Annotated in this window: 43 protein-coding genes, 2 tRNA genes and 1 pseudogene (2 of these 46 cut by a window edge); 15 read left to right on the plus strand and 31 right to left on the minus strand. The window is 61.0% G+C overall.

What is annotated here, in order from left to right:
• A protein-coding gene (gene typA / locus IPJ76_03425) for a translational GTPase TypA (GenBank protein QQR87286.1) crosses the window boundary here: on the minus strand, positions 1–310 show its start. It extends 1,508 nt beyond the left edge of the window; the window shows 310 of its 1,818 coding nt (coding positions 1–310); its start codon is at positions 308–310; its stop codon lies beyond the left edge, outside the window.
• 172 nt (positions 311–482) lie between these two features.
• Between typA and IPJ76_03430 the strand changes: the two genes are divergently transcribed.
• The 5 genes from IPJ76_03430 to IPJ76_03450 all read left to right on the plus strand — a co-directional run bounded on the left by IPJ76_03430 (position 483) and on the right by IPJ76_03450 (position 3,938).
• Entirely contained in the window at positions 483–1,349 is an 867-nt protein-coding gene (locus IPJ76_03430; GenBank protein QQR87287.1) for a hypothetical protein, read from the plus strand.
• 58 nt (positions 1,350–1,407) lie between these two features.
• Positions 1,408–1,481: transfer RNA gene (locus IPJ76_03435), tRNA-Arg, on the plus strand.
• A gap of 42 nt (positions 1,482–1,523) precedes the next feature.
• Positions 1,524–1,883, plus strand: a complete 360-nt coding sequence (locus tag IPJ76_03440; GenBank protein ID QQR87288.1) for an RNA-binding S4 domain-containing protein — start codon at positions 1,524–1,526, stop codon at positions 1,881–1,883.
• A gap of 77 nt (positions 1,884–1,960) precedes the next feature.
• Entirely contained in the window at positions 1,961–3,514 is a 1,554-nt protein-coding gene (locus IPJ76_03445) for a PDZ domain-containing protein (GenBank protein ID QQR87289.1), read from the plus strand.
• Between the two features lie 67 nt (positions 3,515–3,581).
• On the plus strand, positions 3,582–3,938 hold the full coding sequence (locus IPJ76_03450; GenBank protein ID QQR87290.1) for a phage holin family protein: 357 nt from the start codon (positions 3,582–3,584) through the stop codon (positions 3,936–3,938).
• Between the two features lie 98 nt (positions 3,939–4,036).
• Here IPJ76_03450 and IPJ76_03455 read toward each other — a convergent pair whose 3' ends face one another.
• Positions 4,037–4,837, minus strand: coding sequence for a TIGR00266 family protein (locus tag IPJ76_03455; GenBank protein ID QQR87291.1), 801 nt, complete (start codon positions 4,835–4,837; stop codon positions 4,037–4,039).
• A 17-nt stretch (positions 4,838–4,854) separates the two neighbouring features.
• On the opposite strand from IPJ76_03455, the gene IPJ76_03460 reads away from it, so the two are divergent.
• From IPJ76_03460 to IPJ76_03470, 3 genes are all read left to right on the plus strand, one after another.
• Positions 4,855–7,038 carry a tungsten formylmethanofuran dehydrogenase gene (locus IPJ76_03460; protein ID QQR87292.1) on the plus strand — a complete coding sequence of 728 codons (2,184 nt, stop codon included), beginning with the start codon at positions 4,855–4,857 and terminating at the stop codon, positions 7,036–7,038.
• Positions 7,038–7,679, plus strand: a complete 642-nt coding sequence (locus IPJ76_03465; GenBank protein QQR87293.1) for a phospholipase — start codon at positions 7,038–7,040, stop codon at positions 7,677–7,679. The genes IPJ76_03460 and IPJ76_03465 overlap by 1 nt, the downstream gene beginning before the upstream one ends.
• A 91-nt stretch (positions 7,680–7,770) precedes the next feature.
• Positions 7,771–8,592, plus strand: coding sequence for a redoxin domain-containing protein (locus IPJ76_03470; GenBank protein ID QQR87294.1), 822 nt, complete (start codon positions 7,771–7,773; stop codon positions 8,590–8,592).
• Positions 8,593–8,856: 264 nt separating this feature from the next.
• Here IPJ76_03470 and IPJ76_03475 read toward each other — a convergent pair whose 3' ends face one another.
• The 4 genes from IPJ76_03475 to IPJ76_03490 all read right to left on the minus strand — a co-directional run bounded on the left by IPJ76_03475 (position 8,857) and on the right by IPJ76_03490 (position 12,022).
• The gene (locus IPJ76_03475) at positions 8,857–10,770 is read right to left on the minus strand and encodes a M1 family metallopeptidase (GenBank protein QQR87295.1); all 1,914 of its coding nucleotides are present in this window, start codon (positions 10,768–10,770) and stop codon (positions 8,857–8,859) included.
• Between the two features lie 110 nt (positions 10,771–10,880).
• Positions 10,881–11,213, minus strand: a complete 333-nt coding sequence (locus tag IPJ76_03480; GenBank protein ID QQR87296.1) for a type II toxin-antitoxin system PemK/MazF family toxin — start codon at positions 11,211–11,213, stop codon at positions 10,881–10,883.
• On the minus strand, positions 11,210–11,455 hold the full coding sequence (locus tag IPJ76_03485) for a hypothetical protein (protein QQR87297.1): 246 nt from the start codon (positions 11,453–11,455) through the stop codon (positions 11,210–11,212). The genes IPJ76_03480 and IPJ76_03485 overlap by 4 nt, the downstream gene beginning before the upstream one ends.
• A 228-nt stretch (positions 11,456–11,683) precedes the next feature.
• Positions 11,684–12,022 (minus strand): hypothetical protein, encoded by a 339-nt coding sequence (locus IPJ76_03490; protein QQR87298.1) that lies wholly within the window; start codon positions 12,020–12,022, stop codon positions 11,684–11,686.
• A 192-nt stretch (positions 12,023–12,214) separates the two neighbouring features.
• Between IPJ76_03490 and IPJ76_03495 the strand changes: the two genes are divergently transcribed.
• Complete coding sequence (locus tag IPJ76_03495; GenBank protein ID QQR87299.1) at positions 12,215–17,812, plus strand: hypothetical protein; 5,598 nt, start codon at positions 12,215–12,217, stop codon at positions 17,810–17,812.
• Positions 17,813–17,865: 53 nt separating this feature from the next.
• On the opposite strand, the gene IPJ76_03500 is transcribed toward IPJ76_03495, so the two are convergent.
• From IPJ76_03500 to IPJ76_03525, 6 genes are all read right to left on the minus strand, one after another.
• A tRNA-Pro gene (locus IPJ76_03500) sits at positions 17,866–17,939 on the minus strand.
• A gap of 114 nt (positions 17,940–18,053) precedes the next feature.
• Positions 18,054–18,557, minus strand: a complete 504-nt coding sequence (locus IPJ76_03505; GenBank protein QQR87300.1) for a hypothetical protein — start codon at positions 18,555–18,557, stop codon at positions 18,054–18,056.
• 132 nt (positions 18,558–18,689) lie between these two features.
• Positions 18,690–20,651: a sensor histidine kinase gene (locus IPJ76_03510; GenBank protein ID QQR87301.1), complete on the minus strand. Its 1,962-nt coding sequence runs from the start codon at positions 20,649–20,651 to the stop codon at positions 18,690–18,692.
• An 80-nt stretch (positions 20,652–20,731) separates the two neighbouring features.
• Complete coding sequence (locus IPJ76_03515; GenBank protein QQR87302.1) at positions 20,732–21,844, minus strand: hypothetical protein; 1,113 nt, start codon at positions 21,842–21,844, stop codon at positions 20,732–20,734.
• 33 nt (positions 21,845–21,877) lie between these two features.
• Positions 21,878–22,207: a hypothetical protein gene (locus IPJ76_03520; GenBank protein ID QQR87303.1), complete on the minus strand. Its 330-nt coding sequence runs from the start codon at positions 22,205–22,207 to the stop codon at positions 21,878–21,880.
• Positions 22,208–22,250: 43 nt separating this feature from the next.
• Positions 22,251–22,901 (minus strand): response regulator transcription factor, encoded by a 651-nt coding sequence (locus tag IPJ76_03525; protein QQR87304.1) that lies wholly within the window; start codon positions 22,899–22,901, stop codon positions 22,251–22,253.
• Between the two features lie 195 nt (positions 22,902–23,096).
• On the opposite strand from IPJ76_03525, the gene IPJ76_03530 reads away from it, so the two are divergent.
• Positions 23,097–25,502, plus strand: a complete 2,406-nt coding sequence (locus IPJ76_03530; GenBank protein QQR87305.1) for a TonB-dependent receptor — start codon at positions 23,097–23,099, stop codon at positions 25,500–25,502.
• Between the two features lie 114 nt (positions 25,503–25,616).
• The gene (locus IPJ76_03535; GenBank protein QQR87306.1) at positions 25,617–26,594 is read left to right on the plus strand and encodes a DUF4249 domain-containing protein; all 978 of its coding nucleotides are present in this window, start codon (positions 25,617–25,619) and stop codon (positions 26,592–26,594) included.
• A 69-nt stretch (positions 26,595–26,663) separates the two neighbouring features.
• On the opposite strand, the gene IPJ76_03540 is transcribed toward IPJ76_03535, so the two are convergent.
• Positions 26,664–29,033, minus strand: a complete 2,370-nt coding sequence (locus IPJ76_03540) for a S8 family serine peptidase (protein QQR87307.1) — start codon at positions 29,031–29,033, stop codon at positions 26,664–26,666.
• Between the two features lie 364 nt (positions 29,034–29,397).
• On the opposite strand from IPJ76_03540, the gene IPJ76_03545 reads away from it, so the two are divergent.
• Positions 29,398–30,714 (plus strand): hypothetical protein, encoded by a 1,317-nt coding sequence (locus IPJ76_03545; protein ID QQR87308.1) that lies wholly within the window; start codon positions 29,398–29,400, stop codon positions 30,712–30,714.
• A gap of 164 nt (positions 30,715–30,878) precedes the next feature.
• Here IPJ76_03545 and IPJ76_03550 read toward each other — a convergent pair whose 3' ends face one another.
• A complete protein-coding gene (locus IPJ76_03550) occupies positions 30,879–32,351 on the minus strand; it encodes a hypothetical protein (GenBank protein ID QQR87309.1) in 1,473 nt (490 codons plus the stop codon).
• Positions 32,352–32,425: 74 nt separating this feature from the next.
• Here IPJ76_03550 and IPJ76_03555 point away from each other — a divergent pair, with 74 nt between their 5' ends.
• On the plus strand, positions 32,426–33,043 hold the full coding sequence (locus IPJ76_03555; GenBank protein ID QQR87310.1) for a hypothetical protein: 618 nt from the start codon (positions 32,426–32,428) through the stop codon (positions 33,041–33,043).
• Between the two features lie 53 nt (positions 33,044–33,096).
• Here the strand turns inward: IPJ76_03555 and IPJ76_03560 are convergent, their stop codons facing one another.
• The 16 genes and pseudogenes from IPJ76_03560 to IPJ76_03635 all read right to left on the minus strand — a co-directional run bounded on the left by IPJ76_03560 (position 33,097) and on the right by IPJ76_03635 (position 51,641).
• Entirely contained in the window at positions 33,097–34,692 is a 1,596-nt protein-coding gene (locus IPJ76_03560) for a hypothetical protein (protein QQR87311.1), read from the minus strand.
• Positions 34,693–34,911: 219 nt separating this feature from the next.
• Positions 34,912–35,772, minus strand: coding sequence for a hypothetical protein (locus tag IPJ76_03565; protein QQR87312.1), 861 nt, complete (start codon positions 35,770–35,772; stop codon positions 34,912–34,914).
• 92 nt (positions 35,773–35,864) lie between these two features.
• The gene (locus IPJ76_03570) at positions 35,865–36,650 is read right to left on the minus strand and encodes an HNH endonuclease (GenBank protein ID QQR87313.1); all 786 of its coding nucleotides are present in this window, start codon (positions 36,648–36,650) and stop codon (positions 35,865–35,867) included.
• Positions 36,651–36,677: 27 nt separating this feature from the next.
• Positions 36,678–37,184 carry a nucleotide-binding protein gene (locus IPJ76_03575; GenBank protein ID QQR87314.1) on the minus strand — a complete coding sequence of 169 codons (507 nt, stop codon included), beginning with the start codon at positions 37,182–37,184 and terminating at the stop codon, positions 36,678–36,680.
• Positions 37,185–37,188: 4 nt separating this feature from the next.
• A complete protein-coding gene (locus IPJ76_03580) occupies positions 37,189–38,184 on the minus strand; it encodes a restriction endonuclease (protein ID QQR87315.1) in 996 nt (331 codons plus the stop codon).
• On the minus strand, positions 38,184–39,197 hold the full coding sequence (locus IPJ76_03585) for a DNA cytosine methyltransferase (GenBank protein ID QQR87316.1): 1,014 nt from the start codon (positions 39,195–39,197) through the stop codon (positions 38,184–38,186). Before IPJ76_03585 ends, IPJ76_03580 begins: the two co-directional genes overlap by 1 nt.
• 132 nt (positions 39,198–39,329) lie before the next feature.
• Positions 39,330–41,561, minus strand: a complete 2,232-nt coding sequence (locus IPJ76_03590; protein QQR87317.1) for a restriction endonuclease — start codon at positions 41,559–41,561, stop codon at positions 39,330–39,332.
• 186 nt (positions 41,562–41,747) lie between these two features.
• The gene (locus IPJ76_03595) at positions 41,748–43,106 is read right to left on the minus strand and encodes a T9SS type A sorting domain-containing protein (GenBank protein QQR87318.1); all 1,359 of its coding nucleotides are present in this window, start codon (positions 43,104–43,106) and stop codon (positions 41,748–41,750) included.
• Between the two features lie 70 nt (positions 43,107–43,176).
• On the minus strand, positions 43,177–45,228 hold the full coding sequence (locus IPJ76_03600; protein ID QQR87319.1) for a sensor histidine kinase: 2,052 nt from the start codon (positions 45,226–45,228) through the stop codon (positions 43,177–43,179).
• A gap of 10 nt (positions 45,229–45,238) precedes the next feature.
• Positions 45,239–46,537, minus strand: a complete 1,299-nt coding sequence (locus tag IPJ76_03605; GenBank protein ID QQR87320.1) for a hypothetical protein — start codon at positions 46,535–46,537, stop codon at positions 45,239–45,241.
• Positions 46,534–46,950, minus strand: coding sequence for a hypothetical protein (locus tag IPJ76_03610; GenBank protein QQR87321.1), 417 nt, complete (start codon positions 46,948–46,950; stop codon positions 46,534–46,536). Before IPJ76_03610 ends, IPJ76_03605 begins: the two co-directional genes overlap by 4 nt.
• A 26-nt stretch (positions 46,951–46,976) precedes the next feature.
• On the minus strand, positions 46,977–47,642 hold the full coding sequence (locus IPJ76_03615; protein QQR87322.1) for a response regulator transcription factor: 666 nt from the start codon (positions 47,640–47,642) through the stop codon (positions 46,977–46,979).
• Between the two features lie 153 nt (positions 47,643–47,795).
• Positions 47,796–49,367, minus strand: a complete 1,572-nt coding sequence (locus IPJ76_03620; protein ID QQR87323.1) for a T9SS type A sorting domain-containing protein — start codon at positions 49,365–49,367, stop codon at positions 47,796–47,798.
• Positions 49,368–49,599: 232 nt separating this feature from the next.
• Entirely contained in the window at positions 49,600–49,989 is a 390-nt protein-coding gene (locus tag IPJ76_03625; protein QQR87324.1) for a hypothetical protein, read from the minus strand.
• A 190-nt stretch (positions 49,990–50,179) separates the two neighbouring features.
• Positions 50,180–50,587 (minus strand): hypothetical protein, encoded by a 408-nt coding sequence (locus IPJ76_03630; GenBank protein QQR87325.1) that lies wholly within the window; start codon positions 50,585–50,587, stop codon positions 50,180–50,182.
• Positions 50,588–50,594: 7 nt separating this feature from the next.
• Positions 50,595–51,641, minus strand: a pseudogene (locus IPJ76_03635) (methylmalonyl-CoA mutase).
• Between the two features lie 335 nt (positions 51,642–51,976).
• Here IPJ76_03635 and IPJ76_03640 point away from each other — a divergent pair.
• Together IPJ76_03640 and IPJ76_03645 are read left to right on the plus strand one after the other, a co-directional pair.
• The gene (locus IPJ76_03640) at positions 51,977–53,122 is read left to right on the plus strand and encodes a hypothetical protein (GenBank protein QQR87326.1); all 1,146 of its coding nucleotides are present in this window, start codon (positions 51,977–51,979) and stop codon (positions 53,120–53,122) included.
• Positions 53,123–53,131: 9 nt separating this feature from the next.
• Positions 53,132–56,077 (plus strand): T9SS type A sorting domain-containing protein, encoded by a 2,946-nt coding sequence (locus tag IPJ76_03645; protein QQR87327.1) that lies wholly within the window; start codon positions 53,132–53,134, stop codon positions 56,075–56,077.
• 22 nt (positions 56,078–56,099) lie between these two features.
• On the opposite strand, the gene IPJ76_03650 is transcribed toward IPJ76_03645, so the two are convergent.
• A protein-coding gene (locus IPJ76_03650) for a methylmalonyl-CoA mutase family protein (protein ID QQR87328.1) crosses the window boundary here: on the minus strand, positions 56,100–57,671 show its 3' portion. Its footprint extends 1,932 nt past the window's final position; 1,572 of the gene's 3,504 nt are visible here — the last part of the coding sequence; its start codon lies off the right edge, out of view — the gene reads right to left on this strand; the stop codon is at positions 56,100–56,102.

A 57,671-nucleotide genomic window follows, 5' to 3' on the forward strand; every position in this document is an offset into this window, starting at 1 on the left:
CGCCTTCGAAGGCATCCACCAGCAGCAGCACACCATCGGCCATGTTCAGTACGCGTTCCACCTCACCACCGAAGTCGCTGTGGCCTGGGGTGTCGATCACGTTGATCTTCACTCCTTTGTAGCGCACGCTGACGTTCTTGCTCAGGATGGTGATGCCCCGCTCTCGCTCCAGGTCGTTGTTGTCGAGCAGCAAATCGCTGGTCTCCTGGTTCTCACGGAAAAGCTGGCACTGGTGCAGGATGCGGTCCACCAGTGTGGTTTTGCCGTGGTCGACGTGGGCGATGATGGCGATGTTGCGGAGCTCGGTCATGGTCGGATGAGTACAGGGCCGTGAAAAACGGCGCGCGAAAGTAGCCGTATGGCCTATGCCGGAGAACCATCACCTTGCTCCACTTTTGCCGGGCTCCGCGACATCCGGAGGTTGGAACATGGATTTCACACCGTCTACGCGCTCCCTTCGTTCAGCCCTGCCCGTTTTGTTCGTGGCCTCACTGTTCGGATGCCACCGCCCCGACCACCAGGAGTCCTTCCCGTTCGTGGTCGGCAGCGATAGTTTGTCGTTCGAAGGGGAATTCCGCTTGAGGGATGGCGCAGGTGAATGGATGCGGTGCGCCGATGGCAAGCGCTTCAAGACCGTAGGCACCGGAGTGGACAGTCTGATCATGCTCTACACGACCCAAGTAGGCCATATGGGCGATGCGGTGAAGGTCTGGTTGCTGGGCGGTTGGTCGGCGGACAGCACTGTGGTGGCGCACCGGCTGGTGCATCTGGCCCCGGCACTTCGGTGTGCGGCATTGCCCAACTCATCGAACAGCGGCAGCTTCGTGCTCTCGTACGGAACGCCGGGCCGTGACGAGCGGCGCGCCCAACTCGACCTTTTCCCATCAGGTTTGGCCGTGCAGTATTCCACTTTCCGCGAAGCGACCGAGCGCGAGGAATTCGGTTCGTGGGGCATGGACAGCGACGGCCTACTGCAACTCACTTGGCCACAACGGCCATTGGTGCTCTCGTTCCAAGTGCGGGGTGACAGCCTCGTGCAGCATAACGCCCGCAACGTCGATGCCATCGCCACGTTCGTGCGCACCGGGGGCCCGGAGCGTGGGCGCGGCACGCTGGGGATCGTGCTGGCCCTGCTCAGCGAGGTGACCTCCAAGCCCCAACGGACTTTCGATGCCGCCACTCTGGGCACACCATTGGCCGCATTGGAGGTGAACGACACTGCCATGATGCGGTTGGCCGACCTTCTGGTTGAACGCCACGGCATGGGCCCCGAGGTCCGCGAGCGCCGTTGGAGCAGCATTAGCACCCTTCAGGACCTCTTGGAACTCGCACGCACCCTTGAGCGGTGACCTCTGATCCCCACGGCTATCTTCGCCGCCCGCTTGCCCGCCGCAGGCAGGTTCTTCCGGCCCCGTAGTTCAATTGGATAGAATGACAGATTCCGGTTCTGTTGGTTACAGGTTCGAGTCCTGTCGGGGTCACTGAAAATAGGGGCGACGTTGAGGTCGCCCCTCTCCTTTTCCATGCGCATCGACAAGTTCCTCTGGTGCGTGCGCCTCTTCCCCACGCGGAGCGCGGCAACTGAGGCTTGCCGCAGCGGTCGCGTGCAAGTGGCCGATCGCGAGGTGAAGCCCGCCGCGGAAGTCGCCGCCGGAGCGGAAATAGCCGTGCGTGTGCCTCCCATCTGGAAACGCTTCGAGATCCTGGCGCTGCCCACTTCGCGGGTGGGAGCCAAACTGGTGCCCGGCCAGCTGCGTGAAACCACCCCGTTCGCGGACCTGGAGAAGCTGGAACTCGCCCAGCGCACACGAGGGGGCTACCACGGCGAAGGGCGCCCCACCAAGCGCGACCGGCGCGATCTGGAGCGCTTTTCCGGTGAATGAGCACTTAACTCGTTTTGGCGTTCGTTAACAGCGCCTCCCTACGCACCCCGGTAGTTTCGCTCCTGTCAAGAACGAACATGAACACCGCACGTTCCACCATCAGTTTGCTGGCCATGCTGGCCCTCGCGCCCAGTTGTTCGGCACAAGCGCAGGACAAGGAAGCACCGAAAGCCCGCATCAACATCACCGTTACCGAGAACGGTGAAACCAAACGCCTCGAACGCGAAGTGCCGTTGAACGACGCCGAGGCCATACAACAAGCGCTGAAAGAGATGGGCGTGCTGGATGAAATGACGATCGAGAACGGCGCAAACCGCATCGAGATCAACATCCGCAAGCGCGATGACGACGGCGTGCTGAAGGACATGGACATGAGCATGTTCCTTGATGCTCCCGAGGCCATGGTGTGGGCCGAAGCACCCGGTGAACCCCGCGCGTACCTCGGTGTCTACTCCGGCAATTGGAACCAGAGCACTTGCGAAGACGACAAGAAGGCCAACAAGAACAACACCACCGTGAGAGAAGGTGCATGCGTCACCCATGTGATCGAAGGCACGGCTGCGGAAAAGGCCGGACTGAAGGAAGGTGATGTGATCGTGGAGATCGACGGCAAGGAGGTGAAGAACCATGGTTCGCTTACAGAGGCCATCCGCTCGCACAAACCCGGCGAAGCGGTGAAGGTGGTGTACTGGCGCGACGGCAAGAAGGGTTCCACGACGGCCACGCTGGGCGAACACGAAAGCGAAGGCTACAAATACAGCTACTACGGTGGCCATGGCGACGGGCATGGAGATGGGCATGGCGGCTGGACCTACTCGTTCAGCGGTGGTGGTTCGTTCCTGGGCGTGGTGCCCGGTGGTCAGGTGAACGGTGGCCTGCAAGTGGAAGATGTCGTCGACGGCAGCAGCGCAGAGGAAATGGGCCTGCAGGACAATGACGTCATCAAGAAGCTGAACGGAACGGAGATCGGTGACTTCGATGATCTGGTGGATGCCGTTGACGGAACTGAGCCCGGAGCGGAAACGGTTCTGCTGGTGGAGCGCGATGGAAAGACAATGGTGCTTTCAGGCAAGATGGGCGGCGACGAGCCCATGGTGATCGAGATGCCTGACATGCCCGAGATGCCCGAAATGCCGGAGATGCCGCCCATGGCACCCATGTACCGCATGCCGCAATGGAACGGCCTTCCACCGGAGTACCAAGAAGAGATGCAGCGCGAAATGGAGCAATTGCGCCGCGAAATGGACGACCTCCGCGATGAGCTGAACGGCCAGGTGCGCCGCGAAATGCGGGTGGTGATCGAGCGGCGCGAACTGACGCCCGAAGAGACGGACGTGCTGCGCAAGAAAGGCGTGGCCGGGCTCGACAACAAACTGGTGCTTGAAGAAGTCCGCTGCTTCCCGAACCCGAGCGATGGGTTCTTCCGCCTGCAGTTCGACCTGCCGGGCAAAGGCGACCTGAACGTGGACGTGCACGATGCCAAAGGCGAGCGTGTTTACCACGAAAGCGTCAGCGATTACGAAGGGGCCTACGAACGCACCCTCAACCTGAGCGGCAAGCCCGATGGCACCTATTTCCTTGTGATCACCCAGAACGGCAAGACGCACACCCAGAAGCTCGTCAAGGAGTAACGCGACGGGCATCACGTGGAAAGAGGCCGGTGGATCCCACCGGCCTCTTTCGCATCTTCACGCCGCGATGAAACTGCTGATCCGACTTGCACTTTCCACGTTGGCCGTACTGGTGGCCGAACGCCTGTTGCGCGGCGTGCACATCGATGAGTGGACCACCGGCATCATCGTGGCCATCGTGCTGGGGCTGGTGAACACGTTCATCCGGCCGGTGCTCATCCTGTTCACACTTCCGGTCACATTGCTCTCATTGGGACTGTTCATCCTGGTCATCAACGCAGGCATGGTGATGCTCGTGGACCGTTGGATAGACGGCTTCCGCGTGGACGGCTTCTGGTGGGCCCTCGGCTTCAGCCTGATGCAATGGGCCGTGCAGGGCTTCCTCAATGCGCTGGAAGGCGGGCAGAAGAAACCGGAGGAGTGAGTCTCAAGTGTCAAAGCCCAAGTAGCAAGTATCAAGACCCAAGACGGGTTGCCCGCCTCTTGAACCTTGACACTTGCTACTTGGATCTTGGCACTTTCTCAGTTGTCGCCGTCGAGCAGACCGCCCAAACCACCGAGCAAGCTGCCTTCGCCCTTGCGGCTGCCACCCAGTTTCGGTGAGGCACGCACGATGTTATCGGCCAAACGGCTGAAGGGCAGGCTTTGGATCCACACGTGCCCCGGGCCTTGCAGCGTGGCGAAGAACAAGCCTTCACCACCGAACAGTGTGTTCTTGATGCCGCCCACGAACTCGATGTCGTAGTTGACGCTGCTGGTCATAGCCACCAGGCAGCCGGTGTCAACACGCAGCTTTTCGCCGGGTTGCAGATCGCGTTGCACCGTGGTGCCACCCGCGTGGATGTACACCTGGCCATCACCATCAAGCTGCTGCATGATGAAGCCTTCGCCTCCGAAGAGACCCGCGCCGATCTTCTTCTGGAACGCGATGCCGATGCTGACGCCCTTGGCGGCACAGAGGAACGAATCCTTCTGGCAGATGAGGCGTTGGCCGTAGTCGCGCAGATCGAGCGGTAGGATCTTGCCGGGATAGGCCGCCGCGAACCACACCGTGCGGCGCATGTTCACCTGGTTGGTGTAGGCCGTCATGAAGAGACTTTCACCGGTGAGGATGCGCTTGCCTGCACCCCACAGCTTGTTCAGGAAGCTCTGCTCCTGCCCGTTGCCATCGCCGAAGATGGTCTGCATCTGCACGCCCTCGTCCATCATCATCAGGGCACCAGCCTCGGCCAGTACGGTCTCTTGCGGGTCGAGCGTGATCTCCACGCACTGCATGTCGTCGCCGACGATGCGGTGGTCCAGTTCGTGTGCTTTGCGGGTCATGGGGGAAGGTGGTCGGAATGTGCGGCCAAAGCTATCGGCATGCGGAAGGCCCGACCAGCCAGCCGCCAAGTAATTTGGCCGCTCACGTAATCCCGCACCCCGTGCTGAAGACCGCCGACCCGCAGAGCACCATTGACAACGCCATCCTGCTGCGCGCTTGGGAGCTCATGTGCACGGCCAAGGCGATGACCGAACTCTACGAAGAGCACTTCAAGTTCACGAGCAAATACGTGCACGCGACCAGTCGGGGGCATGAGGCGATCCAGCTCGCGCTCGGTTTGCAGTTGAAGCCGCAGGACTTCGTGGCGCCCTACTACCGCGACGACAGCATCCTGCTCGGCATCGGCATGCGGCCCTATGAGCTGATGCTGCAACTGCTGGCCAAACGCGACGACCCCTTCAGCGGCGGGCGCAGCTACTACTGCCACCCGAGCTTGAAGCGCGAGGGTATGCCACGCATCCCGCACCAGAGCAGCGCCACGGGCATGCAGGGCATCCCGACCACGGGCATCGCGCTTGGCTTGTGGTACAAAGAGCAAGCAGGTCTACCGCACGACATGAACGGTGGCACCGGCAACGACGCTCCTGTTGTGGTGTGCTCGTTCGGCGATGCCTCCATCACCGAAGGCGAAGTGGCCGAAGCCTTCCAGATGGCGGTGCTGAAGAGCCTGCCCATCATCTACCTGGTGCAGGACAACGAGTGGGACATCAGTGCCCACGCACCGGAGTTCCGCAAGGGAGATGCAACAGCCTACGCCAAGGGATTCCCGGGCTTGGAAACGCGCACCATCGACGGCACCGACTTCTTCGAGAGCTATGCCACACTGCAAGAAGTGATCGCCACGGTGCGCAAGGAACGCCGCCCCTTCCTGGTGCATGCGAAAGTGCCCCTCCTCAACCACCACACGAGCGGTGTGCGCATGGACTTTTACCGGAGCGAGGAGAACCTGGCCGAACACCGCAAACGCGACCCGCAACCGCGCTTCCTGCAACAATTGCTCGACCATCGGCTGCAACTCGACGGCCTGAAGAAGCTCGAGCAACAGGCCATCGCCACGGTGAAGACCGATTTCGAGCTGGCCCGCAACGCCGAGGACCCGCGCCCGGAGGATGTGACTACGCATGACTTCGCTCCCACCCCGGTTACGGAGGAGAAAGGTGAACGCGCACCCGCTGATCGCGAGCCCACCGTGATGGTGGACAGCGCCCTGTTCGCCATACGCGAGCTGATGCAGGAAGATCCGCGCTGCCTGCTCTACGGACAGGATGTTGGTGCCCGCCTCGGTGGCGTGTTCCGCGAGGCAGCTACGCTCGCAAAGACCTTCGGCGACCATCGTGTGTTCAACACGCCCATCCAGGAAGCGTTCATCGTGGGCAGCACGGTGGGCATGAGCGCCGCCGGGTTGAAGCCGATCGTGGAGGTGCAGTTCGCCGATTACATCTGGCCGGGCCTGAACCAGCTCTTCACGGAAGTAGCGCGTTCGTGCTACCTCACCGTGGGCAAATACCCTGTGAGCTGCATCCTGCGCGTGCCCATCGGGGCGTACGGCAGCGGTGGACCGTACCACAGCAGCAGCGTGGAGAGCGTGCTCTGCAACATCAAGGGCATCAAGATCGCGTACCCCAGCACCGGCGCCGACCTGAAGGGATTGATGAAGGCCGCCTACCACGACCCGAACCCGGTGGTGATGCTCGAGCACAAAGGCCTCTACTGGAGCAAGATCAAAGGCACTGAGGAAGCCAAGAGCATTGAACCTTCGCCGGATTACATCGTACCGTTCGGCAAGGCACGCGTGGTGCAAGAAGCAGATGCTGCGCGCGTTGCGAAAGGCGAAGCCGCCGTCATTGTCACCTACGGCATGGGCGTTTACTGGGCGAAGGCCGCGGCGAAGAACCACCCTGGCTGCATCACCATCATCGACCTGCGCACGCTTGTGCCGCTGGACGAGGAGACCGTGATGACCGCGGTGCGCAGCCACGGCCGTTGTTTGGTGGTGACGGAAGAACAACTGACCAACTCCTTCGCACAAGCACTGGCCTCGCGCATCAGCAACGAGTGCTTCACGGCCCTTGATGCACCCGTGCGCACGCTCGGCGCATTGGACATGCCGGCAGTGCCGCTGAACAGCACATTGGAAGCTGCAATGATCCCGAGTGGGGAGAAAGTCGGCGCAGCGCTGGAGCAATTGCTGCGTTACTGATGGCCGCAGCGGAGCAGCATATCAGCGTTCCCCGCACCGCGCGCTACTACACGTTGGGTGCTGAGGGCAGCAGAGAAATGTGGTTGGTGCTGCACGGTTATGGCCAATTGGCGCGCTATTTCCTGCACCACTTCGAGGGCTTGGAGGAAGGTCGCCTCATCGTTGCGCCCGAAGGTCTCAGCCGCTTCTACCTCGATGGTTCCTTCGGACGTGTAGGTGCAAGTTGGATGACACGTGAGGACCGGGAGACCGAGATCGCTGACCAGATAACGTACCTGGACGCCCTGGCCGCGCGGGTGTCCGGCAAGGCAGCGCTGCCCGTGAACGTGCTTGGATTTTCCCAAGGCGTTGCCACGGCCTGCCGTTGGGCCGCCATGGGCAGGACCCGCATCCAGCGCATTGTCGTTTGGGGTGGAAGCATGCCGCCGGAGTTGGGACAGGATCCCACGGCTCATCCATGGCGGGAATGCCGGTTCGACCTGGTGCACGGCAAGGCCGACACCGTGGTGGGAGCCGACGTTCTGGAGCGCAACGCCGCGCTGCTAAGAAGCACCAGCGTGCCTTTCACCGTTCATGAGCACGATGGTGGCCACACGCTCGACCGTCTCCTGCTGGGCCGCTTGTTGGGTACGGATCGTTAGCTTGGGTTTCCCATTGCGCGCCAGGAGGTGTGCGGTCCGTACAACCTCGGCACCGCCTTCCGTGTCTATACTGGCACAAACAAAACAAGACATGAAGCGAACCCTACCCGTTGTCGCCAGCACCCTCCTCAGCGGAGCGCTCCTGGCCCAAGCCAACAACTACCCCACCGGAAGCACCGTGGCGGACTTCACTGTAACCGATACCGAGGGCGTGCAGCACAGTCTGTACGACATCACTGGCCAGGGCAAATACGTCATCCTCGATTTCTTCTTCGACACCTGCCCGCCCTGCCAGGCCACGCAGACATACTTCAACCAACTGCACGAGACCTACGGTTGCAACGATGGCGACCTCTTCGTGATGTCCATGAACAATGGCACGGACAGCAATGCCGAAGTGATCGCGTACGAAGCCGCTTACGGCGGCACCTACTCGCACTCCCCCGCGGTCGGTATCGAGGGCGGTTGTGCAGCGGTTGATGCGGCGTTCGGCGTGAGCGCCTACCCGACCTACTGCCTCATCGGCCCTGACAACATCATGAAGAACAACGATATCTGGCCCGTGAGCGACATGAGCACCTTCGTGGCCGCGTTCCCTGCTGGCAGCAACATCGATGTGATGAGCTGCGCCGTGGGCGTTGACGAATCTGGCGAGCTGGCCTTCACGTCCGTGTTCCCCACGCCGAGCACCGGCCTCATCACCGTTTCCGTTGAAACGGCCGCAGCCCGCAACCTGAGCGTGGAAGTGTACGACCTCCTCGGCAAGCGCGTGATGATCGAGAACCTCGGCACGCTGGGCAATGGCGCACAGCGCACCATGGACCTCACCACGTTGGCGGACGGCGACTACATCCTGAAGCTGCTGGCCAATGGCCAGGTGCACGACGTGACCCGCGTGGCCCTGAGCCGCTGAGCATTGCCCTTGCATGAAAAAGCCCCCGACGTGTCGGGGGCTTTTTCGTTGGAGCTGGTCCTATCAAATCCAAACCACGGATGAACGAAGAGGAACGGGGATGAATGCCCCGGACTATCCGTGTTCATCCGTGTGCATCCTTGGTCAACTTCAACGCTGTTCTGACAAGCTGCGAATACAATTCAAACCACGGATGAACGGCGATGGACACGGATGAGACCCATCAGTATCCCCGTGGATCCATGTCCATCCGTGGTCAACTCTTCACATCGTCACCGGCTCGCTCATCTTCTGCCAGTCGAGCATCTCATCGATGGTGCGCACGCTGACGGCGTGGTAATTGGGCCGCGCTTGCTTGTAGATGCCACGCGCAACCACGGCTCCTCCTTCGGTCTTCATCAGTTCGGCGTACAGCGGCATCAGGAACTTGCGGCGGCCGATGCGCGTGAGGAAGTCGCTCAGCGCCACGTACGGGTCGCGGTAGTCGCTACGGATGCACACCTCGAACCAAGCGGCTTGTATCTCCGTGTTGCCGCTGTTGGTGAAACCGAAAGTTCCGTCAAGTTCCTTCAGGCGCGGGTGTTCAACGGTTGTGGGCAGGTGGCGCAGGAAGTGCATCCATTGAAAGGGCGTCCATGCCTTCGTGGCAAGACCGTTGGCCGCAGTGCCGCTCTTCCACTTCGTCAGTTCGGCATCCACCAGCGCGAAGCGGCTGCTCACCGGTTGCAGCGCGGTACTGGGCAGGCCCGGGCCGTACACCCATTCATCCACGTTGAAGGCGATGCCGAGCGGTGAGAGCAGTTCCTTCTTCAGGTAGTCGAGGAAGCCTTCGGTGGTCATGCTCTGGAAGGCGAATCGATCGAAGTAGCCGCGCAGGAAGGGGTCGAACTTCTCGCGACCTGTCGCTGCTTCCAGCGCGGTGAGGAAGGCGTAGCCCTTCTCGTACGCCACGTCCGTCATGCCGTCGTCGGGGTTGCGGCCGCCGAGGTCCAGTTTCAGTTTGGTGTCGGCATGCATGCTGTCGGCTTCCAGCTGGTGCATGGTGCGCATCAGTTCCTGGCGACCGAGCACGGCGAGCATCTGCGCATAGTCGGTGCCGTAAAGCTTCTCGCAGATGCGCTTTTCGAAGTACACCGTGAAGCCTTCGTTCAGCCAGAAGTCGTCCCAGGTGGCGTTGGTCACCAGGTTGCCGCTCCAGCTATGCGCCAGCTCGTGCGCGATGAGCGCCACCAGCGAGCCATCGCCCGCGATGATGGTGGGCGTGGCGAACGTGAGCATGGGGTTTTCCATACCGCCGAATGGGAAACTGGGCGGCAGTACGATGACATCGTAGCGGCCCCACCGGTAAGGACCGTAGAGTTCTTCGGCGGCGGCTACCATGCGCTCCATGTCCACGAACTCCTTGGCGGCCTTCTCCACCATGCCGGGTTCGGCGTACACGCCTGTGCGCCCGCCCACGCTGCGGAAGTCAAGGTCGCCGACGGCCAGTGCGATGAGGTACGGCGGTATGGGCTGCTTCATGCTGAAGCTGTAGGTACCATCGGCGCTGCGCTCGGTGCTATTGGTGGCGCTCATCACGGCCATGAGCTCGCTGGGCACGCGCACGCGGGCATCGTATGTGATGCGGATGCCTGGGCTGTCCTGCACGGGGATCCACGTGCGTGTGAGGATGGCCTGCCCTTGCGTGAAAAGGAAGGGATGCTTCTTGTCGCCGGTCTGCTGCGGCGACAACCATTGCAGTGCAGCAGCATCAGGGCCGGTGGTGTAGTCGATGCTCACGCGCTCCACGTCCTTGCCGATGTCCACCATGAGCGCGCGACCGAGGAAGGTCTGCTCACCGAGCTGGTAGTTGAGCGCGTTGCCCATGCCGTCCTTCACGGCGCGGATCTCCATGCCGCCATCGGTGTCGAACACAATGTGGCCTTTGCCGTGATTGGTGATGCCATAGGTGGCGGTGCCATTGATCCGGTGCGCGGCCATATCCACGGCGAGCTCCAGGTCCAGGTGCTTGATCACCGCCTCCTCGGGGGTGCTTGCGCTGTGCTTGTCCATGGCGGTGGTGGGGGCTGGGGCGCCGGTGGTGTCATCGGCGCGTTGTTCTGGGGCGCCGCAGGAGGAAAGGCCTATGGCAAGGGCCAGCGCGTTGCCGACGGAAATGAGTTGAAAAGAGGGTCGCATATGGGGCGGCGAAAGTAGAGCGTGCTTGGAGGGTTGCCAGGGATTGGTCTCGCCGTAGATGTTCCGCAGCTCTGGGACCGTGCCCTCGTAGCGCCAACTGGGGCGTACGGTTAACCCAACCACTTCTTGAGCCTTGTCCGCATCTCAGCGAGCGTACCCGGCGAGACCTCGCCGATGGCTCCTTGGACCGCCTTGTCAGGCAACGTGGTGAGTTGGGCAACACGCAACACGCTTTCCATGCGCAAGCCCGTCCGGTGGAAGTCGGGATGCTGAGCACCGATGACGATGTCCAGATCCGGAACTGCCCGGTGGAGTTGCGAACTAACAGCACAGACGAGCCAGTCGTTGAACGGAGGCACTACGCCGATGATCACCGCGGGCCGCATCTTCCGCTGTCCATCGCTTTGCACGAAGGACCACCGCACCACGTCGCCGGGTTTCATTCCCCGTAGTTCGGATTGGGCTCCTTCAGCACCAGCCCACTGATGTCCGGCTCGTCCTCGCCGTAGGCTGCCCCACCGAAAACGCTGGCCGCAGCAACGAGATCCTCGTCGTGTTCTTCCTTGGACTGCACGGGCTTGGCGCGGAGCAGCTCGAGCAAGCGCTTCACCTTGGCCAGCACGCTCGCATCGTTCGTGTTCACGAGTTGCTGCACGAGTTCGAGCTTCAGTGCCTGAATATCCATGGTCTTCAAAAGTATGGGCTCGCACGGGTTGATGCGGGCTGAAAAAAGAGACAACCCTGCACGGATCGTATACGCTGCGAACAAGGAGGCCGGAGAGAGCAGGCTGTATGGTAAGGGTGCGATGCAAGACGGGCCTGGAGGCCCAAGACCCGGGGACACTCCGCTAAGCAGAGCCGAGGCCCACCGCTTAAAGCGCAGAGCACTGCGCGAGCGTGTGCAGAAAAATTGCTACGGCTTCGGGCTGGACGAATTGAACAGCGGTAGTACGACCATCGTGTCGTGAGTCTGTTGAGTGGTCAGACTCAGACCACTGCCGAACACCTTCACGGTGACTTTCACGTCCCCCTCAGCTCCGGGTTCGCTTTCCATGACCATCACAACATCCGTGTTATTCGGCCTCAATAGGAGTGTATACGTCAGTTTCCCAGTGACCAGTGTCGTCCCATCCTCCGGTCCGCCTCCAGTGAACACGCAAGACTTGCATTCCACGGTCACATCGGCGATAAGGTTTTGAGCCTCGACGAATGAGGCCGTCACAAGGAAGAGAGAAACAAGCACGGCTTTCATCGACCTGGGGGTTAACGTGGGGTGCGGATGCCGCGACTAAGAAAAGAATTTGGGATCGCATGTGGGGGCGGCGAAAGTGGCAGGACAGGCAGCGACCCGACGCAAGAACAGGCACATACAACAATAGCTCGAGCCGCCCTTCCGTTCATCCCTACGCCGCCTACCTTTCCTCCCCCTACTTCTTAACCGGCCATGTTAGCCACCCACCGTTTGCTGCGCGCATCCTTGCGCGCTTTCGTCATTTGTGCCACCCTCATTGCCTGCAAGCCGGAGCACAAGCCCTTCGAACCGGACAACGCCTATGTGCCGTACATACCGGCGTTCACCTACGGGCACATCGGCGCGCGCTCACCCATCCTCGTGCGGCTGGCGGAGGACCATGCGTGGAAGGACACCAGCGAGACCGCCATCCAGGAGCTCTTCGACCTGAGCCCCGATGTGGAAGGCACCGTGGAATGGACCGACCACAACACGCTTGCCTTCCGCCCGAAGGAGCGCCTGAAGAGCGGCGCCGACTACCAGGTGGAATTCCACCTCGGCAAGATCATGGAGGTGCCCGATGCTTTCGAGGAGTTCAAGTTCCAGGTAAGCATCATACAGCAGGAACTGGACGTGAAGGTCACCGACCTGCAACCGCTCAGCAGCACCGACCTCACGTGGCAGCGCGTGCTGGCCAGCGCCTACACCAGCGATGATGCGACCGGCCAGGATGTGGAAGGCTGCGTGAAGGCCGTGCAAGGCAAACGCGAGCTCTCGCTGTCGTGGGAGCATGAAGCGAACGGGCAGTTCCACCGCTTCAGCATCGACAGCGTGCAGCGCGGCGACGCGCCGGACAGTTTGCGCATCACCTATAACGCCGAGAAGATCGACGGCCTCGCCGACAGCAGCTTCTGGTTCCGCGTGCCGGCCATCGGCGACCTGCAGCTCATCAGCGCCACCACCACCAGCGCCGAAGAACAGTATGCCACCCTCCTCTTCAGCGATCCGCTCGACGCTACGCAGGACCTCAGCGGCCTAGCGGGCATCGCCGGGCAGGAGAACGTGCGCCTCTCCATCGACGGCAACCGCCTGATCATGTACCCCGAGCAGCGCCTCAGCGGCAACCACCAAGGCTTCGTGGCGCAGGGCCTCGCCAACGTGAACAAGCGCACGCTGGGCAAGGACATCAGTGTGGACCTCAGCTTCGAGGACATCAAACCTGCCATCCGCCTCGTGGGCAAAGGCACCATCCTGCCCAGCACCGATGGCCTGCTCTTCCCCTTCGATGCCGTGAACATCAACGCGGTGGAAGTCCGCATCATCAAGATCTACGAAGACAACGTGGCACAGTTCCTTCAGGTGAACGACATGGAAGGCGAACGCGAACTGGCGCGCGTGGGGCGCCAAGTGCTGCACCGCATCATTCCGTTGCAAGGCAAGAGCGCACCGAAGCTCGGCAAGTGGAACCGCCACTACCTCGACCTCGCCACCCTCATCAACACCGAACCCGGCGCCATCTACCGCGTGGTGCTCGACTTCCGCCGCGAGCACAGCATCTACCCCTGCGAGGGCGACAAGGCGAAGCAGCAGGTGATCAGCGCGCCCATCGACATCGACGATGCCGACGACGGCCAGTGGGACCACGCCGAGAGCTACTACTACTACGAGGACTACGACGAGTATTACCAGGACGAGGACTACGAGTGGAACAAGCGCACCGACCCGTGCAACGCCGCGTACTACTCGCAATCGCACAGCGTGAGCCGCAACATCCTCGCGAGCGACATCGGCCTCATTGCCAAGCGCGGCAACGACGGCAGCATGCTCATTGCCGTGAGCGACCTGAAGAGCACCGCGCCCATGAGCGGCGTGAAAGTGGAAGTGCTGGACCTGCAGCGAAAGAGCCTGGCATCGCTCGTCACCGACGGCGAAGGTTTGGTGACCGTGCCGAAAGCGAAGCACCGTCCGTTCCTGGTGGTGGCCAGCAAGGGCACGCAGAAAGGGTACCTGAAACTCGATGACGGCAGCTCGCTCTCGCTGAGCGAATACTCCGTGGAAGGCGAATACGTGGAGCGCGGCCTGAAGGGCTTCATCTACGGCGAACGCGGCGTGTGGCGCCCGGGCGATTCGCTGTTCCTGAGCTTCATGCTGCAGGACCCGCGCAACACCCTGCCGAAGGACCATCCGGTGACCCTTGAGATCACCGATGCACGCGGCCGATTGGACCAGAAGCACGTACGCACCAGTTCGGTGAACAACGTGTACGCCTTCCGCTGCGCGACAAGTCCTGATGCACCCACGGGCTTCTGGCATGCGCGCGTAACGGTCGGCGGCACCTCGTTCCACCACACGTTGCGCATCGAGACCATCAAGCCGAACCGCTTGAAGGTGCAGATCGATCTGCCCGAACGCATCACGACGATCAGCCGCAAGAAAGAACAAGTGCTGCAAGGCAACTGGCTGCATGGCTCACCCGCCAAGAACCTGAAGGCACGCACCACCGTGACGTTGACGCGCGGCTGGGCCGCCTTCAAGGGCTACGACGATTTCAACTTCGATGACCTGTACACGGGCGTGAACAGCGATGAGCGCACCGTGTTCGATGGTCAGCTCGATGCCACGGGCAAGGCGGTGTTCCCGATGGACATCACCTTCAATGGCCGCGCACCGGCAGCGGTGAACGCCAACTTCGTCACGCGCATTTTCGAGGCCGGTGGCGATGCGAGCATGGACAACCAGCGCGCCACCTATTACCCCTACGCCAGCTACGCCGGCATACAGGCGCCCGACCCGAAGAACGCGTGGGGCACCCTGCGCACGGACACCAACTACATGTTCACGGCGGTGGCCATCGACCCCGATGGCAAGCCACTGGCTGGGCATGCGCTGAAGGCCACCGTGTACAAGATGGAGCGCGACTGGTGGTGGGATGGCGGCTACGATGAAGCCGCGAGCTACGTGACCAGTCCGAGCGTGCGCATGGAAAGCACCCAGGACGTGGTGACCGATGCCAAGGGCCGCGTGAAAGTGAAAGTGCGCGTGGACCGCCCGAAGTGGGGCCGCTTCATCGTGCGCATTACCGATCAGGCCAGCGGCCACAGCACCGCCAGCAACGTGTACTTCGATTGGCCCGGCTACGAAGGCCGCAGCCGTCGCGACGCGCCCGAGCAGGCCGCCATGCTCAACTTCAACAGCGATAAGGAGAAGTACACCACCGGCGAAGAGTGCGAGATCATCGTACCGAGCAGTGGCAAGGGCCGCGCGCTGGTGAGCCTCGAAACCGGCAGCCGTGTTTTGGATGCGACGTGGGTGGAAACGAAGGACAAGGAGACCCGCTACAAGTTCAACATCACGGCGGACATGGCGCCGAACATCTTCGTGCACGTGACGCTGGTGCAGCCGCACGCGAACACCATCAACGACCTGCCCATACGCCTCTACGGTGTGATCCCCGTGCTGGTGGAAGATCCCGCGACGCACATTGCACCGCAGCTCACCACACCCAAGGAGATCCGCACCGATGAGGAGTTCAGCGTTTCGGTGAAGGAGAAGGACGGCCTGCCGATGACCTACACGCTGGCCATCGTGGACGAAGGCCTGCTCGACCTGACGCGCTTCAAAACCCCTGACCCGTGGAACCACTTCTATGCGCGCGAAGCACTCGGTGTGCGCACATGGGATCTCTACGACCAAGTGATCGGTGCCTTCGGTCGCCAACTGGAACGCATCCTCGCCCTCGGTGGTAGCGATGCCGCCGGCGAAGTGGACCCGAGCCGTGTGAACCGCTTCAAACCTGTCGTGCGCTTTGTTGGACCGTTCAGCCTGGAGCGCAACGGCACAGGCCAGCACAAGTTCACCATCAGCAACTACGTGGGCAGCGTGCGCGTGATGGTGGTGGCCACCGATGGCACGCGCGCCTACGGCAACACGGAGAAGGCGGTGCCTGTGAAGAAACCGCTCATGCTGTTGGCCACGCTGCCGCGCGTGGTGGGTCCCGGCGAAGAAGTGGACCTGCCCGTGACGGTCTTCGCCATGGACAAGAAGATCAAGAACGTGCAACTGCGCCTCGAAGCCAACAACCTGTTCACGGTGCAAGGCACGGACAAGCTTGCGCTCACCTTCAACAGCGAAGGCGACCAGGTCGCCACCTTCAAGGTGAAGATGGCCGAACGCATCGGCATTGGCAAGGTGAAGGTGATCGCTGAAGGTGCCGGTGAGAAGGCATCGGAGAGCATCGAGATCGCCGTGCGCCAGCCGAACCGTCCGCAAACGTTGGCCGAGGACGTGGTGCTGGAAGCCGGCCAGAGCTGGAGCGGCACACCGCAGCCGATCGGCTTGATCGGTACCAACAGCGCGTACGTGGAACTGAGCACCATACCCCCTGTGGACTTCGGCGAGCGTTTGAAGTACCTGATGGATTACCCGCACGGTTGCGTGGAGCAGACCACCAGCAAAGCGTTCCCGCAGCTCTTCATCGCCGATGTGATGGAGATGGACGCAAAGAGCCAGCAGTACATGCGCAGCAACGTTGAAGCTGCCATCCGCAAACTGCGCGAGTTCCAGAACGCCGACGGCGGATTCACCTACTGGCCCGGCACCACCTACGTGGACGATTGGTGCAGCGTGTACGTGGGCCACTTCCTGGTGGAGGCCGAACGCAAAGGCTTCAACATCCCGGCGGGCATGAAGAGCAAGTGGCTCAGCTACCAACGCAGCGTGGCGCGCAACTGGAACTTCGCTGAGCGCGACGGATGGACACGCCACCACTCGCAGCTCACGCAGGCCTACCGCCTGTACGTATTGGCCGCGGCCAACGCCGCCGAGCTCGCACCCATGAACCGCATGCGCACCATGCAGGGCCTCACCGATCAGGCGCGCTGGCAGCTGGCTGCGGCATACGCCACCACCAACAACCGCGATGTGGCCCTGCAACTCATCGCCAACGTGAGCACGCGCGTGCCGACCTACACGGAGATGAGCTGGACCTACGGCAGCGACCTGCGCGATGAATCCATGATCGCCGAAGCACTGCTGCGCATGAACGAGAAAGCGAAGGCCGCACCATTGATCCAGGATATCGCCAAGCGATTGGGCTCGGAGAGCTGGTACAGCACTCAGAGCACCGCCTTCGGATTGCTGGCCGTGTCGCGCATGGCGTCCTCCGGTGAACTGGGCAAGGGCATCTCGTTCAACATCGCACAGGGCGGTGCGGGCAAAGACCGCTTCAGCGAAAAAGCCATCGTTCGCCACGACCTGCCAACGCCCGACGGCAAAGCACCGGTGGCCATCAAGAACACCGGCAAGAACCTCATCTATCTGCGCTTGGTGCGCACGGGCACGCCGCTGGCTGGCGAGGAGCAAGCCGTGAGCAGCGGTCTCGGCCTGCAAGTGAAGTTCGAAACACCCAGCGGCCATGCACTTGATGTGGACCGCCTGGAGCAAGGCACCGACTTCGTCGCTGTGGTAACGGTGACCAACCCCGGACTGAAAGGCTACAACGAACTGGCCTTGACGCAGGTGTTCCCCAGCGGCTGGGAGATCCGCAACAGCCGCCTGGAAGGCACCGGCAGCGCCACCGCCGCCAGCTACTTCGACTACCAGGACGTTCGCGACGACCGCGTGCTCACCTACTTCGACCTGTGGCGTGGTGGCAGTGTCACTTACAAAGTGATGCTGAACGCTTCCTACGCGGGGCGCTTCTACCTGCCGGGCACGTTGTGCGAAGCCATGTACGACAACACCATCAGCGGCCGCTCGCAGGGCAAGTGGGTCACCGTGGTGAAGCCGGGCGAAGCGACTTCCGGCAACTGATCGAACAACTTGGAAAAGAGAAGCCCGCCAATTGGCGGGCTTCTTCCATTCCGTCGGGGTGACTGGACTCGAACCAGCGACCCCTTGCACCCCATGCAAGTGCGCTACCGGGCTGCGCTACACCCCGAAATGGGCGGCGAAACTAACAATGTGCGACAACCGGCAGGCGCCCAACAGCAGAATGACGTGAACGCTCCTTGTACTTGCTGAGGGTAAGGGGCTCATTCTCCGCAGGTGCCGTTCACTCCAGGGCAATGCAAGCCACACTGTTATCGCCACACTGGGTGTGATCGTGCCCCACTTTCATGCGGCCATTGCTGTGGTGGAAGGTGATGTTGCCCACGGCGTTGGCGTAGCGCTCATCCATGTTCCCGTCCGCAGCGTGCAAATGCACTTCGAAGGCCACGGTGCGGTCGCTGCCGCCTGCTGCGCTGTCGGCGTACCTGGTATCGACACGCACCACTTTATCCACGCAGCCCGGCTTGCCTACCAGCAGCAGGGCCACACGGTCGGGTGGTAGCTCATGGCGGAATTGCCCGTTGGCGCGCACAGGCACCGGCACGCGCTCACCGTCGGGTTGCACCAAGGTCACGGTCGGTCGACTGATGACCTCGTCGGGTGAGATAACGGTTCCTCTCAGAACGATGTTCTGCGCGTTGGCGGCTTTCCAGGAAACGATCCCCAGGAAGAGCATGAGGAGATAGGCCAACAGGCTGGGCATGTACTCGGAGCGCACGGTTTTCATGGCGTTGGGGTTTTGGCGTGTTGCTTACCAAAACTGCCTGCACCGGACAGCGGCATCCATACCCAGTTGTGGGGATTTTCCGGCCTCGTTCCGGCCCGATCGGCATCCAGGTACCCGGTTCAGGGTACCGGCTCAGGAAAGGGGGAGATCGATGGACACGGTCGTACCGCGCCCGATAACGCTGTCCACGGCTACGACGCCGCCCAAAGCCGTAGCACGCTCCTTGATGTTCCGCAATCCAAGACCTCCATCTTGGCCGGCAGCATCGAAGCCCCTGCCGTTGTCCTCCACCAGCACGTTCAGCGCACTTCCGGAGCGTGTGACCTGGATGGTGAGCTCTGAAGCCTTCGCATGGCGCAGCACATTGCTCACGCACTCCTGCACCATGCGGTAAACACCGATCTCGAAGGGTGGTGGCAACCGGTCCTCCATACCGAAGGCGCTCATTTCCACTTTCAAACTTCCCGGGGCATCCAGCGCCTCGCCCAGGTCCTGCAAGGCGCGTAGCAGACCGAAGTCCGCCAAGGTGCCGCGCACCATATCGTGGCTGATGCGGCGCACTTCGGCCACCGTTTCGTCCAGAAGGCCCGTTAGTTTGTCGTATTGCGATCGCTGCGTGTCCTCCAACTTGGTCAACCGTCCTTCCAAGGCACTGAACTGGAGCTTCACCGAACTGAGCATGCTGCCGATGCGGTCGTGAAGGTCGCGCCCCACCCGCTCGCGCTCGCGTTCCTGTCCTTTCATCATCGCTTCCAGGGAGTTGATCTCCTGTTGTTTCAAGAGATCGGAAACCTCACGCGAGTGCAGCACATGTTCCTGGACGCGGAGACGGCGTTGAACGGAATTGTTCCAGATCAAAAGGGCAACTATGCCCAGCAAGAGCAACGACACTGCGATCAGCCAATTGCGCCGTGTTCGCTCGGCCCTCCGTTGCTCTTCGGAGAGGGCCAACGCCTGGTCCTTTTTTTCCGTCTCGTAGGCGACCTCCAGCCGCAGCGTGGTCTCGCCGAAGGCCAATGAATCGAGCCGCTGCTGCACGGCCTGCTGGGCAGCGAGGTGCACAACGGCCCCTTCGCAATCCCCGAGCCCCTCCTTCAGCTCAAAGAGCTTGTACTCGGCTTGTTGCAAACGCTGCAACGCGCCAGCCCGCGCTGCAAGGTCGCGGGCCGCGGTGGCATGCACCAACGCGATACCCACGCGATCGGATGCGTGGTACAATTCGGACAAATACATGTGCATGTCCATGATACCGGCGCTGTCGCGGACCGCAATACGTCCGGCCAGGGCAGCGAGGAGGTTCTGTTCGGCCGCACCGTACTTTCCCATCTCCACCAGCAGCAATCCGATGTTCCCCTTGATCTGGGCGACGAAGCGCGCGTCGACGGTCGTGTCGGCATTTGCAAGTGCAGCCCTGTAGCTCTCCAGGGCACGGCCCAAGCTGTCCATCCCGTACCAGGTAGCTCCGATGTTCGACATGCTCCGCATGGCGAGAGGGGCCAAACCCTGAGCGACCGCACATTCGTACGCTTCTTTGAAATGGTGTAGAGCCTCGACCGCCAAACCACGGCTGTGGGCGAGTCCACCCTTGTTGTTGATCACCCCGCAGCGCTGGTCGGCAAAGCCGTTCGTCTGCGCCAAACGATCAGCTTCGATAAGGCGCTGCATGGCAAGGTCGTACACACCTCTATGCCGGTGGATCTCGGCCACCAAGCTCAGCGCATCCACTTGATGAGGGCCCAATCCGTATGCTTGCGCGTAGTGGAAAGCCTGCAGTGCATGGGGTTCGGCCTTGTCGAAAACAGAGAGCGCTTTGAAGATCAGCGCCAGTTCGCTCGCATGCGCGTACCGCACGATCCCTGGCGCCCTGTTCACGGCGTCTGCAATGGAATCAATGGCCGCGTACGCCTTACCGACCTCGCCCTTCCTCCTCAACTGTGCGGCCTGCAGCACTCTGCACAATAAACCCTCCTCCGAGGTGCGTGCCGCACTGCGCAAACTGTCCAAGAAAGGGCCCACCGCTTCGGCATCCTCGTGCGCGTTCAACCAGCAATAGCAATCGTAGGCGCTGCGCACGTTCTGGGCGGAGCCGACCATGGTCAACAAAGTGAACATCAGCGCGAACCTCCATCGGCAGGCCCCACCGTTCGATTTCCTGGCTTCCGAAGGCATTCCGATCAGGGACAGCCGCTGATTTCTTCGCACCCTGTGTCGTACGAACCGTGCCACGTCCTCACGCAATCCGGCCGTCTTGGGGGCGCGCGCAGGGCACCGCGCATGGTCTTCCCCCGGCATGTTCTGGGAGGATAACCGCACGAAGGGTTGTCACAATCGCATATCGGATCACCACATTCGGCCGTTGCACCGTAAAGGTCATCGTAGTAGTCGATCATCTGCTCCGCCGCTGCGGCAATCACCGACACGTACGTCTCATCGTCGAAGACCTCACGCATGATCCGATTGGCCGCCCACCAATCACATTGCCCTTCACATATCAACGCGGTGGATCCCTCATGGCACGAATAGCCGGAGGCCATGCCGTGGCTGATCTCGTGGGCGAGCATGAAGGCGAACAGTTCGCCCTTCACCTCGGGTTGCTGCATGAAGGTACGCGGCATGCTGATCGACACCACTGGTGAACCGGGGCCAGCATCGGTCCGGTCAACCCCTGTTGGGGTTGACCAAGGCCAGTCGTCGTCTTCATTCAACATGGAGACAGTGAATACCGGCCAGGCACGCTGGAACTTCCTGATAAGCTTGTCCACGCTGATGCAACCATCTTGGAAGGGCAGCATACCGCGCCCCCGGTTGCATGCGGGCATCGCGGAGAGCTGCTGGTACATTCCGATCGCGGTATCGGGCATATCGAAAATGCGCTTGCGTTTGATGGGGCGGGTGGGCGCCATGGTCCTCGCGCGGTCGCGGAACAGCGCATTCTCCTTGGCCAGCATCAGGGCGTGCAATGTGTCCCTCGTGGAAGGGTGCAGTTTCACCAGCGCTTCGCATGCACAGTAGCACGGCCCAACCCCCTCACCTTGGAACCAGAGCAAGCCGTTTAGCGGAACGTTCTGGGCACACAACGAGTCCATGGCTCCGGGGTTCTTGGCGCATTGTTCAGCAGGGCAGGCCCTTCGCAACAGGAACCTGGTGTCGCCGTGCAAGGGGTGCCCCCGGAGGGTATCCCGCCCATCGCCGCGATCGCCATGGCCGCGCTTCCCATCTGCGTTGTTGCATGCTGCGGACAATAGAACGGATGTGCTGACAACGAGCACGGCATATATCGTTCTCATCGGAGTTGGTCGATCATGGTCGGCAAAAGCGTATCAGCGCCGCACTCGTGGCCCCCCACCGCTACTGTCCATGATGGTGGCCGTGATCTTCTTCTTCTTCTTACCGTCGAGGAACACACGGATCTCCACATTGCGTGTCCTGTTCGAGGTGCCTCTAACAGGACCAAGGACCCATGGATCTTCGTTGGCGGTACTTCCAGGCCCGATCCCTGACACGTAATGAATGTCGAAAAGGTCCGGGGGAATGACCGTGTTCGCCGTGGCCGAAGAGCCCACGCGCATGGTGTTGTTCGGCTTCACCACAACGGCGATGTACGCACTACCGGTCGATGGATCGTTCAGGCTGATGTCCCAAGTTGCCATGGTCTTCGATTTAAGGGTTGGTGTCAAGGTTTTCTTTCAATGGTCAGTTCTCAAGATGCCATCCGCGCTCCACGGCATAGCGCACGAGTGCGGAGGTGTTGTGCATGCCCAGCTTGTGCAGGATGTTCTTGCGGTGCGTCTCCACCGTGCTCACACTGAGCTCGAGCGCGGCAGCGACCTCCCCGCTGGTGCGGTTCGCCACGAGCAGCTTGATGATCTGCTTCTCCCGCTTGGTGATCGGCACGAACGCCTTGTCCCGCTGCTCGCCCGTCCGCGGTGCGTCCATGGTGTCCTGCACCGGCTTGCTGAAGTACCGGAACCCGTTGTTGATGCTGTGGATGGCCTCGCGCAGTTCCTCCCGGCTGGTGTTCTTCAGGAGGTAACCGCTGGCACCCGCCTCCACCAGATCATCGATGAACTCGCGGTTGCCGTACATGCTCAGCACCATTACCCTGGTATCCTCAAGCTTATGGTCCTTGCGTATCAGGCGCGTGGCCTCGATGCCGTCCATATCCGGCATGCTGATGTCCATGATGACCAGTCGCGGCCGCAGCTTGCGTGCCATCTCTACGGCCTCGCGGCCATTGCTGGCCTGGCCCACCACCCTTACGTCCGGGTCCAGTTCAAGTATGGCGCGCATACCATCGATGACCAAGTGGTGGTCATCGACCAGCAGGATCTCGATGGGTTGCATGGTGGGTGCGGTAGGGTGAGACAAATGTGGACAGACCTTTTCGAGGAAAAAATACCCAGTTCAGGGTATTTCCGGGGGTGTTAAGTCCAGGTGACGCCTGCCTCCCCTCCAAGGATGAACGGCCGTTCCCCTTGCACCAACGGCCATGGGCGCGCGAAGACGGCCGGTAATTTCGCCCCCCACTTGCGAAGAACGATGCGTGCGACAGCCCTCCTCACCGGCCTGCTGCTGACGGCCCTGGTGGCCCAAGCCCAACAGAAGTTCACTATAAGCGGCACGGTGAAGGACGCCACCAGCGGCGAGGCCCTGATAGGGGCGGCCGTCTTCGCCGACGAGGTGAAGAAGGGCGCCAACACCAACACCTACGGTTTTTACTCGCTCACCCTGCCCGCCGGGAAATACACCCTGCTGGTGCGTTTCATCGGCATGGAGGAACTGGTGAAGACCATTGACCTGAAGGCCGACACCAAACTTGACCTCGAACTACAGCCCAAGGTCCGCGAGGTGAAGGAAGCCCGCGTGACCGGCAAGAAGACCCAGCAGAACACCGAGAGCACGGACATGGGGCGCATCGGTCTGGACGTGCAGAAGCTCAACACCCTGCCCGCATTGCTCGGTGAGGTGGACATCCTGAAGACCATCCAATACCTGCCCGGCGTGAAGGGCAACGGGGAGGGCAACAGCGGGTTCTATGTACGCGGCGGTGGGCCAGATCAGAACCTCATCCTGCTGGACGAGGCCACCGTGTACAACGCCAGCCACCTCTTTGGCTTCTTCAGCGTGTTCAACGCCGATGCCGTGAAGAACATCGACCTCATCAAGGGCGGCATGCCCGCCAATTACGGCGGCCGCATCAGCAGTGTGCTCGACATCAATATGAAGGAGGGCAATGACAAGGGCTTCCACGGGCAGGGCGGCATAGGCCTCATTGCAAGCCGCCTGACGCTGGAAGGGCCCATCGTGAAGGACAAGGGCTCCTTCATCGTAAGCGGGCGCCGCACTTACATCGACCTGCTGCTGAAACCCTTCGTGAACGACACGAGCGAGTTCAGCGGCACAGGCTACTACTTCTACGACATCAACGCCAAGGCGAACTACCGCCTGGGCGAAAAGGACCGTGTGTACCTGAGCGGCTACTTCGGTCGCGACGTGTTCACCTTCAGCAACAGCAACCCCGGCGACCCGGCCTTCCGCATCCCCTGGGGCAATGCCACGGTGAGCGCGCGCTGGAACCACGTCTTCACGCCGAAGCTGTTCATGAACACCACCGCTACGTTCAGTGATTACAACTTCCTCTTCGATGCCGAGCAGGACGTGTTCCGGTTCAAGCTCTACAGCGGCATCCGCGACTACAGCCTGAAGCTGGACCTGAGCCACTACGCCAACGTGCGCCACAGCCTCAAGTACGGCGGCCAGTACACGCGCCACATCTACACACCGAGCACGGTGAAGGTCGAGAGCGACGACGTGGAGTTCGACATCGAAGAGCCCGCGAAGCTCAACGCACACGAGGCCGCCGTGTACGTGCTGGACGACATGGACGTGACCGACCTGCTGCGCGTGAACGTGGGCCTGCGCTTCACGTGGTTCGCGCACGTGGGCAACTGGCGCGAATACCTCTACGATAGCGAAGGCACCGAGATCGGCCAGCGCACCTTCAGCAGCGGCGACATCATTGCACAGTACAGTGCGTTGGAACCCCGCATCAGCGCGCGCTACAAGACAGGCGCGAACAGCAGCGTGAAGGCAAGCTTCAACCGCGGCCAGCAGTACGTGCACCTGGCCAGCTTCAGCGGTATTGCCCTGCCCACCGATGTGTGGGTGCCCAGCGGGCAGAACGTGAAACCGCTGGTAGGCACCCAGTACGCAGTGGGCTACTTCAAGGACTGGAAGGACCGCATGTTCGAGACCAGCGTGGAGGCGTACTACAAGACGATGGACAACCTCATCGAGTACGCCGAGGGCGCCGAACCGCGCGACAACGGAAACACGAACTACGATCAGAACTTCGTTTACGGGGACGGCTACAGTTACGGCGTGGAGCTGTTCGTGAAGAAGACCTTCGGCAAGTTGAACGGATGGGCCGGGTACACCTGGAGCCGCACCATGCGGAAATTCCCGGAACTGAACAACGGCAATGAGTTCCCCAGCCGCTGGGACCGCACGCACGATGGCAGCTTGGTGCTCAGCTACGAGCACAACGAGCGCTGGAGCTTCGGCACCACCTTCACTTACAGCACCGGACAAGCCGTGACACTGCCCGTGAACCGCTACTGGGTGGAGGGCCAACTCGTGAGCGAATACACGGAGCGCAACGGCTTCCGCATGGCACCCTACCACCGGCTGGACCTGAGCGCCACCCTGAAGAACAAGCCCACGCGCACGAAGAAGAACAAGGAGACAGGCGAAGAAACCGAGGTGAAACGCCGCTACCGCAGCAGTTGGACGCTCGCCATCTACAACGTCTACAACCGCCGCAACCCCTACTTCATCTATTTCGCCAACGAGGGAATCCCCAGCGAGGGCACCTTCGAGGTGACCGCCAAACAGGTGAGCCTGTTCAGCATACTGCCCAGCATAACGTGGAACTTCGAGTTCTAGGGAAGACCACAGGGACGCGGAGGCACAGAACAATAAAAGGGAGCTTATAACCAGCCTGGATCGCTTCGCGCGCAGAGCCACGCTCGCGATGACGGAGAAAGAAGAACGAGAGCCATGAAGAAGAGCAACTTCGCAACGCACGCACTGGTGGCTTTGGGCATCGCAGGCCTTTTTGCTGCGTGCACCAAGGAGATCACCGTTGATCTGCCACCGGCCGAGGAGAAGCTGGTGGTGAACGGCACCATCGAACCGGGCCAGCCGGCCATCGTGGTGGTCACACGTACGGAGAGCTTCTTCGAGCCCACCGACTTCCAGAGCCTATTGGGCATCTTCGTGGAGACCGCCACCGTGACGGTGGACAATGGCAACGGACCGGTGCAGCTGGCGCGGCGCAGCGGTTTCGATATCACCGGTGCGACCTTGGAGCGCGCAGCGCAAATGATCGGCATCGACCCGCAGATCATACAGATCGTGGACCTCACCATTTATGTGGACACAACCGGCATGGTGGGTGAGGCTGGCCGCACCTATTCCTTGAACGTGCAGGCCGAGGGCAAGACCGTCACGGGCAGCAGCTTCATGCGTGATCCCGAACCGTTGGACAGCGTCTGGTTCAAACTGGCCCAACAGGATCCCGGCGACGATAGTCTCGGCTTCATCTGGCAGACCACCAGCGACCCAACGGGCCTTGGCAACTGCTACCGCTGGCTGGCCAAGCGCATCAACGACAATTTCGAGGGCGAGCAGAAGGACAAGATCTTCATCTCGCCCGGCTTCGCGTCGTTCGAGGATGCGTTCATCGACGGCCTCACCTTCGATTGGGCCATCAACCGCGGCAGTGCACCCTTCAGTACCGCCGACGATGACGAGAACGAAGAGCGCGGCTACTTCAAACGCAACGACACCGTGGTGGTGAAGTACGTGCACTTCGGACAGGACGAGTTCGAGTTCTACAACAGCAAGGACGCCAATGCGAGCACGCAGGGCGACCTCTTCAGCACGCCAAGCAACATCAAGAGCAACGTGCAGGGCGGCCTGGGCGTGTGGGCCTGCTGGAGCGTGTGGACGGATACGCTGGTGTGCGTGCCGTAAGTGCGCAGGAAGCACCACAACGAAAGAGGGCCGGACAATGTCCGGCCCTCTCCTTTTCCCAGGATGAGATCAGTGCTTGGCCTTCCGGCGCTTGCGGAAGACCCAGCTGACACGGCCTGCCTCTTCCTTGCCCACCAGCTGCCTCACGGCCACACCATGGCCCTCGAAACGCACCCCCTTCGCTCCATGCACGACTATTGCTGCCGGTATCCGCTTGTCCTTGGGAAGCCTTAGTCCCTTCAGGAAAATGCGCCGGCGCTTGGGCAACTGCACCATGGCCATGTACTTCTTCCGGTCCGCTTTCCATTCGGCGCCGAGCTGCTTGGCCACGGCCGCCCCTAATCCGATCGGAAGTTCGAACCATGGGGGCGGGCATGGCCCCAAGGGCAGGTTCAACAGGATCTCGAGATCGAACGGGAACTCCTCCTTGAACGCGCCTGCCAAATTGAACCGCAGAACGGAAGGTTCAGAAGGGTCGGGCTCCACGTCCACCACATTGAAATTGCGCCAAACAACGTTGTTGTTGTTCCTAACGAGGTCGTAGAACTGCGACCATTCCATGGTCGGTGGTGTCGGTGGTGCCGGGTCGGCGGCGTGGTGCGCAATGGCCACGAAACAGTAATGCCCCGTGGCGGGGATATCGGCAGCGCTCCACACCAGTGCATCGGTCACCACGAGCACATCGCCTGCAGGCACGTCGATGGGTGCTGTTGTCCCGATCAAGTTCCACGACCCTGGTGCGACCAAGGTGCTCACTTCGCTCCAGTACACCGTGGCGCGCACCGAAGTGGCCGCCACGCTTCCCCGGTTCCTCAGGCGCACATGAACGAAGTTGTCCTGGCCTGCTTCCACCTGGTAACCGAGGGTGTTGCTGTTCTCCGTACCGCTGCCTTCGCCGAAAGCGGCCGTGGGATCCGCAACGGCGGTGGGCTGTACGATCACATCGGGGCTCGCACTGATGGATGAACCGCTCGGAACGGATCCATCGTCGCCGACTTGATCGCGCATGTACACATCGGGCACCAGGTCCAGCGGTCCACCCGCTCCGAGGATGGCGCGCAGGTCGGGCATCACATTGATGTTGCCGGCCCGGCCTGCCCCTTGCGCAGTGCCGGTGGCGGGGTCGCTGAGGATGGAGCGCATTTGCAGCGGCGAGAGCCGTCCACCGGTGTTCCCCTCGTACATGCCTTGCACCAGGGCCGCGCACACGACGATAATGGGCGATGCGCTGCTTGTTCCACTGAACGCATCCGTGTAGGAACTGTTGTCACCTGTTCCGGCGTCGAGGTCGCCATATCCCGCGGTCACCACCGAATCGCCCCAAGCGAAACAATCGATGCGTGAGCCGTAGCACGAGAACGACGAACGCTGGTGCGCGCCGGCGGACTCCCCGGCGCCGACCATGATGGCACCGCTGTCGCGGAAATCAGCATGGCCGCGATCGAGGATACGATCACCGGCCGCATTGGTGTAGGCATCAAGATCATTGTTGCCATTGCCTGCCGCCTCCACCACGATGATGCCCAACGCGCTGGCCAGGCGGATCGCATCGAAATCGGCATCGTCCACCTCTGTAGGCAGGTAGTCGCGCTGCACCTCGAGCAAGAGCACATCGCCTGCGTTCATGACCGCAATAGCTGCCACGATGGCATCGGCTACGTGCAGAGCCGTTCCGCTCGCCGCTTCGTAGTGCGATGTAACGCGCACGCTCGCAACGCTGGGCGCACCGCCAACGATCCCGCGCGCGTTGTCAACCCCGGCTATCTCACCCAGGACGGCCGTGCCATGGTTCCCCTTGTAGCCTCCGATGCCGTCCCGGTTGTCGCCGTGGATGAGCGTGGGTGATGGCAGGTCCTCGTGCCCTAGGAACCAGCCTTGTTCCATGTCCACTACGGCAACGCCCGTGCCTTCGCCGTTGGGCTGGGTCCATGCCCAGCGCGCGTCGATGCCTGTGGGTGCCGCATCCAGGTATGTCTGCTGGGCAGCGTACGTGTCGTTGGAATCGTTCACCACAGGGTCGCCACCATCCAGTTCGGCGTAGGCATGATCAACGCCCTTGACCTGTTCCAGTATCTTCACAAGATCATGCAGTCGAAGGCGATCATCGCGCATGTCGACGCGCCAGTACGAGGATAGGCTGCGCAGTGGCGGCAATTCCGAGCGACGGGCCTTGGCCTCCAGCGCCAACAGTTTTCCGCGCTCCATGCTGTGGATCAATTTGCGCGTGGCCGGCTTGCCGAACTGCTCCAAGGCATTGTGCAGTTCCTTCAACCCGTTGCTCTTTGCCAGTGCCAGCAGGTCTTTGGCGTCCGACTTGTCAACGTTGGCGGCAAGCCGCACGATGACAGAGCCGGTGTGTTCGGGGCGCTTGCCCGGCCGCCCGTGGGCCGGTTGATCGCCGTGCGTTCCGATATCCTTTCGTTTTCCGTTGGTTTCCATGTGTTGGTTTGTTCCGCTCCGGCGTTGTTGCCGCAGCCCCGCAAATCCACCACATCGCCACACCGCAATCCATACCCGGTTCCCGGTATTTCCGGGGCCTTTTCGGGCCCTTTCCGTGCTTTTCTACCCGATCCAGGGTATGCCGCGCGCAGCGGCCTCCACTTCCGCACCCCCGAAAACGGAACAGCCCCGGCCGAGGAGCCGGGGCTATTGCCGTTCAGTGGTGTTGCCGTTAGGCCGCGCGGCGTGATCCGGGGCCTGCGGTCATTCACCAATGATGTCTTCGGCCCGACCGCACGCCCACAGCGCAGGCTTCCTGCAGTCCCGATGCCTCCGGCATAGCGCCCCTACCTTGGACGGCATCGTGAAGCCATCGCACCTTCCACTTCTTCTGCTGATCATGCTGGGCCTGGCGTCCCGTGCGCCAGCGCAAACAGTTCCACAAGTCGCGGAGCCCATACTATCACCGGCTGAGCTGCGCGCCGACCTGCAGCAATTGCGCACCTTGTTGGAGAAGAAGCACCCGGAGCCGTACCGCTACACGTCGCGCGAACGCATGGACCAATGGTTCGACAGCCTGTCCAGCACGTTGAGCGCGCCGATGAGCGCTCGCGCCTTCCTCGCGCGCATCACTACGCTGTACCCGCTGCTCGGCGATGGCCACACGATGTTCCTCCCGGCCGATGACGATGTACAGCACCGCTACCTGCCCATCGAGGTCCTGTTGCACGACGACAGCCTCCTCGTGCGCTGTGACGGCCCGGCCGCAATAGGCGTGCGCTCCGGCGACCGCATCCTGGCCATCAACGGGACCGAAGCACGTGATGTGGTGCGCGCGCTCATGCAACGGCAGATCCGCGATGGCCGCAACACCACCTATCCTGCGTGGATCCTCGATCACTGGTTCCGGTCGTATTTCCGCTTCGCCTTCGGTGAGCCCGCGTCCTTCGACATCCGGCTGCGCACATCCGATGGCGATGAACGTTCATTGCGGTTGCCCGCTCTGCCGATGGACAGCATCAGGCTGCAATGGCGCACCTGTGTTGTTGAAGCATCCGAGGCGATTGAACTCTCCTTTCCGGACAGTGGCATCGCCGTGCTGAAGATCCCCAGTTTCGAAGCGGCGACGCTCGCCAAGGTGAACGGCACAGCCGCACATCAACTGCGCGCGGCATTCGAGCGGATCCGCGCGAGGCAAGTGGAACACCTGGTGCTCGACCTGCGCGGCAACCAGGGCGGCGATCCCGCATTGGCCAAACTGCTGCTCGCGCATCTGCTCACCGAGCCGTTCACGCTGGTGGCTGAAGGACCTTCGAGCGGGACCACGCGACCGGTCGCACTGCCATACACCGGCAAGCTCTACACGCTCATGGACGGCGGGTGTTTCTCCGCCACGGGCATGGTGCTCGCTCAACTGGAATTGCACGGGCGCGGCCTGCTCATCGGCGAAGAGGCTGGCGGCGATCGCACCGTGCTCAGCGGCAGCGCGCGCACCAATGTGCTCAAGCACACAAGAATTGCATGCACCGTTTCGCGCAAGACCTGGCGGCTCGTGCACCGGCCGGACGATGGCCACGGCGTGCTGCCCACGCATCCGGTGAACATCAGCGCCGAGGACCGGATCAGCGGACAGGACGCTCCGATGAACGCGGCCATGCGATCCATCCGCTGCGGGCATTGATCGGTTGCTGAAGCCGCAGTAGTGCCGACGCCGCACGAGGTATTCAGGCTTAGCGCCACCGGGCCGGCGGCCGCGGCAGGTTTGATCCGAGACCGGTCCGCCTGTGCTGCTCTATTGAACGTCAGGCACGTACAAGGGACCACATCGTCACGGCCTCGCGCCGGTCAGCGCCACTCCAATGTGCGCCGCACATAGCTCACCCAACCCGACACCGGAATGCCCCCGTCCAGGTAGTGGTCCGGTTGCACGCCCATCACGTCCATGGGCATCGTCGGCAACCGATGGCTCATGCTCATGGTGTAGCCCAATTCAAAGCAGCCGTCCGGCGAAGTGACCAGTCGCATGTTGGACACATCGATCGAACCCATGGTGGGGTGTCCGAAGAGCTTCACTTTGGCGCTCGTGCGCACATCCAGCAGGAACTGCTCATCGGTACTGCCGTTGCCGCCGTTGCAGATGATGCCCACGCGCAGCGGAAAGGGCAGCACGGCGTGCGAGCTGTCCACTGTCCATGGCTGATCCTCCACCTCCAACCAGGTGTTCAACGCGGCCCGCATGCGCGTGGCGACATCCAGGCATTCGCGCCCATCCTCGGTGCCGCGACCGAACATGTCGGCATAGGCTTCGTAGCCGGCCGCGTTCAGCTCGGTGGCGCGCAGCTTCACGCCCACGGAACGCATGGGGCCGGAACAGAGGTAAGGGATCAAACCCGCGTAGCTCGCATCACTACCACCGGTACCGTTGCGGATGTCGATGATGAAATTCTCCGTGCTGCGGATCAGGGTATCGTTGGCCGCGAGAACGCTATCGATCAATACCTTCTGCCCGAAGGCGAACGAAGGGATGCGCAGGTAGAGCGTGCGATCGCTGAGACGCTCGAGGAAGGGCGTGTTCGCGTTGCCCGTTCGCAGGGTCACTTGTTCCTCCATCGTCAACCCGGCAGGCGGAAGTTCGCGTACCCATAGTCCGTTCATCTCCAGCAGGCCGCCGCTACCGGGAACCAGCCGCACCTGTACCGGCTCCGGACTGTGATCGCCCATGAAGTAGGTACCCGCAAATCCGTCCCCCGTGGCGGCGAACTCCGCCTTCACCTCTCCCGGCTTCCAGTTCGGGTTCGTCGAGGAAAGGATCACGGCCGCATAGGTTCCGGGTTTCGTGGCATCCTTCGTCACCGCTAAGCGATAGGCCCCCAAGGACCAGATCCCTTCCACCGGCTCCCTGCCGTTCGCCTTGCTCCATTGCTTCAGCAAAGCCGCCTCGTTCACCTTGATCGTACGACCCGGTGGTCGCGGCGCGCCACCATTCACCGGTGGTGGGCCCGCCTGTTGCGCAGCCGTGGCCTTCTCGGTCGGTTCGATGCCGATATGGCCGTGCCGGAACCACTGCAGCCAATCGTTGAGCGCTTGCGTGCAGGCGCGCAGGTCCGTGATGCCGGCCACCCGTGCGCGCGACGCCTCGGTGTGCTTGGCGTATTCCGCCGTGCCCTTGCGGTCCACCACGAGCTGGAAACCCGCATCGTTCTCCTCGAAGGTGGTCACCATCCACGCGAAGGTGGTGGGGCAGTCGCAGGTTTGGGCAACCAGCGTGCAGGTGGATGTGAGGGTGACAGCGAAGGCGATCAGCGCACGTGTGAGCATGGTTGCGAAGATGCTGAAGTCGCGTGAACAGGACGCGAACTGTAACATCCGGTCGATCTGTTCGTCATCCGCTCATGGAACGTTCATCCCCCCTTGATCGCAGCTGGACCTTAACCGGCGGTTCCTGTGGCATCGCCGCCGTGCTGGCCTACTTCGGTGCCGCGTTCATTCCGCTGCCGGATACCGCGTCGCTCATCCTCGCCTTCGCCTTCGGGCCGCTGGTGTCCGTCGCGTCCTTGGGACTTGTCCATGCACTGGAGCAGGGCACGCCGCGCGTAGGCATTCGTATGGCCGGCTTCCTCGGAGCGGCCGCTGGCATCACCGTGCTGGCCATGCTCGCCGTGCAGCAGGCGCTCTTCGCCGCGCAAGGCAAGATCACGGAAGGTGATCCCTCGCGTGCATCGTTGATCGCGTTGGGCGACGCCGTCCACTTTGGGCTCGACATCGCGTGGGACTGCCTCATCGCTGCGAGCATCACGCTCTTCGCGATCCACTTCTGGCGCGATTCCAATTTCGGTAAGGTGCTCAGTGTGTTGGGTGTGCTCTGCGGGATTGGCCTCTTCGCCATCAACATAGCCGCATTCCCGCATCCGCCCGACAGCATCGGCCTGCTGGACATGGGGCCGTTCTGCGCGTTGTGGATGTTGATGGTGTACGGGTGGATGCTGCGCGCTGCACGAGCGAGTTCGTGAACGGTGGTCGGCAACTGCGTAGCGCAGCGACTTCCACGAAAGGACCAAGTAGCTCAGCGAGGCGGCGCGAATAGCTTGCCGGACCGCATCTTGCCATCACCGCGGTGCAGTTGCCAGAAGATCATACCGGCCGCCCGATCAGGCAATGCGATGCGATGTTCCGATGCGCCGTTCAAGCGCGCTTGGAGCAGCGTTCGGCCGATGGCGTCCGTGAGCGAAAGCAGTCCCGTTATTCCCTCGGGATCACGGAGCACCAGTAAGTTTTCATCCAGGTAAAGGCGCAGACCGTCAACAAGCGTCGAAGCGCTTTGACCGGTGCTGATGTCGGCATCGAGACGGCCCACCCACAGATCGGGCGTGGATACGCCCACCAACGTATCGGCACCGAGCACCATCGTGGACCCTGCAGTGCCGGCCACGAAGAGCTCTTCACCAACACCGTACGATATGGCCAGCCCTTGGTCGCCCAGCGCGCTGCCGAAGCCCATGGCCGAAAGGAACTGGCCCGCGGTATCGATCTCGGCGACGTACACGTCGTTCATCGCCGGTGCGGGTAGTACGAAGCCTCCCAATGTCGGGGCGTTCACGAAGTAGTTTCCGGTAAGGGCGAGGCGATCACCAGCGGGTGCGAGGTCCATGTCATACACTTCCATGTACGCGACCGATGCCATGCTCAGGGCCCAGAGCCACTGGCCGCTGCCGTCCAGCTTGGCCATCCATCCATCGTTGTTGGCACCGGTGGCCGTGAACTGGAAAGCGCCGAACGTGGCGGTGTTGCGATAGGTGCCGGCCACGTACACGTTCCCCGACGCGTCGGCGCAGATACCGAAGCCTTTATCCCAGTGGCTTCCGCCGCCGCGCACCGCCCACTCCCACGTTCCTGATGAACCGAGACGCGCCACGAAGGCATCGTAGAAGGTGCCGGCCACATTGATGATGTGCGTGCCGAAGGTGCCCGTGCTGTAGCAACGTCCGGTGATCACCAGGTCGCCATCGGGCATCACATCCATGGCGTAGGCATCCACCGAGCTTCCTGAGCTTGTCGCCGTTGCCGACCAACCCTGCACGCCTTGACCGGTGAAACGGTACACCGCCAGATCAGTGCCCCAACGGCAACCCAGCAGGATGTCGTCGTTCGCATCCACCTTCACCAGGAAGCCCTCGGTGCTCACGGGGTCGGCCACCCCGCTCACCCAGTTCCATTGACCCATATGAGAAAGCGCGGCCACGAAGGCTTGCGTACCGAACGGCTGGGCCGCGAGTGATAGGGCGCCGAACTGCGCTGCATCGCCGTTGTGCGCCACCGTGCCGCACACGATGATCTCGCCTGTGTTGCGGTACGCCACGTCGTGGATGGTCACATCCGCGGTGTGATGCGCTTCGGCCGTCCATTGCACGTTGCCATCGGCGGGATCCAGTTGTTGCACGAAGGCATCGCCCTGGCCACTGCTGGTGAGCGTGGTGCCATGGGCATCGATGGTGTTCTCGTAATTCCCCAGCATGTGCACTGCACCTGATGGCGCCCAGGAAACGGAGGCGAACTCGGAACCGGCGCTGCCCGCACCCCATGCCCATGCCCACGTGAGCGATTGCCCGTGCAGGGTGAACGTGAGCGGGACGACCAGAAAGGTGGTGAGCAGCGTGCGCATGAAGGGGATCGGTTGACGGGCAGACGAAGTAAGGTCTATTCGGTTGTCGGCGCGCCGTGAACTTCGTTCCCGATGAATGCCGGTCTATGGATCGGGTAAATGGAAGCGGGTTCATACCAGCAGGCTCAGCGGCTTGCCTTCGTAGGCCTTGAAGCGCTGGGCTAGGGTCGCCTCCTCAATGTTAGTGGGACATCGTCTTTGGGCTGAGCATGCGCATGCTCACCATCCGAAGCTCAGATAGAACAGGCTCTCCTCCTTCCCCCACTTCAGGTAGGCGGTGTATCTGCCGTAGGGCATGTCGGTCACATCCACCCAGGTGCTGGTCTCGCCATCCGGCGGCATGTCCACACGAAGGCTCATCGCCTTGCTCGGTACACCGGTACTGTCCTGAAGGAACAATTCGAAATGGGTGCTCGGCCCGCTGGCGGGGAACTCCAGCAAGTGCCGTGCGTAGTTGGGGTCGCGATCGATGACAATGCCCACTGCACCGGTACGCAACCCGTCCATCTCGAGCGTGAACGAATGGCGTGCGGTATCGTAAAGCGCGAGCACTTCAGCGCGCCGCGATGCCCACAGCGCATCCAAACGTTCGGTGTTCGCGATGCTCTGCGCCTCCTGCACCAGATCGATATTGGTGAACCAACCCTTGCGGAATGGCAGCAGCACAGGTGGACGTGGTGGCACACCGAGCTTGGCGGCCCGCTCCAACATGAGCGTCTCCAAGCGCCCGTCCTGGTTCAGGTCCACGATCATGGTGTCCGTTCCTCGCAGCACGATCAGCTTGTTATCCGGATAACCGAAGATCCGGTCCATTTCCACCACCATCAACGGAGCGCCGTTCACCTTGATGCATGGGGTCAAGCTGCGCGGCTGACCTGGGAAGTGAACAGTCCATCGAGGATCGGTCACGGTCCAATACTGCCCGCGCCCGATGTACTCCACACGGTAGGTGCCCTTCAACGGTGTGAGCGTAGGACCGTCCTCGACGAAGGCGTAGTTGTACCGGAAGGAAAGCCGGTCGTACTGCGCTCCGGCATCGACGCAACCGGTAAGGAGCAGGAAGATGAGAAGGTGGCGCATGGTGCAACGGTACACCGAAGATGCGGAGAGGTTCGTTGAGGCCGATCGGTCAACGACCCGTCAACGGCGTGCAGATAAAGCACTGGCGGGCGCTACTTCCCGAACACCGTGCTCCGGTGGTACTCCAAGTATTCGGCCTTGGGGCCCGCCGCCTCGGCGGGAATGGTCAGTGGCTTGTCTTCGTAGTTCTTGAAGTTCTGGCTCACGGTCGCTTCTGCGAAGTGGTCGCGGAGCGACTGGGCACACACTAGGCGTAGGTCGGTATCGAAGGTGATGAGGCCGCGGTCGGAGGCGCGGTCGTGGAGGGCGTTGAGGGCGATGCCGTTCTGGGTATCGAGGCGGTGCTCTTCGGCCGCGTTCCACGGAATGATGTGCGAGGCTACCAGAAGCTCGCGCACGGCAAGGCCCGTGACGGCGCAACGGCCTTGATAGGCGTTGAGCACCGCTTGGCGGAAGTAGCGTTGACCGCGCCGGACCTTCACCGAAGCTGTGCTCTCGGTGGGGCCATCGGGAACGCGCAGCACTTTGCCATCCGCTTGCACTTCGATGGGTGCGTCGGCGTCGCCGGTCATCAGTTGGGCCAGGAGTGCCTCACTCTCCGGGGCCAGTTCGTTCAGGTTGGCGTGGTACTCCGCCCACATCGCCCGGTCGAACTCGCTCGCACCTTCCAGTCCCTTGCGACCGGTCTTGCGGAACTCGGGATCGATGGAAGCGAGGTTGCTGAGCTTCATGGGCAGCGCGGAAGGCTTGCGCCCCATGCGCTCACTGATCTCCACGAGCATCTTGTTCTTCGCGTGGAACTTGCCGAAGGCCACCTTGTGGTAGAGGTTCAGCGCGATCAGCAGTTGCGAGCGGGTCCAGTCGGTGCGGGTGGGCATGGAGTGAGTCTTTGGCTCGCCAGCACTCTACTTAAACTCCTCTGAGTAATCCACGGCCGCATAAACATCTTCAAGCGCAGAACGCAGCTTATGGAAGGTGGTCTCAATGAAGCCCTCCGTGTAACCCAGGTACTCTATTCCCGATAGGTCGGAAACCTCATTAATGTCCACCGACTGTTCCTTCAACAGAACAACGCCATGCACGCCGGTCCCCTTATGTAGCTTGCGGAACACAGGCCGACATTCACCGATCTCAAGAATGACGTTCTGTCGTGTACGGGCCTTCCCATTCGCCAGCCGGTCATCGGGGGACATAATCGCGACGGCGCAATCAGATGCTTCTATCGCTCGACGGACCTTCTTGTTCAGCACGTCTCCGGTGTAGACTTCCTTGATGACTATGGCATCGTAGTCCAGGTCATCCTTAATGAAGCGTTCGACCTTCCGCCAATCCTCAGACCGACCGTGAATGATGAACACCGTGAACTCGTGTTCGTCGCCGTCACTATCGAGGTAGGTCGTGTACTTCGGCATCGCACTACGAATACGGACCCATGAACCTTGGCCCATTCAGATGCTGCAAGTGTTCAGGTCTATCAGCGGTCCACACTTCAGTCTCGTAAGCGATCTGGTCGGCGTACTTCGCATGGGCCTTGCGCGTGAGGAAGGCCGTGACATACACTATGCCCGCCTTGCAGCCTTTGAGCAACTTCTTCAGTTCCATCAAGCGCAGTTCGCTGATCGGTCCCGAGCTATGCACGGCCTCAATCACATAGAGCCACTTCTTCGATTTGCTGTACGCAATGATGTCCGGAAGCTCGTCATGCGACAAGTCGAAGAAGCCCAATTCCTTCAGGCGTTCGCGCTCGATGTGCAAGAGCTTGTTGGATGTGTCGCCGACATACAACACCTCGGCTCCATTGCCCCAGAGCGGAAGGAACTGTTCGATGATGGCTTTCTGAAGTTCGTTGTGCTTGCCCAATGACAGTTCCAACTTCCCACCGCCTGGGAGTGTGACCGGAATGCGCTCCATGTCGCGCTTGCGCAAAAGCGATTCGGCCAGGCTCGGACGGTTCTTGTTGAAGGCGGCAAGGTTCTTTGCCCAAGCTGGTGTTCCGTACGTACGGATCAGCGCGGCGAAGTCCGGCGCAAGTGCATAGCCGCGTGTCGGGTCATTGGTTGCTCGACCTGGGTTGTCCCCGCTGTTGACGATGACGCCCGCTACTACTGCCAGCTTCAAGTCTTTCCGGCGAACGTCGTCGTACGAACCAGACGAGATGTTCTCCTCGAAGTGCTTGTTCACGAAGGGTATCACTTCGCGTGTCTTCAGGTGGCGACCGTCCTTCACGCTCTTTGCCGCGCTCCACTTCTTGGTGACGCCCGCCACAGCCATCATGCAAGCGGCCATGCGTTCACGGCGGCGGATCGGTTCCGCAGCAGCCGGGATGCCCACAGCGATCAAAATGTCCAACGCTTCATTGAGCACGCGCTTCACGGCGGCGCTCTTCGTGGTCTCCGGCAGATAGTCCTTCATCAGAACAAAGAAAGTTCCCGGTTCGGCTTCACCTTGCTCCGCTTGATGGCCTTCGCATCACCGGCCGGAAGCGCATAGCACGCCTTCACCGCTTGGGCGATGTGGTACGCAAGCATCGGCGGTACCGCGTTACCGATCTGATTGAACTGCTGCGTTTCATTGCCCTTGAACTCGAAGTGGTCGGGGAAACTCTGCAAGCGTGCAGCCTCGCGAACGATCACGCGGCGACGACGGCCATCCGCCAAACGAACGCGGTGCATGTCGCCAGTAGCGCCAGCGAGGTTGCGGCAAGTGAGCGTGCGCGCCGGACGATCCGCGTAGAGGTCGCGCGGGTTGATGCAGTGCGAAGCCTTCTCGTACTTGGCCACGTAGGCGTCCATCGCTGCGTTGAGGAACTTGCTCTCGGGCGGCACGGTGTGCATCAGATCGCCGATTGCCTCGCCGACGGTGACCTTTTGCTTCTCCTTGGCCGGGAAGGTGAACGATGACCGATGGCCGACAACGAAAAGTCGCTCGCGGTTCTGCGGCACACCGTGGTTCACGGCGTTCAGAAGCTTGTAGTCCACGAGGTAGCCCAGCTTGGCGAACTCCTCCAGGATCAGCTCGAAGTACCACTTGTTGCTATAGAGCAGGCCGCGCACGTTCTCGAACATGAACACTTTGGGTTGGAGCCGCTTTACCGCATCAATGAAGATGGGAAAGCCGTCGCGGGCGTCCTCGATGCCGCGCTGGTTACCGCCCACGCTGAAGGGCTGGCATGGCGGACCACCGATCACGATATCTGCTTGTGGAAAGTCGAAGCCGACCTCCAGCTTCACGGCGTAGCACTCGCTGCCCAGGTTGTGGCGGTAGCTCTCGGCTGCCGGGCCGTTCATCTCGAAGCCGATGGTCTTGAAGCCAGCGGCCTCAAAGCCCAAGGCCAAACCGCCGCAGCCCGCGAACAGGTCCAGCACCACAGCCTCTTCCGTGTGGCACGGAACCAATATCTCGTTGATCTCCTCGATGTATCCCATCTCACGTTGCCGACTTCCTTGGCGATCGGCGTGGTGACAAAGTAAGGGTCAGCCTGCATCCTGGACGAGGCTTATGTGATCGCGCCGACGAGGTATCGGGCGTGGGCAAGGTGAAAATAAAGCGGTCGATTCTCACTTCCTTCTGTCCCTGGCCGGTCTTTGGAGCAAACTGCGCTGCTCGTCGAAGAAGTGCTCCAAAGCCTTCCTGTCCTTCAGAGATGGGTCGGACTTGAGCCTTTCCCCAAGAGTCTTGAGGATTTGCCTCACGCGCACTGGCGGTTGGTCATGGAAGGCCTTCACCTTCTCATGCACAATCTTGCTCACTTCCTTGGGCATGTGATAGCTGAGGTTTACCCCCAGCATGGTCGGGAAGATCATGTTATAGGCCTCATCGACATCACTCGAGCTTGGCATGAGTGCGATGTAGTTGTACACAAAGTCAGGCCTTATGTAACAGCTCACGCGATACTTGTCCTTGTTGAGAACCTCTTGAATCGCGCGATAAGTTGAGGTGTCCTTTGACAACCACCAGGTGCTGTATCCAAATATCCCTCCTTCACTCGCTTCATTGTTCTTCTCGCGCAAGTAGTATATCGCGAGCATCATCTCCGAGTCGTTGATAGCCTTCTGCTCGGATTCCTTCTTCACGGCCAGTGCTTCCACTAGCTTCCTCTTCTCCTCCTGATCCACCTTGATGTTCCAGGACTCGTTGGAGATGAACTTGATCCCAAATTCATCCTGGATGTAGCCAATGAGATCAGCCTTAGCTGTCCTTAGAGTCGGATCGAGGAAGAAATTCAAGAATTCGTTGAAGCTCCGGACCTTCCCATTCCGCTTTGAATAGAAGTACGCTCGGACTAGTATTTCGTCAACGAAGAGGAATTCGCTGTCGTCCGAAGTGTAGAACTCTTCCAGGCCTTCAAAGCTCTTCTTGTACTTGTTCTTTACCATTCTGAAATGAGACACAAGTTCGTCCATCAAGGTCTCGTTGATGAACATCTCTATTCCAGCTCGTTTAGCACCCTTCAAGAGATTCCAATGCCTACGATTGCCTTCTGGGAGAAAGAACTCCGACAGCGCAGGGATAATGATTGAGTTGTCGACGAACACCTTCAGCTTCGAGGACATTGACTCGAAGTATGTTGTCAGCTTCGGTTCCCAGCGAAGCATGAACATCATCAAGTAGGTATTGGCCAAGCTCTTCAGGAACTGCCTTTGCTCCGCAGACCCATGGTAGACTATGTCGCGAATGGCAAGATGCAAGGCCGTCTTAACCGCCTGCCAATTCTTGGGTTGTACGGAACTCGATTCAACCGAAGCTGCTATTACCTCCTTGAGATTCTGCTCTATGACCGCCGTACTATCCTGGTTGACGACGAAGTTGCTGAACTCTAGCCCTTGCTTCTTGAATATGTCTACGAGCACCTTAGAAATCAACGCTTCAATCTTGTAGACCGTCACCTCATTCTCATCGAAGTAGCGTCGAATGGTCTTCTCCGTTTGCTTATAGAACTCTTTGTAGAGTCGCTCGTCTCCTAAGTTCCGCTGTTCAATCTCAAAGCGCGTTTCAAATGGAAGACAGTACGCCAACTTGCCGACGTGGAACTGGATCTTCCTTGGCTTCTTAGCCAGCTCAACTAGCCTCTGAGAGACCTTCCCATCGATGAGCTTAGAGTCAAAGGAGACGTGCTGCTTGATCCTCTCTTTAATCTGCTTCTCCGTAAGAAAAATACCTTTGTCAGGATCCGTGCCTTCTAGAGCATACATTATCAGAGTATCGCAAATCAGATTGTCGACGTTATTGTTCTTGCGGTCATAGTTAAGTCGTTGGCTTAGGAAGACATAAAGACGGCTGTCTTTGTCCAAATTGGCCACTGTGACATTGAAGCCCGGTTGGCTATACTGGTGCAGATTGTGATCCACAAACGTGTGGTATGCCGCTATTACTCCAGCGTTTTCAGCACATCTGGCCACAAACCACTTGATGTCGTGTATTGACACCTGAACGCCTTCGTACTCCGCCTCTATCTCGTCAATCAGGCTATCCCCATTTGTGACCTTGCGGTTTGTCACATAGACGAACCTGTCGCAAGCCTTCTTGTTCTTCTTCAACTTGCCTAGCGTCTCTCTGATTTTTCCCGGTGTGTCCTTCTCTGTCGATGTCTGAACGATGGTCTTCTCCTTTCCCTTTCTGTGAAAGACGTGCTGATAGCCATCTACCCCCTTGTCACCTGAGCCTCCAACGGGGATGAACTCCCATCCATTCAGCGCACTTAAGAACGCAAGTGCAAAGGCCTCAAATACGAAGCCGTCATCAATCTTTTCGATTGCGTACTCAAAAGCCCTGGGGTCAATTGTCGACATTTCTGAATGCATGATTGATAGATGAGCTGCCGGTGGAAACTACATGTTCCTTCTATACTGCCCCCCCACCTCGAACATCGCCTGCGTCAGCTGCCCGAGGCTGCAATACTTCGTCGCTTCCATCAGCACGGCGAACATGAACCAAGTATAGCCGTTTGGCAATTATGGCCATTGGTGTGCACTCCCCTACTCCTTGGTTACCACGGCCCTGCCGAGCACTGCGCCCTGCGGCGCGCGCAGCACCAGCACGTAGGCGCCGCGGCCCAGGCCGCTCAGGTCGATGGGGTCGATGGTATCGTTGGCACTGCTACGGCGCGTGTACTGAATGCAGCCGCGCAGGTCCAGCACGTCGATGCTGTGCTCCGCTGTGCCTTCGGGCAGTTGCAGCCACACGCGGTCGGTGGCCGGGTTGGGGTAGGCCAGCAGTTCGGCGGGCGGGCGTTGGCAGTGCACCGTAACGGCATCGAAGACCTCGCTGGTGCCATCGCGGTCCACCTGGCGCAGGCGGTAGAGCACGGTGGCCTCGCTGCGCGGCTGCGGGTCGGTCCAGTGGTAGTGCAGCAGCGCTTGACTATCGCCGGCGGCAGGCGCCTCGCCCACGTCTTCCCAGGCGTCGACACCCGCGCTGCGCTGCACCGTGAAGTGACTGCTGTTGCGCTCGCTGGCGGTGCTCCACTGCAGCTGCGGTGTGCCGCCCGCGCATTCGCCGCGGAAGTCGACAAGCTCCACCGGCAGCACGGTGATCGGACAGCCTTGGTTCCAGATGCAGTAGGCGTTCCACTTGCGTGTGGTGGCGGTGAACAACCACACCCGGTTGTTGGTGTAGCAGAACCGGAACTGGCTATGCGTTACGGCCGATGCGGGCAATTGGCTCTGGCCCGTGAACGCACCGGTGGCCCGGTTGAAGAGCAGCACGCGCTTGGCCACATAGTCCAACAGCCCGATCTCGTAGCCGACTTGCCCGGTCCAGATGATGCTCTCGGTGTTGACATTGGCGAAGGAGGTGCCGGTGAGGACGAGGGTTTGCACGAGCGCTCCTGTGGCGCGGCTGCGGAACTGCACGCTGGTGGTGGCGGCCGCGTACGACAGCACCTCGCCGAGCACGGGGTCGAAGGCGGAACAGGACTGCACGGTGGCCTGCAACTGGCCGGGGAAGATGATGGTGGAGGCACCGGTGGCGCACGAGGCGGCATCGATGCCGAAGGTGGCCCAGCCCAACGCGCCGAAGCAGTTGCGCTCGATGGTGTTGGTGGCCGGGTTGTACCACATGCCACGCGAGTCGATGCCCGCTGTGGCCGTGCACACCGAAGTGCTGCTGCCGGCCACCCACGTTTCCAACGGGAAGGCGGCATTGCCCGGGCGCAGGGAGTAATACCGTGCCTTCACCGGGTGCCACACCACCGTAGCGTTGCTGTTGGCTCCGGTGCTGGTGAAGATCAGCGAGTCGGGGAGCTTGACGGCGTTGGCGGCGGGCGTCCATTGGCCCGTGGCGCCGTGCGCTGCGAGCAGGAGGACCGGAAGGAGGAGGCGCGGCGTGCGGGACATGGGCAGTGCGGCGGTCAAAAGGAGCCCGCACCGACCGGCCCGGCAATACCGGAAAACCGTGAATTCCGTGCTATTCCACCACGGGGCCTTCCACGCTGACGGTGGTGCCGCGGCCCGGCGTGCTATCGATGCGCACCACGGCACCGATGGACGCGGCGCGCGCGCGCACATTGTCCAGCCCGATGCCGTGCGCCACGCTATTCGGGTCGAAGCCGCGGCCATCGTCGCTGACGATGACGCTGATGCGGCCGGGCACGCGCGTGATGCCCACGCTGAGCTCGGTGGCCTGCGCATGCTTCAGCACGTTGCTGATGAGCTCCTGCACGATTCGGTACACGGTGATCTCGCGGCTGCGCTCCATGCGCTGCTCCAGTCCGTGCATGTTCAGTTCCACGGCCAGGCGGCCGTGCACGCGCACGCTGTCGCAGAGGTCTTCCATGGCCTTCACCAGCCCGAAGCGCGCCAGGGTAACGGTGATCATGTCGTGCGAGATGCGGCGCACCTCGCCCACGGCCTCGTCCAGCAGGCGGTTCACCTTGCCGTACTGCAGGCTCTGGTCCTGGCGCACCTGGTGCACCTCGCCTTCCAACGCGCCCACTTGGTGCTTGATGGCGCTGAGCATGCTGCCCAGGCGGTCGTGCAGGTCCTTGGCCAGGCGGTCGCGCTCCTTCTCCTGCCCTTCCATCATGGCGTTCAGGGCGTCCAGTTCGCTGCGGCGCATCAGCTCGTCCACGCGCTGCTGGTGCACGATGCGTTCCTGCGCGGCGGTGCGCTGGCGTTCGCGCAGGGTGCGCCACAGCAGCAGCGCGATGACGGTGGCGGCGAGCACGGCGGCCACCAGCGCCACGCGTTGCACGTTCTTGCGGCGGTCTTCGGCGGCGGCCAGCTCCAGCGCCTGCTGCTGCTCGGCAATGCGGTGCTCCTTGCGTTCGGTCTCGAAGCGCACGTCGGCCAGCGCCATGCGATCGCTGAAGCGCGCTTTCTGCAGCGAGTCGTCCAGGTAGTTCATGTAGGCGGCCTGCTCCAGCGCTTCGGGGCAGCGGCCCATGGCCTCGTACCATTCCCACAGGCGCGCGCGGATGTCGACTTCCACCGTGCCCTGCTGCAGTTCCTGCGAGGTGCGCAACGCCTCGGTGCGCGTGGCGATGGCGTCCTCGCGGCGGCCCATGTCCCACAGCGAGTTGGAGAGGTATTGCTGCACGCGCGCCACGCCCTTGCGGTCGTTCACGCTGCGGCTGATGGCGATGGCCTCGCGGTAGTGCGCCACGGCGGTGGTGTGGTCGCCTTGCTCGGTGGCCACGAAGCCGAGCTGGCTTTTGATGCGCGCCCGCAGTTCGGGACTGCGGTCGCCCAGGACGGTGAGCATGCTGTCGTACAGGTGCTGCGCCCGATCGAAGCGTTGCAGCGTGGCCGCCACGCCCGCCAGGTTGTTGATGCAGTTCTGCGCGATGGGGTCCCAACCGCCGCTGGTGGCGCACGCCAGCGCGCGCGTGAAGTCGTCCCATGCTTCCTCGTAGCGCTCCTGCGCATAACGGATGCGGCCCATGTTGATGCGCACCAGGCAGGTGCCGCGTCCGTAACCACTGCGGTCGGCGAGGCGCTGCGCTTGTGCCAGCGCTTGCAGGGCGGCTTCGTCGTCGGCGAGCTCGTAGTGCAGTTCGCCTTGCACCACCAGCAGGTCGGTGCGCTCGTGCGGCAGTGCGGCGCTATCGGCCAGGGCAAGGCCGCGCGCCACATCGGCCAGGCCGGCCTCGGTATCGCCCGCCCAGTTGTGCACCAGCGCACTGAACTTGTAGGCCACGGCCTGGGCGCGCGCTTCGGCGGGCGGCGATGCGTGCAACACGCTATCGAGCAGCTGGCGGCACGGCACCATGTTGTCCGTGCGGTACTCCACAATGGCCGCAGCGAGCAGGCCGAGGTGGGCGTCGGCGCCGCGGGCCTGCGCCAACGCGGTGGCCAGCGTGCGGAGCGTGGCCACATCGCCGCGCGCGGCGGCATCCTGCACGCGCTGGTACGTGGCATCGCCGGGCGCGCCATACACCACCGGCAACACGCACAGCACCAGTGCACAGGCCAACATGCGCGCCCCTTTACCGATGGTGTGGACGAGAGGAACGCGCATGGCCGTGGTGCTACTTCTTTCCGCCTTGCAGCTCACGCTCGGTGCGCACCGCTGTGGCCCGCGCCCGCCTGATGTCCTTGAGCAACTGCTGCCGTTGCATGTCCACATGGTTCATACGGCCCTTGGCGGTGAACTGTGAGAGCACCGTGACCTTCCCTTCTTTGAAGCAGAGGTCGGGCCGTTGTGCGCACTTGTCCAGGAGCTTGTTCCACTCTTGCATCAGGGTATCCATCTCGGCCCTCACTTCGCACGCCCCTGCGTACTTGTCGCATGGCGTCATCTTGCGACGTTCGTCGTCGCAGCGTTTCTGCACGGCCAGCTTGTCGTTCTGCGGGAAGCTGGCATGCGGGTTCTCCCAGCACGAACCCGGGTAGCCGAGGAAGGGGTCGTCCGGCCGCTCCTCCAGCAGCACACCGTACCGGATGGAGTCCAAGCGGCATTGCAGCATCGGGTACACGTTCATCGGATAGTCGATGGCCGCCGTGCTGCGCACACTGGAGAACGGTTCCGCTGCGGACGTGTGCACCGAGATGAAGTAGTTGTGCAGCTGGTCGGCGGCGGCCAAGCGCAAAGCCTGCACGCGTGCGAGATCGTGGTCGAAGAACTCGGGCAAGCCCTCGTTCACGGCCCACATGTCCGCTTCGTACTCGCTCACGTACACGCCCTCCTGCTCGTAGTTCACACCGTGCCCCAGTTCGTGCAGTAGCATGAACAGCATGAGTTCCCAACGCACCGCGGGATCCACCACGAAGCGCCGCGGCACCGTCAACCCTCCTTCCACCCCACCGCCGGGCCTGCCAGGGGCCATCACTGGATAGTTGTCACCGGCTTCCACAGCGGCCAGCAGGCCTAGCTCGAAGCCATCGAGGTCCACAACGCCGCTCTCCGCAACGCGCTGCATGAGGCGCACGAGCATGGCATCGTAAACGCAAAGGCCGGACATGTCGGTATAGGGTACGGTGTCTTCGTTCAGCACCACCACATAGGGGCTGGCGGTGTTGCTGTAGGCCATCGGCTTCCGGGTCTGCGCATAGCGCCGTAGGTTGCTGGCTTTGGCCGAGTCGCGGGCGGCCTTCAGGTCCATCACCTGCTTGTAGGGCATCAGTTCCAGTTCCGTGCAGCGGCAGGTGCAGAATCCGCCGTTCCCGTCCTTCATCAGTACGGTGTTGTTGCTCGGCAGCACTTCACGGCATAGGCGCTGCGCAACCAGCGACTGCTCGACTTTCTCCGAGCAGGGCGGCTGCGCTACCGCTCGGAGCGGCTGCGCCAGGGCCAGCACCAGCCCCGGCAACAGGATAACGCACCTCATTTGCGCTTGCCCGGGCGGGCCGTGCTCAGGAAGACGTTCTTCCTCTGGCCGCGCACGGAGCCGCGGTACTTGGCTTTCTTCCACTTTGCATCCTTCGGACCACCACCACCACCACCGACCATGGTGTATTTGTCGCGTGGGCGGCGCGGCACACCGTCGATCTTGAACTCGACCTCGATCTTCACATTGTTCGTTTTGGGAATGCCGGTGTCCCAGTGATCGGTCATGGCGCTCGTTTCGCGTATGTCGCTGCTGTAGGCCAGGAGGAACTCGACCGTTGTTGTCATGTTGGTCGTGGTGGTGATCACCGTTGGGTTGGTGGACACGAGCCGGTAGCCGGCTGGGCGGTACACGGCAAGCTGGTAGTTGGCCTGGCCGCTGGCCATGCTGGGAACAAGGATCTCTGATGTCATGGTGGTGGTGGTTTAGGTGTTTGGGTTCAGGCGGGTGCTTGCATGTCCCAACCACGCTCCATGGCGTACTTCACCAGGCCGGCGGTGTTGCGGACATCCAGTTTGTGCATGATGTTCCTGCGGTGGGTTTCCACCGTGTCGAGGCTCAGGAAGAGCATCTCGGCGATCTCCTGCGTGGTGTGTTCGGCCAGGATGAGGCGCACCACCTGCTGCTCGCGTTTGCTCAGCGGGTGGTAGCCGTTCTCGCCGCGGCGGTCCTTGTAGCGATCGCCGTGGTCCATGATGCGGCGCAGCTCGGGCGCAACGTGCTTGCGCCCTTCCAGGATGTCCGCGAGCGCGGCACGCAGTTCTTCTTTGCCGGCGTTCTTCAGCAGGTAGCCGAAGGCCCCGGCCTCCATCACCTCCAGCACGAACTCCTTGTGGCCGTACATGCTCAGGATGAGCACCCGGCTCTCGGGACTTGCCTTGAGGAGGTGGCGCGTTGCCTCGATGCCGTCCATGCCGGGCATGTTCACGTCCATGATCACCAGGTCGGGCTTCACCTCGCCGGCGGTCTTCACCGCGGCTTGCCCGTTGGTGCACCGCCCGACCAGTTGCACATTGGGCACGGTGCCCAGCAGGGCCTCCAACCCATCGAGCATCATGGATTGGTCGTCTACCAGCAACAGGGTGGCCACGTTCGGGATCGGCATGCGGCAAAAGTGCCTGTGGCCGTACGTGGTGAAAATACCGGAAAACCGGTATCTTTTGAGGTGGCTGTTCAGGGCAGGAAGGCAACCGCTTCAGAGGTCATCGCTCAGCAGCATCACGTACTCCTCCGGTACTTCCCCCGGATGCAGCCGCGCTCACTCCAACACCACGCGCTGCGTGTGGCGCCCCTGCGGAGTGTTGTAGCTCACGAGATACAGTCCACGCGCCAAGCTGCCCACGTCCACCACTTGTTGCGTGTCTCTGCCAGGCACCTCCAGTGCCGAACGACCCATTGCATCGATGAAGCGGATGAGGCCTGCGCCAGAAACCGTGCGGATGGTCAACCGATCGGTGGCGGGCACGGGCCAGAGCACGGGGCCAGGGGCATCCACCGCGCTGGTGTGTGTGATGAGCGCGCCGAGCTTCACCACCCAGATATCGGCAGTGGAGGCGCCGTGCGAGCCCACCACATCGCCATCGTTGGACAGTGTCCTGCCGGCCACCAGCACACCGCCGTCGAGGGGTATGGCCACGGCACTGGGCTCATCGAAGTTGCTGCCGCCGCGCAGCAGCTGCCAATCCACTGTGGTGCCGGTGGCGTCGAGGCCCGCCATCCAGAAGTCGCCGCCGCCGAGCTGCGTCACCGTTGCATCGCCATCGGTGGAGGTCATCCAACCGGCGAGGGCTATGCGGCCATCGGTGCTTTCGCAGGCCACGAAGCGGGCATCGGTGCCGGAGCCGCCCAGGCAACGCTCCCACACCACGGCGCCCGTGGCGTCGAGCTTCACCAACCAACCGTCGGGCGCAGGGCTGCCCATCTCGTAGCCGGTATGCCAGGTGGCCACATCGCCATCGCTGGAGGTGGTTTGCCCTGCAAGCAGGAAGCTGCCATCGGCCATGGCCTCCAGGCTCAAGGAGGATTCCATGAGCGAGCCACCGAGACAGGTCTGCCACAGGAGGCTGCCGGTGCTGGAGAGTTTCACCACCCACACATCGTGCTGGCCGTGGTTGCCCACCACATCGCCATCGGTGCTGCTGGTGATGCCTGCCGCCAGGTAGCCGCCATCGGGGGCGGGCACAATGCGGTTGAAGCCGTCGCTGGCGCTGCCGCCGTAGGTGTTCTGCCATTGCAGGCCGCCGCCAGGGCCCAGCTTGGCCACCCAGGCATCGCCGTTGCCGTGCTGTGTGGTGTTGATGTCGCCATCGTCGCTTGCGGTGCCGCCGCACACAATGAACCCTTGGTCGCTGGTACGCCGGATGTCCATGAAGCCCTCGGCCGATGTGCCGCCGTAGGTGTGTTCCCACACGATGGCCTGGTTGGCATCCAACTTCACCACCCACGCATCGGCCGAGCCTTGGTTGCTGCCCACGTCGCCATCGGAGGAATAGGTGCGGCCCACCAGCACGCACTGGCCGTTGAGCAAGGGCAGCACGCCCATGCCCACATCGCTGCCGGTGCCGCCCAGCGCGGCCTGCCACAAGAGCGTGCCGCTGGCATCCAGCTTCAGTACCCACGCGTCGTGGTCGCCGTGCGCGCCGGTCACATCGCCATCGTTGCTCAGCGTATTGCCCACGATGAGGCAACCGCCATCGTCGGTGGCGCGCATCATCAGTGGCTCATCGTCCGAGGTGCCGCCCAAGGCACGCGTCCATTCCACGGTGGGTGCCTGCGCGGCGCACAGAGCCGCGGCCAGAAACAGGATGTTGGTGCTGAGGAGGCGTTGCATGGCGGGTGGGGTTGAAGCAGCACGAAGGTGCTTCCAACCTATCCCGCTGCGCGGGGTGCGAAGCGCGTGATCTGCACGGTGCCGTGTGGAGATGACGGGAGGAATACGCCTTATATGTTCCTACGATACTGACCGCCTACCTCGAACGACCTGTCCCGCCTCCGCGGGATCGCCGCCATCAACTGCCCCAGCGAGCAATACTATCGCCTTCATCAGCACCGCGAACATGTTCTCATTTCGCCCAGATCCATCGGCGTAGCAATTCAGCACCCACATGTGCCACCGCGACGATGAGGATCGGAGCTCCGCTCCACTCCTCCTTGACCACATGCGGCAACCACGCGGGGAGAATAGGCGTGGCCATCCAGTAGATCAGAACGGTGGATGGATAGAGGAGGACTTCCAAGAGCACTGGCCGGGTTCCTTTTATGGTGAGCAACGAGCCCAACAACGCGCTCAGTGGATAGGCTCCCACCTCTAACAGACCGGTGCCGATGGCCGACAGGATAACCGCTTCCGGGAGAATGGAGCGATCGCCCGTCCACCAGAGACAAACGCCAACCGTTCCAAACAGCCATCCCAATGCATGAACACCCAGACATTGTAGGAACCACTTGCCCATGGTCGGTCTCTCGCGTCGTCCGATGTCTTACATGTTCCTTGTGTACTGACCTCCAACCTCAAACATGGCAGCGGTCAACTGGCCGAGGCTGCAATACTTCGTCACCTCCATCAGCACAGCGAACATGTACTCGTTCTTGATGGCCGCTGTTCGCTCGTCGTGCCTTCTCGACTCTTTGCAACGATCCTCATCATCGAATGCTCAGTTTGAAGTCACCGCCCATATAACACGCCCCCATGTGCACATGGAATTCGCCGGGCCGATAGCTAATGTCCCATGGGCGACCAATTCCGTCGAAACGGAAGGACTCGTTGAATACCGTATCGGAGCTTACCGCATCAACGATCAGGTACGAGGTGACCGTCCCTCGGGAAGGCAAGAGCAGAATGTGCTTGCCGCAAGTGCCATTCCTTACGATCATCGTGTCCTGGAAAGGACGGTAGTGCGCTCGGTTCGCTTCGGTTAATGGCGCGCTCCGCAAATGATAGATGCAGGTATCCGAGAAAGGCGTAGGCACCGCATGTGAAGGTGCATGGTTGGCATTGTCGCCCAAGAGCAGTGCTCCGATCAGTACAAGTGCGATGACCTGGGCGTACATCGTATGGCTACATGTTCCTCCGATACTGCCCTCCCACCTCGAACATCGCCGCTGTCAGCTGCCCCAGCGAACAATACTTGGTAGCCTCCATGAGCACCTCGAACATATTCTCATTCCTGATCGCCGCCTGCTGCAGATCCTTGATCGCCTTTGCCGCTTCCTCGCTGTAGGCCGAGCGCAGGTTCTCCACCGTGGCGATCTGCGCCTCCTTCTCCTCCTCGGTGGCGCGGATCACCTCCTTCGGCAGGACGGTGGGTGAACCCTTGCTGCTGAGGAAGGTGTTCACCCCGATGATGGGGTATTCGCCGGTGTGCTTCAGCGTTTCGTAGTAGAGGCTTTCCTCCTGGATGCGGCTGCGCTGGTACATGGTCTCCATGGCGCCGAGCACGCCGCCGCGTTCGGTGATGCGGTCGAACTCGGTGAGCACGGCTTCTTCCACCAGGTCGGTGAGCTCTTCGATGATGAAGCTGCCTTGAAGCGGGTTCTCGTTCTTGGCCAGGCCCAGCTCTTTGTTGATGATGAGCTGGATGGCCATGGCGCGGCGCACGCTTTCCTCGGTGGGCGTGGTGATGGCCTCGTCGTAAGCGTTCGTGTGGAGCGAGTTGCAGTTGTCGTAGATGGCGTAGAGCGCCTGTAAGGTGGTGCGGATGTCGTTGAAGTCGATCTCCTGCGCGTGGAGGCTCCGCCCGGACGTCTGGATATGGTACTTGAGCATCTGGCTGCGCTCGTCGGCACCATAGCGGTGCTTGAGGGCCTTGGCCCAGAGGCGGCGCGCCACGCGGCCCATCACGGCGTATTCGGGGTCCATGCCATTGCTGAAGAAGAAGCTCAGGTTGGGCGCGAACGCGTTGATGTCCATGCCCCGGCTGAGGTAGTACTCCACGTAGGTGAAGCCGTTGGCCAGGGTGAACGCGAGCTGCGAGATGGGGTTGGCGCCGGCCTCCGCGATGTGGTAGCCGCTGATGCTGACGCTGTAGAAGTTGCGGACCTTCTGCTCGATGAAGTACTGCTGCACATCGCCCATCAAACGCAGCGCGAACTCGGTGCTGAAGATCGTTGTTCTGCGCCTGGTGGGTATGCCCGCCCTGAGCTTGTCGAAGGGTTGGGCGTGCCCCGGCTCAAATGCAGCCGGGTCGCGTGCTACGCTTTAGCCGGACTTGCCGGGCCAGCGGCTGCGGCACTGCGGGGGCTCCTTCGTCGCCTCCTCGCTGCTCGTAGCCGCAAGGCCCTTCCTGCGCCGGGCTGCCGCTTCGCCCGCTCACGCGTTGAACCCTGCACCGGCCAAATGATAACGTCCCGAACCGAGCTGGTATTCACTTGTGAACAGCGTTACCGATGAACCATGAAACCGACCATTGAGTTTTCAACTGCTGCGCGCCACATATCAACTTGGCCGCTACATTCGAATTGTTAATACCAACGGCCATGACCAAGCGTACACCCCTCGGAGTCCTGAAAGCCACGTTCGTCCTCTGCGCTCTGCTGACGGCCGGACCACTTGTGGCTGCGATCCTCACCGTGTCGAACGACCCAAACCGTCCGGCGATGTACACGGACGTCATAACGGCCCACAACGCTGCAAATGACAATGACACCATCTTCCTCTTCGGTACTCCAAGCGGGATCATGGGGTCAGGCAACATCACAAAGCCGCTCTACATAATTGGTAACGGCTATGACCCGAATCAGCCTAGTCTTAGAAGCAGGCTCTCGATCCTGACGTTGGACCCATCGAGTTCGGGTACTGTGCTTGAGGGGTTGTATATGGCTCGCCTGGTGGTCAACGGAACCGCTACGGTTCGGAACTGTGAGGTCCGCTTCACCTCGGGCGTTCAGTCGTTGATCACAATTGGCACTTCAGGTCAGTTGACAGCGACGAATAATCTGTTCGTGCGCGATGAGAACGGCCTTTCGACGGGATTCTTCACGATCGATGCGAACACGAACAACACGCTTGGGCAGCTCTTCCATAACAACGTCATCATCTTCAACAACCACAACGGTGGTGGCAACAACTGCATCCAGGATGTCAGGAACGGTGTATTCTCGAACAACGTCTTTCTTTCTTGGGATGCGAATGAGAGCAGCATCATGCAAGGCGGCAACCAAGACAACGTCTTCACGAACAACATCTTCTACAACGTCTTTACGGTTTCATCGGGCTGCAACGCCTGTGGCTTTATGAACAACCTAGTTTCCGGCTGCGTCGATTGCAACTTGATCACCGGCAGCCAGACCGGTAGCGGGACCATCCTCGATACGCCTGTATTCGTTGGCGGCTACACCAGCGGTAGTTGGTCATACACAACCCAGGACTTGGGCCTCCAAGATCTTTCGCCCGGTGAGAACGCTGGCACCGATGGCTTGGATGTCGGCCTCTATGGCGGTGACTACCCCATGATCCCTGGAACTGCACACAACCAGACGCTTTCCGTCATTCCCTACATCACCTCTTTCAACCTTGAGAACCCCGTGATACCGCAATTGACGGGTGGACCGCTGCAGATCACTTCGGGCGCCATCATCAACCAATAAGCAACCGCCATGCGAGCCCTTAGCATCGCCGGATGTGTTGCGCTGTGCATCAATGCCAGCGCGCAGAACAACATCGTTGGTTGGGAGGCCTATTTCGATACGGACAATGGACCTGGGTCCGGTCAGTGGTTCCCGGTGACCAACGACGATACGGTGAGCGTGGCCGGCATGGTCGACGCTTCAACCATAGGGGTAGGCTTTCACAAGCTATTCGTTCGGTACAAGACCTCCGGCGGGCTGTGGAGTTCACCGAACGTCTGCGCGGTCTATGTGCAGCCGGACGTCGCTACCCCCATCGTTCATGAGGTGGTCGCTTGCGAGTACTACGTGGGAGATGTTGATCCCGGCTTTGGTTCGGGAACACCGATACCGCTGGATTCGATCGCTTCCGAAGTCTACCTGCAGCGCGATTTGGACCTGTTGAGCCTCGGTCTGCCTAACGGCAACTACTTCATCAGCATTCGATACAAGAGTTCCTCTGGGCATTGGAGCATGATCGAGCGACGACCATTCACCGTATGCGACACATACGGAGTTGTGGCTGACTTCCGTTGGGCTACATACGGCTACAACATTGTACTGGAGAACAGGTCCAGCGACGAAGACACGATTTTCTGGACGTTGAACGGCGACACTCTTCCGCCAAGCGATATCCTGAATCTCCCGGTCGATTCGATAGGGATCTACTCAGTGACCTTGTCTGCATACAACGCTTGTCTTCCGGCAGGCAGCTTCCATACCGAAAGTATCACACTCAAGGGCATCCGAACAGTTACCCCATCAGCTGCGGGCGTAGATGGCGTGACCACACTTCGCATCGTGGGGGCCGGATTCGATTCCACATGCGTGGTGCGATTAACACGAGCCGGTGAGTCGGACCTGAACCCGATCGACAGTACGACCATTGCATCGAGTGATCAGATTACGTTGACATGCACGTTCGACTTCCACGGCGTTGGCACGGGCGTTTGGAATGTGGTCGTTGAAATCCCTGGAGATACTACGCTCATGCTAGACAGTGCGCTCACCATCGAACCACGGGTTCTTCCAGAAGTCTACACCCAGCTTGTTGGGCCTACTCTGATTCGGAACTTCCGTTGGCAGACTTATTCCCTCAAAGTTGGCAACACGGGAAACATCGATGCCAGAGCAGTGCCTGTATGGCTGGCGATATCCTCGAACGTTGACTTGGAGCCGCTTTTCGAAATACCGCAGCCCACCGATCCCGATATTGACTTCGACACAATCCCTCACTTCATACTGACCGATAGTCTTTTTGGCCAACCTGCGGACTACAAACTCTATGGCTTCATTGTGCCTTTCGTTGCTGGCAATACAGAGGCAACTCTGAACTTCAGGGTCCGAACATCAAGCCTCACATCATTTAAAATCTTGCACTGGGCAAGTGCGCCTTTCTTGCTCACCGATTCGACCCAATTCTCCCGCGATGCTACCCCGTGCATCATTAACCCAGATCATGTGGAATGCTTTGTCGATTTGCTTGGCGCAATCATGCCGATTCCGATAGTAAGTTGCATTATCAATATTGTCGGGGAGTTGTGGACATCGCAGGCTGGTGCATCGTGCGGGTGGTCTGAGAGAAAGCAACTGGAATCTTTTGCTTGGGGGATGTTGGATGCAATTGGCGAATGCGCTATAGGGTTCTTGCCTTGGCAGAAGTACAAGAAGATGAAAGAGGTCGTTACGTTTTTGTTCAACGCCGGAGTTTCTTCCGCTGAGGGCGGGGGATTTGATTTAGGATCATTCTGTGGCCCTTTCATCCCGGAAGCGCACGGAAGTATTGGCGTGGCGAGCGTTTCTTCCTTCGACCCCAATGAGAAGTACGCACCATCGCGCGTAGCCAATGCTCCGTACTTCAATTCAGCCACACCTCTTACCTACACCATCTGCTTTGAGAACGTTGACACAGCTTCGGCAGCCGCGCAGACGGTCTTGTTGTCCGACTCACTCGACATTGAGCGTTTCGATGTCAGCACGCTCCGAATCACACATGTTAGCTTCGGCGATACGGTCATCGCAGTCCAACATGCACAGGGCGATTTTGCAGGGACCATCGACCTACGCCCCGGAATCGATGTGATTCTGAGCATTGATGCTTACCTCGATCCAGCCGGGAATGCTCTTAAGGCCAGGTTCGTTTCCCTAGACCCGTCAACCTTGTTACCTACCGACAACCCTCTTACCGGATTTCTTTTGCCGAATGTGGTACCGCCACAAGGTGAGGGCTTCCTGTCCTTCTCCATCAAGGCCCTGCAAACCTTGGCAGATGGCGATACTCTTTACAATCAAGCGTCAATCGTGTTCGATGAGAATTCGCCCATGCTCACGCAGCGACGCGTGAACATCGTGGACAACTCGAAGCCGACGAGCCAAGTGAACCCTATTCCGGTCGTTTCTACGGCGGACTCGGTCTTGGTCGATTGGTCGGGTGGTAGCGATGTCGGGCCGGCTGGGATCCATGCCTACAACGTGTACGTCAACGTCAGTGGTGGGCCATGGTTCCTCTGGAAGTACAACACTTCGGTCGTGAATGCCTACTTCCATGGCTTGCAAGACAGCCTCTATGGATTCTATTCGGTCGCGATTGATAGTGCCCTCAACGTTGAGGATGCGCCGCCGACCGCTGATACGGAGACGTTGTTCGACTTTCTGTCCACCGGCGTTGCCACAGTAGCATCGAATGATTTCGGGCTACACCCGAATCCAACAACTGGCAACGTGTTTCTAGTGGGTCGCCCTGATGTACCCGGTACCGTGCATCTGACAGTGTTCAATAGCATGGGGAAGGCCGTGCATACAACATCAACAGTTTGCTCTTCAGGGTTCATCCGAACACCGCTCGACTTGCCTCGCCTTGCGGGCGGTACATACTTGGCCCGTTTCACCTTCAACGGGACAAACTATCAGCAACGGCTCGTGATCATACGTGATTGACAATGTTGAGGCCCGCGATGGCCTACATATTCCTCCTGTACTGCCCCCCAACCTCAAACATGGCAGCAGTCAACTGTCCAAGTGAACAGTACTTGGTCGCTTCCATCAAGACGGCGAACATGTTCTCATTCTTGATCGCGGCCTCTTGGAGTTTCCGGAGTGCGGCTTTCCCTTCGGCTTCATAAGCGCTCTGCACATTCTCCACCGTCCGGATCTGTGCCTCTTTCTCCTCTTCCGTTGCCCGGATCACCTCTTTCGGGAGTATCGTCGGCGAGCCCTTCGAACTCAAGAACGTGTTCACCCCAATGATCGGGTATTCGCCCGTGTGCTTCAGCGTCTCGTAGTAGAGGCTTTCCTCCTGGATGCGGCTGCGCTGGTACATGGTCTCCATGGCGCCCAGCACGCCGCCGCGTTCGGTGATGCGGTCGAACTCGGTGAGCACCGCCTCTTCCACCAGGTCGGTGAGCTCTTCGATGATGAAGGAGCCTTGCAACGGATTCTCGTTCTTGGCCAGGCCGAGCTCCTTGTTGATGATGAGCTGGATGGCCATGGCGCGGCGCACGCTCTCCTCGGTGGGCGTGGTGATGGCCTCGTCGTAGGCGTTCGTGTGCAGGCTGTTGCAGTTGTCGTAGATGGCGTACAGCGCCTGCAACGTGGTGCGGATGTCGTTGAAGTCGATCTCCTGCGCGTGGAGGCTGCGGCCGCTGGTCTGGATGTGGTACTTGAGCATCTGGCTGCGCTCGTCGGCGCCGTAGCGGTGCTTGAGCGCTTTGGCCCAGAGGCGGCGCGCCACGCGGCCCATCACGGCGTACTCGGGGTCCATGCCGTTGCTGAAGAAGAAGCTCAGGTTGGGCGCGAAGGCGTTGATGTCCATGCCCCGGCTGAGGTAGTACTCCACGTAGGTGAAGCCGTTGGCCAGGGTGAACGCGAGCTGCGAGATGGGGTTGGCGCCGGCCTCCGCGATGTGGTAGCCGCTGATGCTGACGCTGTAGAAGTTGCGGACCTTCTTGTCGATGAAGTACTGCTGCACATCACCCATGAGGCGCAGCGCGAACTCGGTACTGAAGATGCAGGTGTTCTGCGCCTGGTCTTCCTTGAGGATGTCGGCCTGCACGGTGCCGCGCACTTGCGCGAGGGTGTCGGCTTTGATCTTGGCGTAGACCTCTTTCGGAAGGACTTGGTCACCGGTTATTCCGAGCAAGAGCAGACCCAGACCATCGTTGCCTTTCGGGACCTCACCGTGGTATTGCGGCCTCAGGCCACGGGCCACAGGCTTCGGGTTACCCGCTGACGAGCCCGTGGCCCGTGGCCCGTGGCCTGAGGCCCATCGCTCCTTGATCTTCTCTTCAACAACGGATTCGAGCTTGTTCTCCCGTATGTACTTCTCGCAGTTCTGGTCGATGGCGGCGTTCATGAAGAAGCCCAGCAGCATGGGCGCGGGACCGTTGATGGTCATGCTCACGCTGGTGTTGGGCGCGGTGAGGTCGAAGCCGCTGTAGAGCTTCTTGGCATCGTCGAGGCAGCAGATGCTCACGCCGCTGTTGCCCACCTTGCCGTAGATGTCAGGCCGACGACCGGGATCGTGACCGTAGAG

This window comes from Flavobacteriales bacterium, assembly GCA_016699575.1.
GTDB lineage: Bacteria > Bacteroidota > Bacteroidia > Flavobacteriales_F > PHOS-HE28 > PHOS-HE28.

Coding starts and splice junctions, on each gene's coding strand:
- IPJ76_03555 (QQR87310.1), top strand. CDS start 32,426: ATGGAACGTTCATCCCCCCTTGATCGCAGCTGGACCTTAACCGGCGGT.
- IPJ76_03470 (QQR87294.1), top strand. CDS start 7,771: ATGAAGCGAACCCTACCCGTTGTCGCCAGCACCCTCCTCAGCGGAGCG.
- IPJ76_03595 (QQR87318.1), bottom strand. CDS start 43,106: ATGTCCCGCACGCCGCGCCTCCTCCTTCCGGTCCTCCTGCTCGCAGCG.
- IPJ76_03585 (QQR87316.1), bottom strand. CDS start 39,197: ATGGGATACATCGAGGAGATCAACGAGATATTGGTTCCGTGCCACACG.
- IPJ76_03605 (QQR87320.1), bottom strand. CDS start 46,537: ATGAGGTGCGTTATCCTGTTGCCGGGGCTGGTGCTGGCCCTGGCGCAG.
- IPJ76_03590 (QQR87317.1), bottom strand. CDS start 41,561: ATGTCGACAATTGACCCCAGGGCTTTTGAGTACGCAATCGAAAAGATT.
- IPJ76_03505 (QQR87300.1), bottom strand. CDS start 18,557: ATGAAAACCGTGCGCTCCGAGTACATGCCCAGCCTGTTGGCCTATCTC.
- IPJ76_03580 (QQR87315.1), bottom strand. CDS start 38,184: ATGAAGGACTATCTGCCGGAGACCACGAAGAGCGCCGCCGTGAAGCGC.
- IPJ76_03625 (QQR87324.1), bottom strand. CDS start 49,989: ATGGGCAAGTGGTTCCTACAATGTCTGGGTGTTCATGCATTGGGATGG.
- IPJ76_03570 (QQR87313.1), bottom strand. CDS start 36,650: ATGCCCACCCGCACCGACTGGACCCGCTCGCAACTGCTGATCGCGCTG.
- IPJ76_03600 (QQR87319.1), bottom strand. CDS start 45,228: ATGCGCGTTCCTCTCGTCCACACCATCGGTAAAGGGGCGCGCATGTTG.
- IPJ76_03530 (QQR87305.1), top strand. CDS start 23,097: ATGCGTGCGACAGCCCTCCTCACCGGCCTGCTGCTGACGGCCCTGGTG.
- IPJ76_03540 (QQR87307.1), bottom strand. CDS start 29,033: ATGGAAACCAACGGAAAACGAAAGGATATCGGAACGCACGGCGATCAA.
- IPJ76_03490 (QQR87298.1), bottom strand. CDS start 12,022: ATGAAAGCCGTGCTTGTTTCTCTCTTCCTTGTGACGGCCTCATTCGTC.
- IPJ76_03565 (QQR87312.1), bottom strand. CDS start 35,772: ATGCGCCACCTTCTCATCTTCCTGCTCCTTACCGGTTGCGTCGATGCC.
- IPJ76_03550 (QQR87309.1), bottom strand. CDS start 32,351: ATGCTCACACGTGCGCTGATCGCCTTCGCTGTCACCCTCACATCCACC.
- IPJ76_03610 (QQR87321.1), bottom strand. CDS start 46,950: ATGACATCAGAGATCCTTGTTCCCAGCATGGCCAGCGGCCAGGCCAAC.
- IPJ76_03515 (QQR87302.1), bottom strand. CDS start 21,844: ATGAGAACGATATATGCCGTGCTCGTTGTCAGCACATCCGTTCTATTG.
- IPJ76_03575 (QQR87314.1), bottom strand. CDS start 37,184: ATGCCGAAGTACACGACCTACCTCGATAGTGACGGCGACGAACACGAG.
- IPJ76_03630 (QQR87325.1), bottom strand. CDS start 50,587: ATGTACGCCCAGGTCATCGCACTTGTACTGATCGGAGCACTGCTCTTG.
- IPJ76_03440 (QQR87288.1), top strand. CDS start 1,524: ATGCGCATCGACAAGTTCCTCTGGTGCGTGCGCCTCTTCCCCACGCGG.
- IPJ76_03645 (QQR87327.1), top strand. CDS start 53,132: ATGCGAGCCCTTAGCATCGCCGGATGTGTTGCGCTGTGCATCAATGCC.
- IPJ76_03480 (QQR87296.1), bottom strand. CDS start 11,213: ATGAAACCCGGCGACGTGGTGCGGTGGTCCTTCGTGCAAAGCGATGGA.
- IPJ76_03525 (QQR87304.1), bottom strand. CDS start 22,901: ATGCAACCCATCGAGATCCTGCTGGTCGATGACCACCACTTGGTCATC.
- IPJ76_03485 (QQR87297.1), bottom strand. CDS start 11,455: ATGGATATTCAGGCACTGAAGCTCGAACTCGTGCAGCAACTCGTGAAC.
- IPJ76_03475 (QQR87295.1), bottom strand. CDS start 10,770: ATGCGACCCTCTTTTCAACTCATTTCCGTCGGCAACGCGCTGGCCCTT.
- IPJ76_03520 (QQR87303.1), bottom strand. CDS start 22,207: ATGGCAACTTGGGACATCAGCCTGAACGATCCATCGACCGGTAGTGCG.
- IPJ76_03460 (QQR87292.1), top strand. CDS start 4,855: ATGTGCGGCCAAAGCTATCGGCATGCGGAAGGCCCGACCAGCCAGCCG.
- IPJ76_03465 (QQR87293.1), top strand. CDS start 7,038: ATGGCCGCAGCGGAGCAGCATATCAGCGTTCCCCGCACCGCGCGCTAC.
- IPJ76_03510 (QQR87301.1), bottom strand. CDS start 20,651: ATGGTCGGCTCCGCCCAGAACGTGCGCAGCGCCTACGATTGCTATTGC.
- IPJ76_03620 (QQR87323.1), bottom strand. CDS start 49,367: ATGCAACGCCTCCTCAGCACCAACATCCTGTTTCTGGCCGCGGCTCTG.
- IPJ76_03495 (QQR87299.1), top strand. CDS start 12,215: ATGTTAGCCACCCACCGTTTGCTGCGCGCATCCTTGCGCGCTTTCGTC.
- IPJ76_03450 (QQR87290.1), top strand. CDS start 3,582: ATGAAACTGCTGATCCGACTTGCACTTTCCACGTTGGCCGTACTGGTG.
- IPJ76_03535 (QQR87306.1), top strand. CDS start 25,617: ATGAAGAAGAGCAACTTCGCAACGCACGCACTGGTGGCTTTGGGCATC.
- IPJ76_03455 (QQR87291.1), bottom strand. CDS start 4,837: ATGACCCGCAAAGCACACGAACTGGACCACCGCATCGTCGGCGACGAC.
- IPJ76_03445 (QQR87289.1), top strand. CDS start 1,961: ATGAACACCGCACGTTCCACCATCAGTTTGCTGGCCATGCTGGCCCTC.
- IPJ76_03560 (QQR87311.1), bottom strand. CDS start 34,692: ATGCGCACGCTGCTCACCACCTTTCTGGTCGTCCCGCTCACGTTCACC.
- IPJ76_03615 (QQR87322.1), bottom strand. CDS start 47,642: ATGCCGATCCCGAACGTGGCCACCCTGTTGCTGGTAGACGACCAATCC.